Here is a 57,671-nt window from a genome sequence, read left to right as displayed (position 1 = left end):
CGCAGCGCGGGCCGACGACGAACCGATCGCCGTGGTCGGCATGAGCTGCCGGTTCTCCGGCGGCATCCGGACCCCCGAGGAGCTGTGGCGGCTGCTCACCGACGGGGCGGACGCCGTGGGCCCGTTCCCCGAGGACCGCGGCTGGGACACCGCCTCCCTGTACCACCCCGACCCCGCCCATGAGGGCACCTCGTACGCACGGGAGGGCGGCTTCCTCCAAGGCGTGGCGGACTTCGATGCCGACCTGTTCGGCATCAACCCGCGCGAGGCGCTGGCCATGGACCCGCAGCAGCGCGTTCTCCTCGAATGCTCCTGGGAGGCGTTCGAGCGGGCCGGTGTCGACCCGCGTTCCGTACGGGGCAGCCGCATCGGCGTGTTCGCCGGAACCAACGGCCAGGACTACCCCGTGGCCCTGCACAACTCCGAGGAGAACGTCGCCGGTTACATTGCCACCGGCAGCTCCGCCAGCGTGTTCTCCGGCCGGATTTCCTACACGTTCGGGCTCGAAGGCCCCGCCATGACCGTGGACACCGCCTGCTCCGCGTCCCTCGTCGCGCTGCATCTGGCCTGCCAGGCGCTGCGGGCCGGCGAATGCAGCGCCGCCCTGGTGGCCGGCGCATCCGTGATGAGCACCCCCGGCGCGTTCGTGGAGTTCAGCCGCCAGCGCGCACTGTCGCCGGACGGCCGCTGCAAGGCGTTCTCCGACGACGCCGACGGCACCGGCTGGGGCGAGGGCGCGGGCGTCGTCATGGTGGAACGCCTGTCCGACGCGCGCCGCAACGGGCACCCCGTACTGGCCGTGATCCGCGGCACCGCCGTCAACCAGGACGGCGCGTCGAACGGCCTCAGCGCACCCAGCGGCCCCGCCCAGCAGCGCGTCGTCCGCCAGGCGCTCGCCGCGGCGGGCCTCACCCCGCAGGACGTCGACGCCGTGGAGGCGCACGGCACCGGCACCACACTCGGCGACCCCATCGAGGCGCAGGCGCTGCTCGCCACGTACGGCCGGGACCGGCCCGAGGACCAGCCGTTGTGGCTCGGCTCGCTCAAGTCGAACATCGGCCACACCCAAGCGGCGGCCGGTGTCGCCGGAGTCATCAAGACCGTCCTGGCACTGCGGCACGCCACCCTGCCGAAGACCCTGCACGTGTCCGCCCCCACCTCACACGTCGAATGGGACAGCGTGCAGGGCGGCGGCGTACAACTGCTCACCGAGCAGCGGGCCTGGCCCGACCTCGGCCGGCCGCGCCGCGCGGGAGTCTCGGCGTTCGGCGTCAGCGGCACCAACGCCCACGCCATCCTGGAACAGGCACCCGAACCGGCACTTCCGGCCCCGGACACCACCCCCCGCCCCGCCCCGTTCTCGGGCGCGGTGCTGTGGACACTGTCCGGCAAGACACCGCAGGCACTCGCCGATCAGGCCACCCGGCTGCTGTCCAGGGTCACCGCCCCGGACACGCCGGCCCCCGCGGACGTGGCCCGGGCACTGGTCACCTCGCGCGCGGCACTTGAGCGGCGCGCCGCTGTCATCGGCACCGGCCACGACGAGCTCGTGACCGGCCTGACCGCACTCGCCGACGGCCGGGAGGCCGCCCACGTCGTCACCGCGACGGCCGGCTCACCCGGCAGGACCGTGTTCGTCTTCCCCGGCCAGGGCGCCCAATGGGCCGCCATGGCCACCGAACTGGCCGCGTCCTCACCGGTGTTCTCCGCGAAACTCGCCGCATGCGAGGAGGCACTCTCCGAGTACGTGGACTGGAAGCTGACCGACGTACTGCGCGGCGCGCCCGGAGCCCCCGGATACGACCGTGTGGACGTGGTACAGCCCGTGCTGTTCGCGGTGATGGTCTCGCTCGCCGAACTCTGGCAGTCCTGCGGCGTACGCCCGCACGCCGTGATCGGGCACTCCCAGGGCGAGATCGCCGCCGCCTGCGTGGCGGGTGCCCTCTCCCTGCGCGACGCAGCACGGGTCGTCGCCCTGCGCAGCCGCGCACTGACCGCACTCGCCGGAAGCGGCGGCATGGTGTCCGTGATGCTCGCGCCCGAGCCCGCCGCCGACCTGGTCGCCGGCTACGACGGACGCCTTTCGGTCGCCGCGGTCAACGGGCCCGCCTCCGTGGTGATCTCCGGCGACGTGGACGCACTCGACGAACTGCTGGTCCACTGTGAGAGGAAGGGCGTACGGGCCCGGCGTATCCCCGTCGACTACGCCTCGCACAGCGCCCACGTGGACCGCATCGAGGAGGAGGTCCGCGCGGCACTGCGCCCGATCCGGCCGCAGCGCCCAACGATTCCCATGCTGTCCACCGTCACCGGCGAGTGGATCGACGACGACGGACTGGACGCCGAGTACTGGTTCCACAACCTGCGCCGGCCCGTGATGCTCGACCCCGTCGTACGCACCCTCGCCGGGCAGGGCCACCGCGGCTTCCTGGAGATGAGCCCCCACCCGGTCCTGACCGTCCCCGTCCGGGAGACCGTCGACGACATGGCCGACCGCGCGCCGGCCGCCGGGCAGATCTTCGTCGGAGGCTCGCTGCGTCGCGACGACGGCGGCCCGCGCCGGTTCGCGACCTCGCTCGCCGAGGCGTACTGCTCCGGCATGGAGATCGACTGGGACGCGGTGACCGCGGGCTCCGCGGCCACCCGCGTGGACCTGCCGACGTACGCCTTCCAGCACCGCCGTTACTGGCCGCGCCCCACGACCGCCGCCACGGACCGGGCCGCCGCCGACCCGGTCGACGACGCCTTCTGGACGGCCGTCGAGCGGCAGGACACCGCCGCCCTCGCAGACACCCTCGGCATCGGCGCCGCCACCCTCGACGAGGTGCTGCCCCGGCTGTCCGCCTGGCGACGCACCCGGCGGGACGCCGCCGCACTGGACGCCTGGCGCTACCGCGCCGTATGGCGCCCGCTCCCCGAGCAGCGGCCCGCACGGCTGTCCGGCACCTGGCTGCTGCTCACCCCCGCCCTCCCCGACACCGCCGCGAGCGCGGTCGCGACCTGGTGCGAAACGGTCGGCCGGGCACTGGCGGCCGCCCCCGGAGCCGAGCTGCGGACCGTGACCGTCGACGCGGCCGCGTCGACCCGCGACTCGCTCGCCGAACTGCTGCGCGCACACCAGGCGGACTCCGGCACGTTGCGCGGCGTCGTCTCCCTGCTCGGCACCGATGTACGACCCCACCCGGCGCACTCCTCGGTGCACGTCGGGGTCGCGGCCACCGTGCAGCTCGCCCAGGCACTGACCGACTCCGACGGTGACGCGCCCCTGTGGCTGCTGACCCGCGCCGCCGAACTGGCCCTCCCCGAAGACCGGCTCGCCGACAGTGCCCAACGACAGATCTGGGGCCTGGGCCGGGTCATCGGACTCGAGCACGCCGACCGCTGGGGCGGCCTGCTCGACCTGCCCGCCGAACTCGCCGATCCCGACGCGGAGCGGCTCCGCCAGGTACTGGCCGACAGCGGCGACGAGGACCAGATCGCACTGCGCCGCCAAGGCGCCCTCGTACGGCGGCTGGTGCCGGCGCCGCTCGGCGACACCCCGCCGAAACGGGCCTGGCAACCCCGGGACACCGCGCTCATCACCGGTGGAACCGGCGGACTCGGCGCCCACGTCGCCCGCTGGCTGGCCGAATCAGGCGCCGAACACCTCGTGCTCACCAGCCGCCGGGGCCCCGACGCACCCGGTGCCCAGGCACTGCGCAAGGAACTGACCGCGCTCGGCGCCCGCGTGACCATCGTCGGCTGCGACGTGGCGGACCGTGCCGCGCTGGCCGCTCTCCTGGCCGAACTGCGCGACGACGGTCAACGCATCCGCACCGTCGTACACGCCGCCGGAGTCGTCCAGGCCACCCCGCTGCCCGAGATGAGCATCGCCGAATGCGCGGACGTGCTCGCCGCGAAGACCCTGGGCGCGACCCATCTCGACGAGCTGTTCGACGAGTTCTTCGACGAAGCCGACCTGGACGCGTTCGTGCTGTTCTCGTCCAACGCCGGCGTCTGGGGCAGCGGAGGCCAGGCCGCCTACGCCGCGGCGAACGCCGCTCTCGACGCCCTGGCCCAGTCCCGCAGGGCGCGTGGACGCACCGCGACCTCGGTCGCCTGGGGCGCCTGGTCCGGCAGCGGCATGGCCGCCGACCCGGCGGCCGAGGAGCAACTGCGCCGCCGAGGCGTCATCGCCATGGCCCCGGACCGGGCCGTCGCCGCACTGCGCCAGGCCCTGGAGCACGACGAGACGCTGCTCACCGTCGCCGACATCGACTGGCCGCGCTTTGCGACGGGCTTCACCGCGGCCCGGCCCCGGCCTCTGCTCACCGAGCTGCCGACGGGCCGGCCCGCAGCGGCCGGCCCCGGCCCCGACGCGTCCCCGCAGCCGGACTCGGAGCCCGGCGAGCGGCTGCGCGGCATGGTGGCGGCGGAACGGGACGCCGCCCTGCTCGGGCTCGTGCGGTCCGCCGTCGCCGCCGTCCTGGGCCACGACGAGGCCCATGCCATTGATGTCAACCGGCCCTTCAAGAGCCTCGGGTTCGACTCGCTGACCTCGGTGGAGCTGCGCAACCGGCTGACGTCCGCGACGGGAGTGAGCCTGCCCGCGACGCTGGTCTTCGACCATCCGACGGCGCTGGACCTCGTCGGGCGGCTGCGCTCCGGGCTCCTCGGGGAGCAGCCCGAGCAGATCTCCCCGGACCAGGCAGTACTTCAGGAAATGGACAAGATTGAAGCTGGAATTTCAGCTCTTTCCCCAGACCACGACCTGGACGCCGTTCAAGCGAGGTTGCGCAGCCTACTGTCGGCGCTGGGGGACAGGCAGACCGTGGATGACGAGGTGCCCGTAACCCGCAAGTTGGAGACAGCGACAGACGACGAGCTGTTCGAATTCATCCACAGGGAGTTCGGTAAGTCTTCCTGAGCGAAAGCCGAAGCTACCGTCTCCCGTGGCGACGCCAACAGGAGACGGTCCGTACGGTGAACGAGGACAAACTTCGCGACTATCTCAAGTGGACTACAGCCGACCTTCACGAGACCCGCAAGCGGCTCCGTGAAGTGGAGGACGCGGCCCGGGAACCCATCGCGATCATCGCGATGAACTGCCGGTTCCCGGGCGGCGTCCGCTCGTCCGACGACCTGTGGCAGCTCGTCGTGGACGAGGTGGACGCCATGTCCCCCGTGCCACGCGACCGCGGCTGGGACCTCACCCTTCCCGGCGTCGGCCCCGACACCCAGGGCGGATTCCTGGGCGACGTTGCCGACTTCGACGCCGCCCTCTTCGGGATCTCGCCGCGCGAGGCCCTCGCCATGGACCCGCAGCAGCGGCTGCTCCTCGAAGTCGTGTGGGAGTCGCTGGAGCGGGCGGGCATCGCGCCGATGTCCACGAAGGGCGAGAAGGTCGGCGTCTTCATGGGCGGCTCCCCGTCCCGCTACGACGTCCTGCTGGGCGCCGACGACGGGCTCGACGGCTACATCATGACCGGCAGCGCCGGCAGCGTCCTGTCCGGCCGGATTTCGTATGCGCTGGGGCTCGAGGGCCCGGCGGTGACCGTGGACACGGCGTGTTCGTCGTCGTTGGTGGCTCTGCATCTGGCGGCGCAGTCGTTGCGGGCGGGGGAGTGCGAGCTCGCACTGACCGGCGGTGCCGCGATCATGTCGACGCCGGGTGCGTTCGTGGAGTTCGAGCGGCAGGGTGGTCTGGCCGGGGACGGCCGGTGCAAGGCGTTCTCGGACGACGCGGATGGCACGGGCTGGGGCGAGGGCGTGGGTGTCCTGGTCCTGGAGCGACTGTCCGACGCACGCCGCAACGGCCATCAGGTCCTGGCGGTGGTGCGGGGCAGCGCGGTGAACCAGGACGGTGCCTCGAATGGCCTGACCGCCCCGAACGGCCCGTCCCAGCAGCGCGTCATCCGGGCTGCGCTGGCGAATGCCCGCCTGTCGTCGGCGGATGTGGATGCGGTGGAGGCGCACGGTACGGGTACCAAGCTGGGTGATCCGATCGAGGCGCAGGCGCTCCTGGCCACCTATGGCCAGGACCGTACGCCGGAGCAGCCGTTGTGGCTGGGTTCGGTGAAGTCGAACATCGGGCACACGCAGGCGGCGGCCGGTGTCGCGGGCGTCATGAAGATGGTGCTCGCGATGCGGAACGGGCTGCTGCCCAGGACCCTGCACGCGCAGACCCCGTCGACCCATGTGGACTGGTCGGCTGGTGCGGTGGAGCTGCTGGACCGGGCGCGGGACTGGACGCCCGGTGACCGGCCGCGGCGGGCAGGTGTGTCCGCGTTCGGGGTCAGCGGTACGAACGCGCACGTGATCATCGAGGAGGCGCCGTCCGCCGAGGCGACGCCGGCCGCCGATGAAGCGCCCGACACGGACTCGGACGTCGTGGCGCAGGAGCTGGCTGCGGCTTCGGATGTGGTGCTGCCGGTGGTGCCGTGGCTGGTGTCGTCGAAGACGGCGGCCGGTGTGGCGGGGCAGGTGCGGCGGCTGGCGGCCGGGGTGGACGGTTCGGGCGCGGTCGACGTCGGCTTGTCGCTGGCGACGACCCGGGCGGCCCTGGAGCACCGGGCCGTCGTTCTCGGTGCGGACGCCGACGAGCTGCGCGCGCGGCTGGGCGAGCCGGTGGTACCGGTGGTGGCCCGGGGCGGGCTGACCGGGTTCGTGTTCTCGGGTCAGGGTGGTCAGCGGGTCGGTATGGGCCGGGAGCTGGCGTCGGCCTTCCCGGTGTTCGCGGCCGCCCTGGATGAGATATGCGGTCACTTCGAGGGTCTGCGTGAGGTGATGTCGGGTGACGCGGAGGCGTTGAAGAACACGGGTTGGGCGCAGCCCGCATTGTTCGCGGTAGAGGTGGCGTTGTTCCGGCTGGTGGAGTCGTGGGGGGTGCGCCCGGACTACCTGGTCGGTCACTCGGTCGGTGAGCTGGCCGCCGCGCACGTGGCCGGGGTCTTCTCGCTCGCCGACGCGTGCCGGCTGGTGGCTTCCCGCGCCGGTTTGATGCAGGCGCTTCCTGCTGGTGGTGCGATGTGGGCGGTACGGGCGACGGTGGAGGAGGTCACGCCGCTGCTGGCCGAGGGTGTCTCTGTGGCGGCGGTGAACGCTCCGGGCCAGGTCGTTCTGTCCGGGACGCGCGAGGCGGTCGAAGCGGTGGCCTCTGCCTCCGTTCTTGAGGGCCGTCAGGGGCGTTGGCTGGAGGTCAGCCACGCCTTCCACTCGCACCTGATGGACCCGATGCTGTCCGACTTCGCAGCTGCGGCAGGCGAGGTGACGTACGAAAGCCCGCGCATCCCGATCGTGTCGACGCTGACGGGTGAGCTGAGCGAAGACTTCACGGCGTCGTACTGGGTGGACCAGGTCCGCGGCACGGTCCGCTTCGCCGACGCCGTTTCCCGGCTGAAGGCGCTGGGCGTCACGCGGCTGGTCGAGATCGGACCGGATGCCTCCCTGGTCGGTGCTGTCGGTGAGGTGAGCGACGACGCGGTGTTCGCCGTCTCGATGCTGCGCCGGGACAAGCCCGAAGGACCCACGGCGGTGACGGCGCTGGCCCGGTTCTGGGCGGAGGGCGGCCGCGTGGACTGGGCGGCGTTCTTCGCGCCGACCGGTGCCCAGGTCGTTGATCTGCCGACCTACGCCTTCCAGCGTCAGCGTTTCTGGCCGGGTGTGCGGCGGGAGCCGGTGGTGGCTTCGGTTGCTGATGCCGTGTTCTGGGATGCGGTGGAGCGTGGTGACGGTGAGTTGTTCGCGGCGGAGTTCGGTGTGGATGTCGGGGCGCCGTTGCGGGAGACGTTGCCGGCGTTCTCGGCGTGGCAGCGGCGTCGTCGTGAGCGTGAGGCGGCCGACAAGCTGCGTTATGAGGTGTCCTGGGCGCCTTTGCAGTCCGCCGGTGTTGAGGTGTCGGGTGGCTGGCTGATTGTTGAGTCGGCGGATGCCGAGGACGTGTGGGCGGATGCGCTCGCGGATGAACTGACGGTGCGGGGCGGGGCGGTTACCCGGCTGCGACTGGAGTCTGCGGGCCCGGACCGGGCGGTGTTGGCTGCTCGGTTGGGGGAGTTCGCCGGTTGCGGGCGGGTGGTGTCGTTCCTGGGCCAGGACGAGGAGGGGTCGAGCGGTGTCGCGGCGTCGGCTGTTTTGGTGCAGGCGCTTGGTGATGCCGAGGTCGGTGGCCTGTTGTGGTCGGTGACGTCGGGTGCGGTGTCGACCGTCGCGGGGGATGCGGTGTCGCATCCGGTGCGGGCTGGTGTGTGGGGTCTGGGCCGGGTGGTGGCTTTGGAGGAGCCGGGGCGTTGGGGCGGCTTGGTTGATGTCCCGGAATTGACGTCCCGGGAGGCCGTCGGCCGGCTGGTGGAGGTGCTGGCCGGTGGTTTCGGGGATGAGGACGAGGTTGCCGTGCGCGGCGGGACGGTCCTCGGTCGTCGCCTTGCTCCTGCCCGGTCTGTCCGTGCGGAGTGGTCGCCGTCGGGGACGGTGTTGGTTTCGGGTGGTACGGGTGTGTTGGGTGCGCGGGTGGCGCGTTGGGTGGTGGAGCGGGGTGCTGGGCGTGTCGTGCTGGTGAGCCGGCGTGGCCTGGAGGCGGAGGGTGCGCAGGAGCTGCGGGATGGGCTGTGTGCGCTGGGTGCCGAGGTTGATGTGGTGGCCTGCGATGTTGCGGTGCGCGGGGAGGTGGATGCGCTCTTCGCCCGGTTCGATGTCTCGGCGGTGGTGCATACGGCTGGGGTGCTGGACGACGGTGTCGTTGACGGCCTGACCCCTGACCGGGTGGCCGGAGTGTGGGACGCCAAGGCAGGGGGTGCGTGGAATCTTCACCACGCGTCGCTGGGCCGTGACCTCGACGCGTTCGTGCTGTTCTCATCTGCGGCGGGTGTGTGGGGTGGTGCGGGGCAGGGTGCGTATGCGGCGGCGAACGCGGCGTTGGACGGGTTGGTGGAGTTCCGCCGGTCCCAGGGTCTGGCCGGCTCCTCGATCGGGTGGGGTCCGTGGGCCGAGGGCGGGATGGCGGATGACGCCACCGTCCTGGCCCGGATGGGCCGAGGCGGCGTACGACCCCTCGATCCCGACACCGCCCTCGACGTATTGGGTTCGGCGTCGGGGTGTGTGACGGTCGCGGATGTGGACTGGGAGCGTTTCGTTCCCGGGATGACGGCGTTGCGAGCGAACCGTCTGTGGGACGAGGTTGGCCCGCACGGCACCACCACGACCGAACCGCGCACTGGCGCCGAGGCGTTGAAGGATCAGTTCGCCGGTCTTGCACCCGCTGCCCGCCGGACGACCTTCATGGAGACCGTACGGCGCCTGGCCGCGACAGTGCTGGGGTTCCAGGACACGGCGGCCGTCGGGGTGTCCACGGCCTTCCGCGACCTGGGTCTCGATTCACTGATGGCGGTGGAACTCCGTAACGCCCTGACCACGGCATCCGGGCTCAAACTGCCTTCGACCGTGGTGTTCGACTTCCCGTCGGTCGAGGCGCTGACCGACGAGCTCCTGTCCCGGTTGTTCGGTGCGGAGACGGAGGCCGCTGCTCCGGGTGCGAGGCCGGTGCTCCAGGCCGTGGGTGATGACCCGGTGGTCGTGGTGGGTATGGGCTGCCGCTTCCCCGGGGGTGCGGACTCGCCGGAGGAACTGTGGCGGCTGCTTGCCGAGGGCACCGACGCCCTGGGCGGCTTCCCCGCCGACCGAGGCTGGGAGCAGATCGGCCTCGCCGGCGGCGACTACGCCCAGGTCGGTGGGTTCGTCGAGGGCGTGGCGGATTTCGATGCCGGCCTGTTCGGGATCTCGCCGCGCGAGGCCCTCGCCATGGACCCGCAGCAGCGGCTGCTGCTTGAAGTGGTGTGGGAGTCGCTGGAGCAGTCGGGCGTGGCCCCGTCGTCGTTGCGGGGACTTCCGGTGGGCGTCTTTGCCGGGACGAACGGTCAGGACTACCCGGCGGCGTTGGCGTTGGCGGGGGAGTCCGCCGAGGGCTATGGCGGGACGGGGAGCTCGGGCAGTGTGCTGTCGGGGCGGGTCTCGTACGCGTTGGGGCTTGAAGGCCCGGCCGTCACCATCGACACGGCCTGCTCGTCCTCGCTCGTCGCCCTTCACCTGGCGGCGCAGTCGTTGCGGTCGGGTGAGTGTGATCTTGCGTTGGCCGGTGGTGTGACGGTGATGTCGACGCCGGGTGCGTTCATCGAGTTCGAGCGGCAGGGTGGTCTGGCCGGGGACGGCCGGTGCAAGGCGTTCTCGGACGACGCGGACGGCACGGGCTGGGGCGAGGGTGTGGGTGTCCTGGTGCTGGAGCGGCAGTCGGACGCCCGCCGCAACGGGCACCAGATCCTGGCGGTGGTGCGCGGCAGTGCGGTGAACCAGGACGGTGCGTCGAACGGTCTGACGGCGCCGAACGGTCCGTCGCAGCAGCGGGTGATCCGGCAGGCGCTGGCCAGCTCCGGTCTGACGGCTGCTGAGGTCGACGCGGTCGAGGCGCACGGTACGGGCACCAAGCTGGGTGACCCGATCGAGGCGCAGGCGCTCCTCGCCACGTACGGCCAGGACCGGCCTGCGGAGCAGCCGTTGTGGCTGGGTTCGATCAAGTCGAACATCGGGCACACGCAGGCTGCCGCGGGTGTCGCCGGTGTCATGAAGATGATCCTGGCGATGCAGCACGAGACGCTGCCCCGGTCCTTGCACGTCGGCACTCCGTCCTCGCACGTGGACTGGTCGGACGGAGCCGTGGAACTGCTGGACCGGGCGCGGGACTGGGCACCGGGTGACCGGCCGCGGCGGGCGGGAGTGTCCGCGTTCGGGGTCAGCGGTACGAACGCACACGTGATCATCGAGGAGGCACCGGCCGCCCAGGAGGCGCCGGTGGCGGATGCGGATGTTGTGCTGCCGGTGGTGCCGTGGGTGGTGTCGTCGAAGACGGCGGCCGGTGTGGCGGGGCAGGTGCGGCGGCTGGCTTCCGGGGTGGATGGTCTGGGCGCGGTCGATGTCGGGTTGTCGCTGGCGACGACCCGGGCGGCACTGGAGCACCGGGCAGTTGTTCTCGGCGCCGACACCGATGAGCTGCGTACGCGGCTGGGTGAGCCGGTGGTGCCCGTGGTGACCCGGGACGGCCTGACCGGGTTCGTGTTCTCGGGGCAGGGTGGTCAGCGTCTGGGCATGGGCCGGGAGCTGGCGGATGCCTTCCCCGCGTTCGCCACTGCCCTGGATGAGGTGTGCGCGCACTTCGACGGGCTGTTGGACCGGTCGCTGCGTGAGGTGATGTTCACCGATGCGGAGGCGTTGAAGTCCACGGGGTGGGCGCAGCCCGCGTTGTTCGCGGTCGAGGTGGCGTTGTTCCGGCTGGTGGAGTCCTGGGGTGTCCGCCCCGACTACCTCGTCGGTCACTCGATCGGTGAGCTGGCTGCCGCGCACGTCGCCGGGGTGCTGTCCCTGCCGGATGCGTGCCGGCTGGTGTCGGCGCGTGCCGGGTTGATGCAGGCGTTGCCCGCCGGTGGTGCGATGTGGGCGGTACGCGCGACGCTCGAGGAAGTCACTCCACTGCTGGTCGAGGGTGTGTCGGTGGCGGCGGTGAACGCTCCCGGTCAGGTGGTCCTGTCAGGCACCCGCGAAGCGGTCGAGGCCGTAGAGAGCCGTCTGCCCGAACGTCAGGGACGCTGGCTGGAGGTCAGCCACGCCTTCCACTCGGCGCTGATGGACCCGATGCTGTCCCAATTCGCTGCCATAACCAGCGAGTTGACGTATGACAGCCCCCGCATTCCGATCATTTCCACGCTCACAGGTGAGCCGGTCACCGAGTTCACCGCGTCGTACTGGACCGACCAGGTACGCGGTACGGTCCGCTTCGCCGACGCCATCACCCACCTCAAGTCCCTTAGCGTCACCCGCTTCCTGGAGCTGGGCCCGGACGCCGGTCTCGTAGCGGCGATCGGTGAGACCGATGAGGACGCGCTCGCCGTAGCGGCTCTGAACCGTAAGCAGTCCGAGCCCGCAACCGCCGTCACGGCGCTGGCCCGCCTGTGGGCGGACGGCGCCGACGTCGACTGGACGGCGTTCTACGCACCGACCGGCGCCCGCACCGTCGACCTGCCCACCTACGCCTTCCAGCACCAGCGCTACTGGCCGCGGCATCAGCCCCGGCCGGCCGAGCCCGCCGCCGGTGGTGCGGACGCCGCGTTCTGGGAGATCGTCGAGGGCGGTGACCTGGACGCGTTCACGCAGTCGCTCGGAGTCGCACCCGATGCCGACCCCGGCCATGTCCTGAGGGCACTCAGTACGTGGCAGCGTCGCCGGAGCGAGCGCGCCGGCGTGGACCGGCTCGGCCACCGGATCGGCTGGACGCCGACCGGGCCGGTCAACAGTGTTGATTTGTCCGGGAGTTGGCTGATCGTGGAACCGGAGCCGACGGACGTCGACGACCCCTGGGCGGGAGCCCTCGCCGAGGAGCTGGCGGCGCGCGGCGCTCGGGTCACCCGGCTGCGGCTGGAGCCCATGGATCTGGACCGGGCGGCCCTGGTCGCTCGCCTCGCGGAGTTCACCGGGTCTGCCGAGTCCTCCGACCGAATGCGTGTGGTGTCGTTCCTCGGCCAGGACGAGCGGGAACACACGGGCCGCCCCGGTCTCACACTCGGTCTGACGGCCACGACCACGCTGGTGCAGGCCCTGGCTGACGCCGAGGCGAACGTCCAGGTGTGGTCCGTGACGTCGGGGGCGGTGTCCACAGGAGCAGGCGATGAACTCTCGCATCCGGTGCGGGCCGCCATCTGGGGCCTGGGTCGGGTCGTCGCCTTGGAGGAGCCGGAGCGCTGGGGCGGTCTCGTCGATGTTCCGCAGCGGCCGGTGGGCGGTGCCGTCGCCCGGCTGGTGGAGGTGCTGGCGGGCGGCGCCGAGGGCGAGGACCAGTTGGCCGTGCGCGGCGGGGCCGTGCTCGGACGGCGGCTCGTTTCCGCGTCGCTGGAGAATACGGCCGCCGGATGGACGCCCTCGGGCACGGTCCTGATCACCGGTGGCACCGGCGCGCTGGGCGCCCGGCTGGCCCGCTGGGCGGTGGACCGGGGCGCACGGCACATCGCGCTCGTCAGCCGCCGGGGTGAGGATGCCCCGGGCGCCCCCGAACTGCGTACGGAACTGGAAGCGCGCGGCGTGACCGTCACCTTCGCCGGCTGCGACCTCGCCGACCGTACGTCCCTCGCGGCGGCCGTCGCCCTGATCGAGGCCGCAGGACCCGCGATCCGGTCCGTCTTCCATACCGCGGGCCTGACCCAGGCCGTGGTCCTGGGTGACACCGACGCCGACGGCCTCGCCGCGATGCTGGGCGCGAAGGCGGCCGGGGCGGCGAACCTCGACGCACTGCTCGGCGACCGTGACCTCGACGCGTTCGTGCTCTACTCCTCCATCGCGGCCACCTGGGGCAGCGGCGGCCAGAGCGGATACGCGGCCGCCAACGCCTACCTCGACGCCCTCGCGACCCGGCGCCGCGGTCAGGGCATGGCTGCCACCTCCCTCGCCTGGGGCCCGTGGGACGGCGGCGGCATGGCCGACGCCGAGGGCGCCCGGGACGATCTGCGCAGACGCGGACTGCCGGCCCTGTCGCCCGATGACGCGATGGCCGCGCTGGAGTCGGCGCTGTCCGCTGACGAGCCCTGCGTATCGGTCGTGGACGTCGACTGGGACCGCTTCCTGCCGACCTTCACCCTGCGCCGGTCCAGCGCGCTGTTCGCCGCGTTCGACACGGCCCGCACCGATGACCACGGCCAGGCCGCCGCCGACGGGGACGACGCCGCTGCCCGCCTGCGTGATCAACTGCGCGACCTCGACGACCGGGAGCGGCGCCGCCACGTCCTCGCACTCGTCCGCGGCGAGGCCGCGGCGGTCCTCGGCCACGCGGGTGCCGCGGCGATCGAACCGGAGCACGCCTTCCGCGACCTCGGATTCGACTCGCTCACCGCGGTCGAGTTCCGTGACCGGCTGCGCGTGGCGACCGGCCTGTCGTTGCCCGCCACACTGGTCTTCGACCACCCCACCTCGGCGACACTCACCGATTTCCTCGTCGACCGGCTGCTGGGCACCGAACAGCGGCCCGAACGTGTCGAAGCCGTCCACGCGGTCCTCGACGAGCCGGTCGCGATCGTCTCGATGGGCTGCCGCTTCCCCGGCGGCGCCACGGACCCGCAGGGCCTGTGGCAGGTGATCTCCGGAGCGGCCGACGCCATCACTCCGTTCCCCGCCGACCGTGGCTGGGATCTGGACGCCCTCGACGCCGCCGGCTCCTCCTTCACCCGTGAAGGAGGATTCCTCTCCGGTGCCGCGGACTTCGACGCCGCGTTCTTCGGGATCTCGCCGCGTGAGGCCCTCGCCATGGACCCGCAGCAGCGGCTGCTCCTCGAAGTCGCCTGGGAGTCCCTGGAACGCGCGGGCATCGCCCCGCTGTCCCTGAAAGGCGACAAGGTCGGCGTCTTCGTCGGCGCCGGCAGCTCCGGCTATCTCAACCAGGTGAACGACGTGCCCGACGGGGTCGGCGGCCACCTGATCACCGGCAACTCGGGCAGCGTCCTGTCCGGCCGGATCTCGTACGCGCTGGGCTTCGAGGGCCCGGCGGTCACCGTCGACACGGCCTGCTCGTCCTCGCTCGTCGCCCTCCACCTCGCCGTGCAGGCGCTTCGGTCGGGGGAGTGCTCGCTCGCTCTCGCCGGCGGTGTCACGGTCATCGCAGGCCCGGATGCCTTCATCGACTTCGCTCACCAGGGGGGACTTGCCACCGACGGCCGTTGCAAGGCGTTCTCCGACGACGCGGACGGCACCGGCTGGAGCGAGGGCGTCGGCCTGCTCCTGGTGGAACGCCTCTCGGACGCACAGCGCAACGGTCACCAGGTGCTGGCGGTCGTGCGGGGCAGTGCCGTGAACCAGGACGGTGCGTCCAACGGTCTGACGGCGCCGAACGGTCCCTCGCAGCAGCGGGTCATCCGGCAGGCCCTCGCCAACGCGCGGTTGGATCCGGCGGACGTCGACGTGGTGGAGGCGCACGGCACGGGCACCTCGCTCGGCGACCCGATCGAGGCACAGGCGCTGCTGGCCACGTACGGGCAGGACCGGCCCGCCGACCAGCCGCTGTGGCTGGGTTCGGTCAAGTCCAACATCGGGCACACGCAGGCCGCGGCCGGTGTCGCGGGCATCATGAAGATGGTGCTCGCGCTGCGCCACGCCGAGCTGCCCAAAACGCTGTACGCCGACACTCCGTCCTCGCACGTGGACTGGTCGGCAGGTGCGGTGGAACTGCTGTCGGAGGCCCGGCAGTGGCCGCGTGGCGAGCGCACGCGCCGCGCGGGTGTGTCCGCGTTCGGGGTCAGTGGCACCAACGCGCATGTGATCGTCGAAGAGGCGCCTGCCCTCGAACAGGCACCGGAGACGGCTCCGGACGCCACCCTGCCGGTGGTGCCCTGGGCCGTGTCGGCACGCTCCACGGAGGGACTGACCGCACAGGCCGGCCGGCTGGCCTGTGCGGTGGCGGGTCTGGACGCGACCGACGTGGGTCTGTCACTCGTCACCACCCGGTCGTTCCTGGAACACCGGGCAGTCGTCCTCGGAGGCGACGCCGACGAACTGCGTACGCGACTGGAGGCGCTGGCGGCCGGTGAGCCGACATCGGGAATGGTGTCGGGTATCTCCCGTGCCGGCCTGACCGGGTTCGTGTTCTCGGGGCAGGGTGGTCAGCGTCTGGGTATGGGCCGGGAGCTGACGGAGGCGTTCCCGGTGTTCGCGGCGGCCTTGGACGAGGTGTGCGGTCACTTCGACGGGTTGCGCGAGGTGATGTTCACCGATGCGGAGGCCCTGGGCCGGACGGGGTGGGCGCAGCCTGCGTTGTTCGCGGTCGAGGTGGCGTTGTTCCGGCTGCTTGAGTCGTGGGGTGTGCGCCCCGATTACCTCGTGGGTCATTCGGTGGGTGAGCTGGCTGCCGCGTATGTGGCCGGGGTGTTCTCGCTTGCCGATGCGTGCAGGCTGGTGTCGGCGCGTGCCGGGTTGATGCAGGCGTTGCCTGCCGGCGGTGCGATGTGGGCGGTACGGGCAACCCCCGACGAGGTCACCCCGCTGCTGGTCGACGGCGTGTCGGTGGCGGTGGTGAACGCTCCCGGTCAGGTCGTCCTGTCGGGCACCCGCGAAGCGGTCGAGACCGTAGCGAGCCGTCTGCCCGATCGTCAGGGACGCTGGCTGGAGGTCAGCCACGCCTTCCACTCGGCGCTGATGGACCCGATGCTGGGCGAATTCGCGGCTGCCGCGGGTGAGGTGACGTATGACAGTCCGCGTATCCCGATCGTCTCCACTTTGACGGGTGAGCCGGTCACCGGGTTCACCGCGTCGTACTGGGTGGATCAGGTGCGCGGCACGGTTCGATTCGCCGACGCGATCGGTCACCTGAAGGCGCTGGGCGTGACACGTCTCCTGGAGCTGGGCCCGGATGCCACGCTGACCGGTGCTGTCGACGAGACGTACGACGGCGATGCCCTCGCCGTCGCGGCGCTGAACCGTAAGCAGCCCGAACCCGTCACCGCCGTCACGGCGCTGGCCCGCCTGTGGGCGGACGGGGCCGACGTCGACTGGACGGCGTTCTACGCCCCCGCCGGCGCCCGGGCCGTCGACCTGCCCACCTACGCCTTCCGGCACCAGCGTTACTGGCTGGATGGCGGGTCGGGTGTCTCGGACGTCGGTGCCCTTGGGGCCGAACCGCTCAAGCACCCGCTGCTGAGTGCGGCGGTGGAACTCTCCGACGGCGATGGGCACGTGTTCACCGGCCGGATATCCGCCCGTACCCATCCGTGGATCGCCGAGCACCAGGTCGCGGGCGAGGCGGTGTTCCCCGGCACCGGATACGTGGAGCTCGCCGTCCGTGCCGGTGACCACCTGGCCTGCGACCGGATCGAGGAACTCGTCCTGGAGGCCCCGCTGGTCCTGCCGGAACGGCAGACGGTCCAGCTGCAGGTCATCGTCGACACCGCGGACGCGGCCGGCAGCCGTCCCTTCCGCATCAGCTCCCGCAGCGGCGGACAGCCGTGGACCCGCCACGCGAGCGGCGTCCTCGGTGCCGCGTCCGGACGACAGCACACCGGGCTCACCGCCTGGCCCCCCGCCGGAGCCACCGCCGTCGACATCGACGACCACTATCCGGCCCGCGCCGAACGTGGCTTCGGCTACGGAGAGATCTACCAGGGGCTGACTGCCGTCTGGCGGCGGGACGGGGAACTGTTCGCCGAGGTCGTGCTCGGCGACGAATTCCGCGGCGAGGCAGACCGGTTCGGCCTCCACCCGGCCGTGCTCGACGCCGCGCTCCAGGCCCTGTCGTACGACGAGAGCGCGGCAGGAGCGGGTCGGCTCCCGTTCGTCTGGAGCGGAGTCACCCTGCACGCCACCGGCGCGTCCTTGCTGCGCATCGCGATCGCGCCCGGCACAGCGGAGGGCGCGTACACCATCACCGTCGCGGACACCTCCGGCGAACTGGTCCTGACCGCAGACGCGTTGACCCTGCGGCCCTATGACGGCACCCCGTTCTCCACCCCCACGGACCGGACGACCAGGGCCCCCGAGGCTGAGGCGGACGCTTCGTCGCCCCGCCCTCCCGCACGCCGCAAGGCCGCCGCAGCCGTGTCCGGCGGCGGCCAGGCACTCCGCGACCGCCTCGCCGCGTTGCCCCGGCCGGAACAGCGTGACGCCTTGCTGGAGATCGTGCGCCGCCGCGCCTCGATCGTGCTCGAGCAGCCCCGCACGCAGACGATCAACGCGGAGCTGCCCTTCCGCGACCTCGGCTTCACCTCCCTCACCGCCGTCCAACTGCGCGAAGCACTCGCGGAGGAGACCGGCCTGCGGCTGCCCGCAACACTCGTCTTCGACTACCCGACGCCGCGCGCCCTGGTCGACCACCTCCGCGACGAACTCCTCGGCGGACCCGAGCCCGCCACCGCCCCGGCGGCCCGGGCCCGTGCGGCCGCGGGCCTCGACGATCCCATCGCCATCATCGGCATGAGCTGCCGTTATCCCGGCGGCATACACACCGCCCAGGACCTGTGGCGACTCGTCGCCGAGGGCACCGACGCGATCTCCGCCTTCCCGACCGACCGCGGCTGGGACCTGGACGCGCTGTACGACCCGGACCCGGACAACCCCGGTACCTGCTACGTCCACGAGGGCGGGTTTCTGCACGACGCGAGCCAGTTCGACGCGGGCTTCTTCGGCATCAGCCCGCGCGAGGCCGTCTCCATGGATCCGCAGCAGCGACTGCTCCTGGAGATCTCCTGGGAGGCGATGGAACACGCCGGCCTCGACGTCCACACGATGCGCGGCAGCAGCACGGGTGTCTTCGCCGGTGTGACCTACCAGGACTACGGCGGCATGCTCGCGGCGGCGAAGGAGAGTTCCGAGGGCTTCCTCGGCACCGGCAACTCGCCCAGCGTCCTGTCCGGCCGGGTCGCGTACTCCTTCGGTCTCGAAGGCCCGGCGGTCACGATCGACACGGCCTGCTCCTCCTCCCTTGTCGCGCTGCACTCGGCATGTCAGGCACTGCGGGAGGGCGACTGCACGATGGCGCTCGCCGGCGGTGTGACCGTCATGTCCACCCCGATCTCGCTGATCGAGTTCAGCCGCCAGCGCGCACTGGCCGAGGACGGCCGCTCCAAGCCGTTCTCCGACGACGCCGACGGAGCAAGCTGGGGCGAGGGCGTGGGCATGCTGCTCCTGGAGCGGCTGTCGGACGCCCGGGCCAACGGCCACCAGGTGCTGGCGGTGGTACGCGGCTCGGCCGTGAACCAGGACGGTGCGTCGAACGGTCTCACCGCGCCCAACGGTCCGTCGCAGCAGCGGGTGATCCGGCAGGCGCTGGCCAATGCGCGGCTGGCTTCCGCGGATGTGGATGTGGTGGAGGCGCACGGTACGGGTACCTCGCTCGGCGACCCGATCGAGGCACAGGCCGTGCTCGCGACGTATGGGCAGGACCGCCCGGACCACGATCCGCTGTGGCTGGGCTCGATCAAGTCGAATATCGGCCATGCGCAGGCTGCGGCCGGTGTGGCGGGTGTGATCAAGATGGTGCAGGCGATGCGGCACGGCGTGATGCCGAAGTCGCTGCATCTGGGTACGCCGTCGTCGCATGTGGACTGGTCGGCGGGTGCGGTGGAGCTGCTGGCGGAGGCGCGGGAGTGGCCTCGGGGGGAGGATCGTCCGCGGCGGGCGGGTGTGTCGGCGTTCGGGATGAGCGGGACGAACGCGCACGTGATCCTGGAGGAGGCGCCGGAGCCACCGCCTGTCGAGGAGCAGACCGCGATCGAATCGTCGTCGGTGGTTCCGTGGTTGTTGTCGGGACGGAGTGCCGGGGCGTTGCGGGGGCAGGCGGTGGCGTTGGGCGCGTTGGCCGGCTCTGATCCGGTGTCGGTGGGTTGGTCGCTGGCGACGACGCGGGCGCGGTTCGAGCACCGGGCTGTGGTGCTGGGTGGTGAGTTCGCTCCGGGTCTGGGTGCGTTGGCAAGTGGTGAGCCGTCGGCCCGTGTGGTGTCGGGGATTTCTGGTCCGGTGGGGCGGTCGGTGTTCGTCTTCCCGGGTCAGGGGGCGCAGTGGGCGGCGATGGGTGCCCGGCTCCTGGAGGAGACCCCGGTGTTCGCGGGGGTGGTCGCCGAGTGTGAGGCCGCGATGGTGGGCCTGGTGGACTGGTCGGTCACCGATGTGCTGCGCGGGGCGCCGGATGCGCCTTCCCTGGAACGTGTCGATGTCGTCCAGCCCGCTTCCTTTGTCGTGATGGTGGGTTTGGCTGCGGTGTGGCGTTCGTTCGGTGTGGTGCCGGCGGCGGTGGTGGGGCATTCGCAGGGTGAGATCGCGGCCGCGTACGTGGCGGGGGTGTTGTCTCTGGAGGATGCGCTGCGGGTGGTGTGTCTGCGGAGTAAGGCGATTGCCGGGCTGGCGGGTGGTGCGGGCACGATGGCCTCGGTAGGCGCCGGTGTCGCCCAGGTCGAGGAGATCCTTGCCGCCTGGGGAGAGCGGGTGTCGGTCGCGGCGGTGAACGGACCGTCGCAGGTGGTGATCTCCGGTGAGGTCGCTTCGGTTGACGAGGCGGTCGCTCGTTGCCTTGAGTTGGGGTTGCGTGCGCGGCGGATCGCGGTGGACTACGCGTCCCACTCGCCCGCGATGGATGTGCTCGAGGCCGGCCTGACCACGAGCCTCGCGGGTATTGCTCCGCGTGCCGGCAGGGTTCCGTTGCTGTCGACCGTGACGGGCGAATTCGTCGACGGTTCGGTGATGGACGCCGGTTACTGGGTGACGAATCTGCGTTCGCGGGTGCGGTTCGCGGAGGCGGTCGAGAAGCTGGCGGCCGATGGGTACGGCGTGTTCGTGGAGGTCTCCTCCCATCCGGTGCTGAGCGCTGCGATCGAGGAGATGGCCGACGAGAGTGTGGTCACCGGGTCGCTGCGTCGTGATGACGGGGGTCTGGACCGGTTCCTGACCGGTGCGGCCGAGCTGTGGGTCCGTGGTGTGGACGTCGACTGGACGACCGCCTTCCCCGACACCCGTCCCGCCCTCGTCGACCTGCCCACCTACGCCTTCCAACGCGAGCACTACTGGCCGGAGTTCGACACCGAGACAGTTGTATCCGCGGATGAGGGTACGGCGGCGGATCGGGAGTTCTGGGCGGCGGTGGAGCGGGCCGATGCGGAGGCGTTGGCCGGGACGTTGGGAACGGAGGCTGCGGTACTGGATCCGCTGCTGCCCGCCCTGGCCGACTGGCGGCGCAAGCAGCGCGAGCAGGACACCACAGACTCCTGGCGCTACCGGGTCAACTGGACGCCGCTGACCCCGGCGGACGGGGAGCCGCTCATCGGCGACTGGCTGGTGGTGACGTCCGATGACACCGATGGCACCGGCGACGCCGCACGGACCTGGGCGGACACGATCGCCGAGGAGCTGACCGCCCGGGGCGCGACCGTCCGGCCACTGCGGCTGGACGAGACCGCGCAGGACAGGACGGCACTCGCCGCTCTGCTCACCGGCCTCACCGGCCACGACGAGCTCGCCGGAGTCGTGTCACTACTGGCCTGGGACGAGCGCGACACCGACGGACTTCCCGGACTGTCACTGGGCCTGGGGCTGACCGCCGTACTGCTGCAGGCACTGGGGGACGCCGGAATCGCCGCACCGCTCTGGTCGTTGACCTCCGGGGCGGTCTCGGCCGCCCGCTGGGACACGGTGACCAGGCCCGGCCAGGCGGCGGTGTGGGGACTCGGACGGGTCGCCGCGCTCGAGCACCCGGACCGCTGGGGCGGACTGGTCGACGTACCGGAGGAAGCCGACGCACGGTCCGCGCGGCGGCTGCTGAACGCGATCGCCGCGGGCGACGAGGACCAGGTCGCCCTGCGCGCCTCGGGCCTGTTCGGACGGCGGCTCGTGCGCGCCCCGCACGCGACGGACGCGGACGGGACGTGGGCGCCCTCGGGCACGGTCCTGATCACCGGTGGCACCGGCGCGCTGGGCGCCCGGATGGCCCGCTGGGCGGCCGGGAACGGCGCCGAGCACCTGGTGCTGACCAGCCGCCGCGGCGTGGACGCGCCCGGCGCGCCGGACCTCGCCCAAGAACTGGAGGCACTCGGCGCCAGGGTCACCCTCGCGGCCTGCGACATGGCCGACCGCGAACAGGTTGCCGTGCTCCTCGGCGGACTCACCGACGAGGCGGCCCCGCTGACGGCCGTCGTGCACGCGGCCGGTGTCCTGGAGGACGGCATCCTCGACGCGCTCAGCCCCGAACGCATCGCCGCGGTCATGGCGCCCAAGGCGCATGCCGCGCTGCTTCTGGACGAACTCACTCGTGAACTCGGCCTGGAACTGGACGCGTTCGTCCTGTTCGCCTCCACCGCCGGCATCTGGGGCGGCCCCGGGCAGGCGAACTACGCGGCCGCCAACGCGGTCCTCGACGCCCTCGCCGAGCACCGGCGGGCCGACGGCCTCGCCGCCACCTCGATCGCGTGGGGCCCCTGGTCCGACGCCGGCATGGCGGACAGCGCGGCCGTCGAGGCCCGGCAGCGCAAGGGCGGTGTCCACTCCCTGGCCCCCGACTCCGCCGTCGCCGTACTGCGGCAGGCGGTCGGTGACGGGGACGCCACGCTCACCGTGGCCTCCATCGACTGGGCCGTCTACGCGCCCGCCCTCACGGCGAGCCGCCGCAGCACACTCCTCGACGGAATTCCGGAAGCCCGCAGGGCCCTGGAGACCGCGAGCGCCGACGCCACCGCGGGCAGCCCCGACTCCCTCGCCGCCCGACTGGCCGGGCTCACCGAGGCCGAGCGGGAACGCGAACTGCTCGACCTGGTGCGCGGCCACGTCGCCGCGGTGCTCGGCTTCGCCGCGCCGACCGACGTGGAACCCACGCGCGTGTTCTCCGACATCGGCTTCGACTCGCTCACGGCGATCGAACTACGCAACCGGCTCAACTCGGCCACCGGGTTGCGGCTGCCTGCCACGCTGATCTTCGACCATCCGACCCCGACCGCGCTCACGCGCCTGCTGCGCCAGGAACTCGTCGGCGTCGCCGCCCCGGCGCCCGCCACCCCGCTCCCGACCGGTGGCGGCAAGGACCACGATCCGATCGCCATCGTCGGCATGAGCTGCCGGCTGCCCGGCGGCGTCTCCTCGCCGGAGGAGCTCTGGCGGCTGCTGTCCGAGGGGGTCGACGCGATCTCCGACTTCCCGGACGACCGCGGCTGGGACATCGAAGCGGTCTACGACCCCGACCCCGACAAGGCCGGTACGACATACACCCGGCACGGCGGATTCGTCCGCGGCATCAGCGAGTTCGACGCCGCGCTCTTCGGCATCAACCCGCGTGAGGCCCTGTCCATGGACCCGCAGCAGCGGCTGCTTCTGGAGACCGCGTGGGAGGCCACGGAGCGGGCGGGCATCGACCCCCTGTCCCTGGCCGGCAGCCGGACCGGCATGTTCGCCGGCAGCAACGGCTCCGACTACGGCGGCCTGCTGATCGCGTCCCCGCAGGGCGCGGACGGCTACTTCATGACCGGCAACGCCTCGAGCGTCCTGTCCGGCCGGGTCGCCTACACCCTCGGCCTGGAAGGCCCGGCGGTCACCGTGGACACGGCCTGCTCCTCCTCGCTCGTCGCCCTGCATCTGGCGTCGCAGGCGCTGCGCGGCGACGAGTGCGACCTCGCCCTGGCCGGCGGTGTCACGCTCATCTCCACGCCCACGCCGTTCGTGAGCTTCAGCCGTCAGCACGGTCTCGCCGTCGACGGCCGGTGCAAGGCGTTCTCCGACGACGCCGACGGCACCGGCTGGGCCGAAGGTGTCGGCGTCCTCGTCCTCGAACGGCTCTCGGACGCCCGCCGCAACGGCCACCAGGTGCTCGCCCTCGTCACCGGCAGCGCCACCAACCAGGACGGTGCCTCGAACGGCCTCACCGCCCCCAACGGTCCCTCCCAGCAGCGCGTCATCCGGCAGGCACTGGCCACAGCCGGACTGTCGGCCGCCGAGGTGGACGCGGTCGAGGCACACGGCACCGGCACGACGCTCGGCGACCCGATCGAGGCGCAGGCGCTGCTGGCCACGTACGGCCAGGACCGGCCCGCGGACCGTCCGTTGTGGCTGGGTTCGGTGAAGTCGAACATCGGCCACACCCAGGCCGCCGCCGGTGTGGCCGGTCTGATCAAGATGGTGCTGGCGATGCGGCACGAGGTACTGCCAGGCACCCTGCACGTCAGCGAGCCGTCGACGCACGTCGACTGGTCGTCCGGCGCCGTGGAACTGCTGTCCGAGGCCCGTCCGTGGCCGCGCGGCGACCGGCCGAGGCGCGCCGGCGTGTCGTCGTTCGGCATCAGCGGCACCAACGCGCACGTGATCATCGAAGAGGCGCCCGCCCTCGCCCAGGCACCGGTGGCGACCCCGGACGTCGCCCTGCCGATGGTGCCCTGGCCGGTGTCCATGAAGACGGGCACCGCGCTGTCCGCACAGGCCGAGCGGCTGGCGGCCGGGGTGGACGACCGGGACGCGGTCGATGTCGGCTTGTCGCTGGCGACGACCCGGGCGGCGCTGGAGCACCGGGCTGTCGTCCTCGGCGCCGACACCGGTGAACTGCGGACGGCACTGACGGCTCTGGCGGCCGGTGAACCCACACCGCACACCGTCACCGGCCGGGCCCGCACAAGCTCCACCGGGTTCGTGTTCTCGGGGCAGGGTGGTCAGCGTCTGGGTATGGGCCGGGAGCTGGCGGATGCCTTCCCGGTGTTTGCAACTGCCCTGGATGAGGTGTGCGCGCACTTCGACGGGTTGCTGGACCGGCCGTTGCGTGAGGTGATGTTCGCCGATGCGGAGGCGTTGAAGTCCACGGGGTGGGCGCAGCCTGCGTTGTTCGCGGTCGAGGTGGCGTTGTTCCGGCTGCTTGAGTCGTGGGGGGTGCGCCCGGATTACCTGGTGGGTCATTCGGTGGGTGAGCTGGCTGCCGCGCACGTCGCCGGGGTCTTCCCGCTCGCCGATGCGTGCCGGCTGGTCGCTGCTCGTGCCGGGCTGATGCAGGCGCTGCCTGCCGGCGGTGCGATGTGGGCGGTACGAGCCACCGTGGAGGAGGTCACTCCGCTGCTGGTCGAGGCCGAGGGTGTGTCCGTGGCGGCGGTGAACGCTCCCGGTCAGGTCGTCCTGTCGGGCACCCGTGAGGCGGTCGAGACGGTGGCCGCCCAGCTCACCGGCCGCCAGGGACGCCGGCTGGAGGTCAGCCACGCCTTCCACTCGGCGCTGATGGACCCGATGCTGCCCCAATTCACCAATGCTGCAAGCGAGTTGACGTACGACAGTCCTCGCATTCCGATCATTTCCACGCTCACGGGTGAGCCTGTCACCGAGTTCACCGCGTCGTACTGGACCGACCAGGTGCGCGGTACGGTCCGCTTCGCCGACGCCATCACCCACCTCAAGTCCCTGGGTGTCACCCGGTTCCTGGAGCTGGGCCCGGACGCCACGCTGATCGGTGCCGTCGACGAGACGTACGACGGCGAAGCCCTCGCCGTAGCAGCGCTGAACCGTAAGCAGTCCGAGCCCGCAACCGCCGTCACGGCGCTGGCCCGCCTGTGGGCGGACGGCGCCGACGTCGACTGGACGGCGTTCTACGCACCGACCGGCGCCCGCACCGTCGACCTGCCCACCTACGCCTTCCAGCACCAGCGCTACTGGCCGCAGGCGCCGGTGTCGAGGCCTGGTGATGTGTCCGCGGCCGGGCTCGCCGATGCCGGGCACCCGCTGCTCGGCGCTGCCGTGGCGCTGGCCGGGGACGACGGGCGGTTGTTCACCGCACGGATCGGCGTACGGGATCTGCCGTGGCTCGCCGACCACGAGGTGATGGGCACGACCCTCTTCCCCGGCACCGGTTTCCTGGAACTGGCGATGCGGGCAGCCGACGAGGTCGGCTGCGACCGGGTGGAGGAACTGACGCTGGCGGCCCCGCTGGTGCTGCCTGCCGACGGCACGGTACAGCTGCAGCTCCAGGTCGGTGCCCCCGACGCGACCGGCCTGCGTCCGCTGAAGCTGCACGCGCGGCCCGACGACGCGGCGGCCGACGCCCCGTGGACGCTGCACGCCACGGGACTCCTCGGCGGCGGCCGGCCGGAAGCGACGTACGATCTCTCCTCCTGGCCGCCGCCCGGCGCCGAGACCATCGACGTGTCCGACTTCTACGAGATGTACCGGCAGGGCGGATTCGCCTACGGCCCCTCGTTCCGGGGGCTCCGCCGGGCCTGGCGCGCCGGGGGCGAGGTGTTCGCCGAAGTGGCTCTGGACGAGCCGCACGCCGCCGAGGCCGCCGCCTACGGACTGCACCCGCCGCTGCTCGACGCGGCGCTGCAGGCGCTGACCTTCGTCGCACTCGACGGCAGCGGCCGGAGCAGACTGCCGTTCTCCTGGTCCGGGGTCTCCCTGTACGCCTACGGCGCGTCGAGCCTGCGCGTACGGCTGAGGCAGGCCGGGCCCGACGCGCTGACCCTGGCCATCGCGGACGGCACGGGACAGCCGGTCGCCCACGTGGAATCCCTGGCGATGCGGCAGGTATCGGCGGCGCAACTGCACGCCTCCTCGCGCACGACGGCCTATCCGCAGGACATCTTCCGGCTCGACTGGATGCCGGTGGCCATGCCGGTGTCCGGCGACAGCCCGGCCGCCGGCCGGCCGTGGGCGGTCCTCGGTGACGAGGAGACAGGGCTCGACGAAACGGGGCTCGCGGAGGCACTGGCGGCGCGCCTCGTCCCCGGCCTGGACGCGCTGGACGCCGACGGGCCGCTTCCCGACGTGGTGTTCGTGCCGTGCCCGGGCGCGACAGCGCACCCGTCCGGCGAGGACACCACCGACACGATCGCGGCCGGCACCCGGGCCCTGACCGTCCGCGTCCTCGCCCTGCTCCAGCGCTGGCTCGCGGACAGCCGGTTCGCGTCCGCACGGCTCGTCCTCGTCACCCGCGGCGCCATCGCGGCGGGCGACCCCGAAGGACCGGGCGATCCGGCGGCCGCCGCTGTGTGGGGCCTCGTCCGCTCGGCACAGTCGGAGGACCCCGGCCGGTTCGTGCTCGTGGACCTCGACGAGAACAAGCCGTCCGCCGGGACGTCGGCCGGCCTGTTCGCCGCGCTCCTCGAATCCGACGAGTCCCAGGTCGTCGTCCGCGACGGCGAGATACGCGCCGCACGGCTCGTGCGCCCCGCCCCGGACGACACCCTGCTGCCCCCGGCAGACACCGAGGCATGGCGGCTGGACAGCACCGGCCGCGGCAGCCTGGCGAACCTCACCCTCACCGCCGACCCCGAGCTGCTGGAACCGCTCGGCCCGGATCAGGTCCGGGTGGCCGTACGGGCCGCCGGACTCAACTTCAGGGACGTACTGAACGCACTCGACATGTATCCCGGAGAACCCGGCCCGATGGGCGTCGAGGGCGCCGGCGTGATCACCGAAGTGGGGCCGGACGTCACCGGGTTCGCACCGGGCGACCGCGTCCTCGGCATGTTCGGCAAGGCGTTCGGGCCGGTCGCGGTCGCCGACCGGAGGATGATCGCCCCGATGCCCGAGGGCTGGTCCTTCGAACAGGCCGCGTCCGTGCCGGTGGTCTTCCTGACCGCCTACTACGCACTGGTCGACCTGGCAGGGCTCAAGCCCGGTGAGTCGGTCCTCGTGCACGCCGCCGCCGGCGGCGTCGGCATGGCCGCCGCCCAGCTCGCCCGGCACCTCGGGGCCGAGGTGTACGGCACCGCCGGCCAGGGCAAACACGACACCCTGCGCTCCCTCGGCATCGACGACGCCCACCTCGCCTCCTCCCGAGACCTGCACTTCGAGGAGCACTTCCGCACGACGGCGAGGGCGGCCGGCATCGACGTCGTACTGAACTCGCTGGCCCGCGAATACGTGGACGCCTCACTGCGGCTGCTCACCGGAGGCGGCAGGTTCCTCGAGATGGGCAAGACCGACATCCGCACCCCCGAAAGCATCACCGAGGCACACCCCGGTGTGACCTACGCGGCCTTCGACCTCATCGAGGCCGGACCCGAACGCATCGGCGAGATGCTCACCGAGGTGCTGCGCCTCATCGAAGCGGGAGCTCTGCGCCCGCTGCCGCTGACCGCCTGGGACGTGCGCCGGGCACCGGAGGCGTACCGGCACGTCAGCCAGGCCCGGCACATCGGCAAGGTGGTACTCACCCTGCCCAGGCGCCCCGACCCGGACGGCACCGTGCTGGTCACCGGCGGCACCGGAGGCCTCGGCCACTACGTGGCCCGCCACCTCGTCGAACGGTACGGCGCCCGCCACCTGCTGCTCACCAGCCGCAGCGGACCGCAGGCCGAGGGCGCTGCCGAGCTCATCGCCGAACTCGAGGAGCTCGGCGCCCGCGTACGGATCGAGGCGTGCGACGCGGCCGACCGGGCCGCGCTGGCCCGCACCCTCGCCACTGTCGAGGCGGCACACCCGCTCACCGCGGTCGTGCACGTCGCCGGGGTGGTCGACGACGGGGTCATCCCCTTCCTCACCCCCGAGCGCCTGGACACCACTCTGCGGCCGAAGGCGGACGCGGCCCTGAACCTGTACGCACTGACGAAGGACGCCGACCTCGCGGCATTCGTCCTCTTCTCGGGTGCTGCCGGCACCCTGGGCGGTGCCGGCCAGGCCAATTACGCGGCCGCGAACGCCTTCCTCGACGAATTCGCCCGCTGGGCACGCCACCGAGGTGTCCCCGCAGTGTCGCTGGCCTGGGGCCCGTGGATAGCCGACCGTGGCATGACCGGACACCTCACCGACACCGACATCGCCCGGATGGAAAAGGCCGGGCTCCGGCCGCTCGACGCACAAGCGGGACTCGGCCTGCTCGACTTCGCCCTGTCCGCCGACGAGGCCGCCCTGCTTCCGATGCGACTGGACACCTCGCCGCAGGCGCTCACCGCCGGACCCGTACCACCGATGCTGCGTCACCTTGCGGGCAGCGCCGCACCACGGCGTACGCAAGCCGCCACCGCGGCCGTCGCGGAACCGGCCGCCGCACTCGCGGGCCGGCTGCGCGCCCTGCCCGCCGCCGACCGGGCCGACCATCTGCTCGACCTGGTCTGCGGACAGGCGGCCGCGGTCCTCGGACACGGCTCGGCCCAGGACATCGAACCGGAAGAGGCCTTCCTGGGCTTCGACTCCCTCACGGCCATCGAACTGCGCAACCGGATGGGCATCATGACCGGCACCCGGCTCCCCGCGACGCTGGTCTTCGACTACCCGACACCGGCCGCGCTTGTGGACTACCTACTGGCCGAACTCGTCCCCGACGGCGCACCGGATGACGACACCGCCGGGGCACCGCACCCGGCACCGGGCGGTCACACGGCCCTCGACGAGATCGAACGGCTGGAACAGACCCTGGACAGGCTGGCCGGTTCAGGCCCGGCCGAGGACGACACGGTGCAGCGGCGCCTGCGGGCACTGGCAGAGAAATGGGCTGCCGCGACCGCGACCGGCGAACCTTCGGGCAACGACGAGGCCGACGCACTCGAGTCGGCAACGGCTGACGAACTCTTCAAACTGATCGACGGCGAATTTGGTGGGACGTCTTGAGCGAGAACCGGGTTGTCAGCGCCGACGGCGAGCAGCAGAAACTGCTCGACTATCTCAAGAAGGTCACCGGTGACCTCCGCCAGGCACACCGCAGACTGCGGGAGATCGAGGCCGCGAACACCGAGCCGATCGCCATCGTCGGCATGGGCTGCCGGCTGCCCGGCGGCGTCCGCTCACCACAGGAGCTGTGGCAGCTCCTCGACCGGGCCGGCGACGGCATGTCCACCTTCCCCGTCGACCGCGACTGGGACCTGGAGCGCCTCTTCGGGCCCGACTCGAGCCTGTCCGGCACCAGCCACGCCCGCGAAGGCGGCTTCACCTACGACGCCACCGAGTTCGACCCCGCCTTCTTCGGCCTGAGCCCACGCGAAGCCCTCGCCATGGACCCGCAGCAGCGCATGCTGCTCCAGACCTCCTGGGAGGCCTTCGAACACGCAGGCATCGACCCCACCACCCTGAAGAACACCGACACCGGCGTCTTCGTCGGCGCAGCCTCCACCGGCTACGGATCCCATCTGACCGAACTCCCACAAGGCGTCGAGGGCTATCTCCTCACCGGCAACTCCATGGCCGTCGCCTCCGGCCGCATCGCCTACACCCTCGGCCTCAAGGGCCCTGCCGTCACCGTCGACACGGCCTGCTCCTCCTCCCTGGTGGCGCTCCACATGGCCGTCCAGTCGCTGCGCTCCGGCGAATGCTCCCTCGCCCTCGTCGGAGGCGTCACCGTGATGTCGACGCCCGGCATGTTCCTCGAGTTCAGCCGCCAGCAGGGCCTGGCGACCGACGGCCGCTGCAAGGCGTTCTCCGACGACGCCGACGGCACCGGCTGGTCCGAGGGCGCCGGCCTGCTGGTCCTCGGCCGCCTCTCCGACGCGATCCGCGACGGGCACCGCGTCCTGGCGGTGGTGCGCGGCACGGCCGTCAACCAGGACGGCGCGTCCAACGGCCTGACCGTGCCGAACGGCCCGTCCCAACAGCAGGTCATCCGGGCTGCGCTGGCGAATGCCCGCCTGTCGTCGGCGGATGTGGACGCGGTGGAGGCGCACGGTACGGGTACCAAGCTGGGTGATCCGATCGAGGCGCAGGCGCTCCTGGCCACCTATGGCCAGGACCGTACGCCGGAGCAGCCGTTGTGGCTGGGTTCGGTGAAGTCGAACATCGGGCACACGCAGGCGGCGGCCGGTGTCGCGGGCGTCATGAAGATGGTGCTCGCGATGCGTAACGAGGCGCTGCCGAAGACGCTGTACGCGGACAAGCCCTCGACCCACGTGGACTGGTCGACGGGCGCGGTGGAACTGCTGTCGGAGGCCAGGGACTGGCCGCGCGGCGAACGTCCGCGCCGGGCGGGGATCTCGTCCTTCGGTATCAGCGGTACGAACGCCCACGTCATCGTGGAAGAGGCGCCCCTCCCGGCGGATCGACAGCCCGCGGACACGGTGCGGCCGCCGGTGATGCCCTGGCCGCTGTCCACCCGCCGGCCGGAGGCGCTTCCCGAACTCGCGGCCCGGCTCCACGCGTCCCTGACCACACACCCGCACACCCGCCCTCAGGACATCGGCCACACCCTGGCCACGGGCCGCGCCGCGTTCGAACACCGGGCCGTGGTCCTGGCCCCCGACGCGGAATCGGCCCTGACAGACCTGGCCGCACTCGCCACCGGCGGCGGAACTGCCGGCCGCGTGGTCCAGGGCACGGCTGCGGGCCGGAGCGGCGGCGGAAGAGGCCGGAGGCGGCTGGCGTTCGTGTTCTCGGGGCAGGGTGGTCAGCGTCTGGGTATGGGCCGGGAGCTGGCGGATGCCTTCCCGGTGTTTGCAACTGCCCTGGATGAGGTGTGCGCGCACTTCGACGGGTTGCTGGACCGGTCGCTGCGTGAGGTGATGTTCGCCGATGCGGAGGCGTTGAAGTCCACGGGGTGGGCGCAGCCTGCGTTGTTCGCGGTCGAGGTGGCGTTGTTCCGGCTGCTTGAGTCGTGGGGGGTGCGCCCGGATTACCTGGTGGGTCATTCGGTGGGTGAGCTGGCTGCCGCGCACGTCGCCGGGGTCTTCCCGCTCGCCGATGCGTGCCGGCTGGTCGCTGCTCGTGCCGGGTTGATGCAGGCGCTGCCTGCCGGCGGTGCGATGTGGGCGGTGCGGGCCACCGTGGAGGAGGTCACTCCGCTCCTTTCCGCTGACGTCTCCGTGGCGGCGGTGAACGCTCCCGGTCAGGTCGTGCTGTCGGGTACCCGCGAAGCGGTCGAGGCGGTGGCCTCGGGGTCTGTTTTCGAGGGCCGTCAGGGGCGTTGGCTGGAGGTCAGTCACGCTTTCCACTCGGTCCTGATGGACCCGATGCTGGATGCATTCGTGGCTGCTGCGGGTGAGGTGAGGTACGACAGTCCTCGCATTCCGATCGTCTCCACGCTGACGGGTGAGCCGGTCACCGAGTTCACTTCGTCGTACTGGGTGGATCAGGTCCGGGGTGCGGTCCGTTTCGCCGACGCCATCACCCACCTGAAGTCCCTCGGCGTCACCCGGTTCCTGGAGCTGGGCCCGGACGCCACGCTGATCGGTGCCATCGACGAGACGTGCGACGGCGACGTCCTCCCCGTGGCGACACTGCGTAGGGACCTGCCCGAACCGGGCACATCGGTGCGCGCCCTGGCACAGCTGTGGACCGACGGCCACCCGGTCGACTGGCAGAACTTCTACGACGCCACGGACGCACAGCCCACCGACCTGCCGACCTATCCCTTCGCCCGGGACCGCTACTGGATGCAGAACCCCGAAGGCGCCAAGGCCCAACGGCAGGAACGGGAGCCCGGAGACGGCCTGAGCTACGAGGTGTCGTGGGCGCCGTTGGGGTCTGTTGGTTCTGCTGGTGTTGATGTGTCGGGTGGCTGGCTGATTGTTGAGTCGGCGGGTGTTGAGGATGTGTGGGCGGGAGCGCTCGCGGAGGAGTTGGTAGGGCGGGGTGGGGAGGTTACCCGGCTGAGGTTGGGTGCGGCGGATCTGGACCGGGCGGCTCTGGCGGCTCGCCTTGGAGAGTTCGCCGGTCATGGGCGGGTGGTGTCGTTCCTGGGTCAGGACGAGTCGGAGTCTCGGGGTGTTGCGGCGTCGGCTGTTTTGGTGCAGGCGCTCGGTGATGCCGAGGTCGGTTCCCTGCTGTGGTCGGTGACGTCGGGTGCGGTGTCCGCAGGAGCGGGGGATGAAGTTTCGCATCCGGTGCGGGCTGGTGTGTGGGGCTTGGGTCGGGTGGTTGCTCTGGAGGAGCCGGGGCGTTGGGGCGGTCTGGTTGATGTCCCGGAGCGGCCTGTGGGTGGTGCCGTTGCCCGGTTGATGGAGGTGCTGGCCGGTGGTTTTGGGGATGAGGACGAGGTTGCGGTGCGTGGTGGGGCGGTGCTGGGCCGTCGCCTTGGCCCTGCTCGGTCGGGGGGTGGGGAGTGGTTGCCGTCGGGGACGGTGTTGGTCACGGGTGGTACGGGTGTGTTGGGTGCGCGGGTGGCGCGTTGGGTGGTGGAGCGGGGTGCTGAGCGTGTCGTGCTGGTGAGCCGGCGTGGCATGGAGGCGGAGGGTGCGGAGCAGTTGGTGGCCGGTTTGCGGTCGTTGGGTGCTGTGGTGGATGTGGTGGCGTGTGATGTGGCGGTGCGGGAGGAGGTGGAGGCGCTCTTCGCTCGGTTTGAGGTGTCGGCTGTGGTGCATACGGCCGGGGTTTTGGATGACGGTGTGGTTGATGGGTTGACGGCTGGTCGGTTGGCTGGGGTGTGGGGGGCGAAGGCGGGGGGTGCGTGGAATCTTCACCATGCTTCGCTGGGGCGTGAGTTGGATGCGTTTGTGTTGTTCTCGTCGGCTGCGGGTGTGTGGGGTGGTGCGGGGCAGGGTGCGTATGCGGCGGCGAACGCGGCACTGGACGGGCTGGTGGAGTTCCGGCGATCCCAGGGGTTGGTGGGTGCGTCGATCGGGTGGGGTCCGTGGGCCGAGGGCGGGATGGCGGATGACGCCACCGTCCTGGCCCGGATGGGCCGCGGCGGTGTACGGCCACTCGACCCCGACACCGCCCTCGACGTATTGGGTTCGGCGTCGGGTTGTGTGACGGTTGCTGATGTGGACTGGGAGCGCTTCGTTCCCGGGATGACCGCGTTGCGGGCGAACCGTCTGTGGGACGAGGTCGCGCCGCGGGTGGCGGATCGTCCGGCCGCTGGTGCCGGGGGGTTGAGAGAGCGTCTGGCCGGGGTGTCGGGGGTGGCTCGGCGATCGATGGTGATGGATGTCGTGCGCGGGCAGGTCGCGGCAGTGCTGGGGTTCGCGGACTCGGCGGCCGTGGACGTGTCGAAGGCGTTCCGCGACCTGGGCTTCGACTCCCTGACCGCCGTCGAACTGCGCAACGCCCTCACCGCCGAGACCGGCCTCAAACTCCCCTCGACGGTTGTCTTCGACTACCCGTCGGTCGAGGCGCTGGCCAACTTCGTGGTGACAGAGCTGTTCGGTGCGGAGGAGGAGGCCGCGGCACCGGGCGTGCTGCCGGCGCACCAGTCCACAGGTGACGATCCGGTGGTCGTGGTGGGTATGGGCTGCCGCTTCCCTGGTGGGGCGGACTCGCCGGAGGAACTCTGGCGGCTGCTCGCCGAGGGCACCGACGCCCTGGGCGGCTTCCCCGCCGACCGAGGCTGGGAGCTGAACGGTGGCGCGGGACAAGGCTTTGCGCCCGTCGGTGGGTTCGTCGAGGGCGTGGCGGATTTCGATGCTGGTCTGTTCGGGATCGCGCCGCGTGAGGCGTTGGCGATGGATCCGCAGCAGCGGTTGCTGCTTGAGGTCGTGTGGGAGTCGCTGGAGCGGTCGGGTGTGGCTCCGCTGTCGTTGCGTGGACTTCCGGTGGGGGTCTTTGCCGGGACGAACGGGCAGGACTATCCGGCACTGCTCGCCCTGGCCGGTGAGTCGGGAGACGGATACGGCGGGACGGGCAGTTCGGGCAGTGTGTTGTCGGGGCGGGTCTCGTATGCGCTGGGGCTCGAGGGCCCGGCGGTGACGGTGGACACGGCGTGTTCGTCGTCGTTGGTGGCTCTGCATCTGGCGGCGCAGTCGTTGCGGTCGGGTGAGTGTGATCTTGCGTTGGCCGGTGGTGTGACGGTGATGTCGACGCCGGGTGCGTTCATCGAGTTCGAGCGGCAGGGTGGTCTGGCCGGGGACGGCCGGTGCAAGGCGTTCTCGGACGACGCGGATGGCACGGGCTGGGGCGAGGGTGTGGGTGTCCTGGTGCTGGAGCGGTTGTCGGACGCGCGTCGCAACGGGCATCAGGTCCTGGCGGTGGTGCGCGGCAGTGCGGTGAACCAGGACGGTGCGTCGAACGGTCTGACGGCGCCGAACGGTCCGTCGCAGCAGCGGGTGATCCGGCAGGCGCTGGCCAGCTCCGGTCTGACGGCTGCTGAGGTCGACGCGGTCGAGGCGCACGGTACGGGCACCAAGCTGGGTGACCCGATCGAGGCGCAGGCGCTGATCGCCACCTATGGCCAGGACCGGCCTGCGGAGCAGCCGTTGTGGCTGGGTTCGATCAAGTCGAACATCGGGCACACGCAGGCGGCGGCGGGTGTCGCCGGTGTCATGAAGATGATCCTGGCGATGCGGCACGAGACGCTGCCCCGGTCCTTGCACGTCGGCACTCCGTCCTCGCACGTGGACTGGTCGGACGGAGCCGTGGAACTGCTGGACCGGGCGCGGGACTGGGCACCGGGTGACCGGCCGCGGCGGGCGGGAGTGTCCGCGTTCGGGGTCAGCGGTACGAACGCACACGTGATCATCGAGGAGGCGCCGCCCGCTCAGGAGGTGCCGGTGGTAGCTTCGGATGTTGTGCTGCCGGTGGTGCCGTGGGTGGTGTCGTCGAAGACGGCGGCCGGTGTCGCGGGGCAGGTGCGGCGGCTGGCTTCCGGGGTGGATGGTCTGGGCGCGGTCGATGTCGGGTTGTCGCTGGCGACGACCCGGGCGGCACTGGAGCACCGGGCTGTCGTCCTGGGTGCAGGCACCGATGAGCTGCGTGCGCGGCTGGGTGAGGCGGTGGTGCCCGTGGTGGCCCGGGACGGCCTGACCGGGTTCGTGTTCTCGGGGCAGGGTGGTCAGCGTCTGGGCATGGGCCGGGAGCTGGCGGATGCGTTCCCGGTCTTCGCCACTGCCCTGGATGAGATATGCGGTCACTTCGACGGATTGCGCGAGGTGATGTTCACCGATGCAGAGGCGTTGGGCCGGACGGGGTGGGCGCAGCCTGCGTTGTTCGCTGTTGAGGTGGCGTTGTTCCGGCTGGTGGAGTCGTGGGGTGTGCGCCCCGATTACCTCGTCGGCCACTCGGTGGGTGAGCTGGCCGCCGCGCACGTTGCCGGGGTCTTCTCGCTCGCCGACGCGTGCCGGCTGGTGTCGGCGCGTGCCGGGTTGATGCAGGCGCTGCCCGCCGGCGGTGCGATGTGGGCGGTACGGGCCACGCTTGACGAGGTCACGCCGTTGTTGGTCGAGGGTGTGTCGGTGGCGGCGGTGAACGCTCCCGGCCAGGTCGTGCTGTCGGGTACCCGCGAAGCGGTCGAGGCTGTAGCGAGCCGTCTGCCCGATCGTCAGGGACGCTGGCTGGAGGTCAGCCACGCCTTCCACTCGGCGCTGATGGACCCGATGCTGGACGCATTCGCGGCTGCTGCAAGCGAGTTGACGTTCGACAGTCCCCGCATCCCGATCGTCTCCACGCTCACAGGTGAGCCGGTCACCGAGTTCACCGCGTCGTACTGGACCGACCAGGTACGCGGTACGGTCCGCTTCGCCGACGCCATCACCCACCTCAAGTCCCTTAGCGTCACCCGCTTCCTGGAGCTGGGCCCGGACGCCGGTCTCGTAGCGGCGATCGGTGAGACCGATGAGGACGCGCTCGCCGTAGCGGCGCTGAACCGCAAGCAGCCCGAGCCCGCAACCGCCGTCACGGCGCTGGCCCGCCTGTGGGCGGACGGAGCCGACGTCGACTGGACGGCGTTCTACGCACCGGTCGGTGCCCGCACTGTCGACCTGCCTACTTATGCCTTCCAGCGTCAGCGTTTTTGGCCGGGTGTGCGGCGGGAGCCGGTGGTGGCTTCGGTCGGTGATGCCGTGTTCTGGGATGCGGTGGAGCGTGGTGATGGTGAGTTGTTCGCGGCGGAGTTCGGTGTGGATGTTGAGGCGCCGTTGCGGGAGACGTTGCCGGCGTTCTCGGCGTGGCAGCGTCGGCGTCGTGAGCGTGAGGTGGCCGACAAGCTGCGTTATGAGGTGTCGTGGGCGCCGCTGGGGTCTGTCGGTGGTGGTGTTGATGTGTCGGGTGGCTGGCTGATTGTTGAGTCGGCGGGTGTTGAGGATGTGTGGGCGGGTGCGCTCGCGGAGGAGTTGACGGCGCGGGGTGCGGAGGTAGCGCGGCTGCGGTTGGAGCCTGCGGATCTGGACCGGGTCGCTTTGGCGGCTCGGCTCGTGGAGTTCGCCGGTTGTGGGCGGGTGGTGTCGTTCCTGGGTCAGGACGAGTCGGAGTCTCGGGGTGTTGCGGCGTCGGCTGTTCTGGTGCAGGCGCTTGGTGATGCGGAGGTTGGTTGTCCGCTGTGGTCGGTGACGTCGGGTGCGGTCTCGGCGGGGGTGGGGGATGAAGTTTCGCATCCGGTGCGGGCTGGTGTGTGGGGTCTGGGTCGGGTGGTTGCTCTGGAGGAGCCGGGGCGGTGGGGCGGTCTGGTTGATGTCCCGGAGCGGCCTGTGGGTGGTGCCGTTGCCCGGTTGATGGAGGTGCTGGCCGGTGGTTTTGGGGATGAGGACGAGGTTGCGGTGCGTGGTGGGGCGGTGCTGGGCCGTCGCCTTGGCCCTGCTCGGTCGGGGGGTGGGGAGTGGTTGCCGTCGGGGACGGTGTTGGTCACGGGTGGTACGGGTGTGTTGGGTGCGCGGGTGGCGCGTTGGGTGGTGGAGCGGGGTGCTGAGCGTGTCGTGCTGGTGAGCCGGCGTGGCATGGAGGCGGAGGGTGCGGAGCAGTTGGTGGCCGGTTTGCGGTCGTTGGGTGCTGTGGTGGATGTGGTGGCGTGTGATGTGGCGGTGCGGGAGGAGGTGGAGGCGCTCTTCGCTCGGTTTGAGGTGTCGGCTGTGGTGCATACGGCCGGGGTTTTGGATGACGGTGTGGTTGATGGGCTGACCGCTGACCGGCTCGCTGGAGTCTGGGGGGCGAAGGCGGGGGGTGCGTGGAATCTTCACCATGCTTCGCTGGGGCGTGAGTTGGATGCGTTTGTGTTGTTCTCGTCGGCTGCGGGTGTGTGGGGTGGTGCGGGGCAGGGTGCGTATGCGGCGGCGAACGCGGCACTGGACGGGCTGGTGGAGTTCCGGCGATCCCAGGGGTTGGTGGGTGCGTCGATCGGGTGGGGTCCGTGGGCCGAGGGCGGGATGGCGGATGACGCCACCGTCCTGGCCCGGATGGGCCGCGGCGGCATACGGCCACTCGACCCCGACACCGCCCTCGACACACTGGGCTCCGCAGAAGGCTGCTTCGCTGTGGCCGACATGGACTGGGAGCGCTTCGTAACGTCCGTGACGGCGTTGCGGGCGAACCGTCTGTGGGACGAGGTCGCGCCGCGGGTGGCGGATCGTCCGGCCGCTGGTGCCGGGGGGTTGAGAGAGCGTCTGGCCGGGGTGTCGGGGGTGGCTCGGCGATCGATGGTGATGGATGTGGTGCGCGGGCAGGTCGCGGCAGTGCTGGGGTTCGCGGACTCGGCGTCCGTGGAGGTGTCGAAGGCGTTCCGCGACCTGGGCTTCGACTCCCTGACCGCCGTCGAACTGCGCAACGCCCTCACCGCCGAGACCGGCCTCAAACTCCCCTCGACGCTCGCCTTCGACCACCCGACCACACTCGCCCTCGCCGACTTCCTGCTCGGCGAGCTGGCCGAAGAGTCGGCCGACGAGGTCCGGGACGTAGCGGCCGAACTGGACAGGATCGAGACCGCCTTGCTGGCCCTGCCCGCCCCTGAGTATGCGCGGCTGAGAATCGCCTCGCGCCTGCAACAACTGATGAAACGACTGGACGGTGCGCCATCTGACGCGAGCGCCGTGGACATCTCGGCAAAGATCGAGGCCGCTACATCCGACGACATCTTTGCACTTATCGACCACGAGATCGGGACGCGGTGAGCTTGATGAGTAACGAGGACAAGCTTCTCGGATACTTGAAGAAGGTCACGCTTGAGCTTCACGAGACCAAGCAGCGCCTTCACAGCGTGGAGTCCGCCGGAACCGAACCCGTGGTCGTGGTGGGCATGGGCTGCCGCTTCCCTGGCGGGGTGAACTCGCCGGAGGGACTCTGGCGGGTGGTGGCGGAAGGGATCGACGCGCTGGGCGAGTTCCCCCCGGACCGAGGCTGGGATGCTGGCCACGGTGTCGGCGGGTTCGTCGAGGGTGTGGCGGATTTCGATGCCGGCCTGTTCGGGATCTCGCCGCGTGAGGCGTTGGCGATGGATCCGCAGCAGCGGTTGCTGCTTGAGGTCGTGTGGGAGTCGCTGGAGCGGTCGGGTATTGCACCGTTCTCCTTGCGTGGACTTCCGGTGGGGGTTTTTGCGGGGACGAACGGGCAGGACTATCCGGCGGCGTTGGCGTTGGCGGGGGAGTCCGCCGAGGGCTATGGCGGGACGGGCAGTTCGGGCAGTGTGTTGTCGGGGCGGGTCTCGTATGCGCTGGGTCTCGAGGGCCCGGCCGTCACGATCGACACGGCCTGCTCGTCCTCGCTCGTGGCTCTGCATCTGGCGGCGCAGTCGTTGCGGTCGGGTGAGTGTGATCTTGCGTTGGCCGGTGGTGTGACGCTGATGTCGACGCCGGGTGCGTTCATCGAGTTCGAGCGGCAGGGTGGTCTGGCCGGGGACGGCCGGTGCAAGGCGTTCTCGGACGACGCGGACGGTACGGGCTGGGGCGAGGGCGTGGGTGTCCTGGTTCTGGAGCGGTTGTCGGACGCGCGGCGCAACGGTCACCAGGTGCTGGCGGTGGTGCGGGGTTCGGCGGTCAATCAGGACGGTGCGTCCAACGGTCTCACCGCCCCGAACGGTCCGTCGCAGCAGCGAGTCATTCGCCAGGCGTTGGCCAACTCCGGCCTGACCTCCGCTGACGTGGATGCGGTGGAGGCGCATGGCACGGGCACCAAGCTGGGTGACCCGATCGAGGCGCAGGCACTCCTTGCCACCTATGGCCAGGACCGGCCGGCGGAGCAGCCGTTGTGGCTGGGTTCGATCAAGTCGAACATCGGGCACACGCAGGCGGCGGCCGGTGTCGCGGGCGTGATGAAGATGATCCTGGCGATGCGGCACGAGACGCTGCCCCGGTCTCTCCACGTCGGTACGCCGTCCTCGCACGTGGACTGGTCGGCCGGCGCGGTGGAGCTGCTGTCCGAGCCCCGCGAGTGGCCGCACTCCGAACGGCTCCGCCGGGCTGGAGTGTCGTCCTTCGGAATCAGCGGGACGAACGCGCACGTGATCATCGAGGAGGCGCCGCCCGCTCAGGAGGTGCCGGTGGTGGCTTCGGATGTTGTGCTGCCGGTGGTGCCGTGGGTGGTGTCGTCGAAGACGGCGGCCGGTGTCGCAGGGCAGGTGCGGCGGCTGGCTTCCGGGGTGGACGGTCTGGGCGCAGTCGATGTCGGCTTGTCGCTGGCGACGACCCGGGCGGCACTGGAGCACCGGGCTGTCGTCCTGGGTGCAGGCACCGATGAGCTCCGTACGCGGCTGGGTGAGCCGGTGGTGCCCGTAGTGGCCCGGGACGGCCTGACCGGGTTCGTGTTCTCAGGTCAGGGCGGTCAGCGCGTCGGTATGGGCCGGGAGCTGGCAGAGGCCTTCCCGGTCTTCGCCACTGCCCTCGATGAGATATGCGGTCACTTCGACGGATTGCGCGAGGTGATGTTCACCGATGCGGAGGCCCTGGGCCGGACGGGGTGGGCACAGCCCGCGCTGTTCGCTGTCGAGGTGGCGCTGTTCCGGCTGGTGGAGTCCTGGGGTGTCCACCCGGACTACCTCATCGGCCACTCGGTCGGTGAGCTGGCCGCCGCCCACGTCGCCGGGGTCTTCTCACTCGCCGACGCGTGCCGGCTGGTTTCCGCCCGTGCCGGGTTGATGCAGGCGCTGCCGACCGGTGGTGCGATGTGGGCGGTACGGGCCACGCTCCAGGAAGTCACTCCACTGCTGGCCGAGGCCGGTGACGTCTCCGTGGCGGCGGTGAACGCTCCCGGCCAGGTCGTCCTGTCAGGCACCCGTGAAGCAGTTGAGGCGGTGGCCGCCCAGCTCACCGATCGTCAGGGACGCTGGCTCGAGGTCAGCCACGCCTTCCATTCGCCGCTGATGGACCCGATGCTGGACGCATTCGCGGCTGCTGCAAGCGAGTTGACGTACGACAGCCCCCGCATCCCGATCATCTCCACGCTCACGGCCGAGCCGGTCACCGAGTTCACCGCGTCGTACTGGACCGACCAGGTACGCGGCACGGTCCGCTTCGCCGACGCGATCACCCACCTCAAGTCCCTGGGTGTCACCCGTTTCCTGGAGCTGGGCCCGGACGCCACGCTGGTCGGTGCCATCGAGGAGACGTACGACGGCGAAACCCTTGCCGTAGCAGCGCTGAACCGTAAGCAGTCCGAGCCCGCAACCGCCGTCACGGCGCTGGCCCGCCTGTGGGCGGACGGAGCCGACGTCGACTGGACGGCGTTCTACGCACCGACCGGCGCCCGCACCGTCGGCCTGCCCACCTACGCCTTCCAGCACCAGCGCTACTGGCCGACCGCCCGTCTCACCGCGGGCCCGATCCCGCTCGGCTCCGTGGGGGCCGGTCACCCTCTGCTCCAGGCCGTGATCAGCCTGGCGGACTCGGGGGACGTACTGTTCCTGGGCGGGCTTTCGGCGCAGTCACATCCCTGGCTCGCGGACCATCGGGTGGCAGGCCGGATCGTGTTCCCCGGCACCGGACTGCTCGACCTCGCCCTGTGCGCCGGGGAGCGTGTGGGCTGCGAGAGGGTCGAGGAGCTGACCCTGACGGCTCCTCTGGTGATCCCGGAGAGCGGTGTCGTACATGTGCAGCTGCTGGTCGGCGCGCGGGACGCCACCGGCTGCCGCTCCGTACAGGTGTCCTCCCGGCAGGAAAGTGAGCCGGCCGACCGGTGGACACGGCACGCCACCGGCCTGCTCGCCCCGGCCCAGGACGAGGAACCGTCGTACGACCTCACCCAGTGGCCTCCGGACGGCGCGCGGGAACTGGACACGGCCGGGCTCTACGAGGCTCTGTCGGGACTCGGCCTTCAGTACGGTCCCGTCTTCCGCGGGCTGCGCCGGGCGTGGCAGCGGGCGGACGGGCTCTTCGTCGAGGCACTGCTCGCCGACCCCGCTCAGCCGTCGGGCGCCGACACCTACCCGCTGCACCCCGCCGTCCTGGACTCGGTACTGCACGCGATGGCGCTCGGCGCCACCGCACCCGGCGACCCCGGGACCGAGGGCGAGAGCGGCCCCGGGCGGCTGCCGTTCTCCTGGAACGGAGTGACCCTGCACGCCGTGGGAGCCGGTGCCCTGCGCGCACGCCTGACGCACAGCGGGCCGGACAGCGTCTCCGTCCAGGTCGCCGACGTCACTGGGCGGCCTGTCGTCGAGGTGGCCTCGCTGACGCTCCGGCCGATGGCTCTGGACGCTCGGGACTCCGGGGGTTCCGGCGCTGCCGAGTCGGTGGACGCCGCCCCGCAGGACGCCCTGTTCCGGCTGGACTGGACTCGGATCGCGGCACCGGACGCGCCGGCAGCGCCCGACCGGGTGTTCCTCGGCGAGGACGGCGGCCCGGCCGCGTACCCCGACTTGGCGGCACTGCGTACGGCACTCGACGCCGGACAGTCCGTACCCGATGTCGTGGTGACCAGAACGACCGGAGGGACTGGAGTCGCGGACGCGGGCGGAGCCGAACTGGCCGACCGTACGCACGAGGCCGTCCTGCGCACCCTCGCTCTCCTCCAGGACTGGCTCTCGGACGAGCGATTCGAGACGAGCCGACTGGTCCTCGTCTGCGACGGGGCGGTGGCGGCCCGACCCGAGGAGAATGTGCGGGACCTGGCGGGCGCGGCCGTCTGGGGCCTTGTACGGTCGGCTCAGTCCGAACATCCGGAACGGTTCCAACTCATCGACATACAAGGTGAGTTGACCGAAATCGCCGACCTCGCTCACGGCTCGTCCGAGCCGCAGCTCGCCGTGCGCGACGGCGAGCTGCTCGCCTGCCGTCTGGCCGTCGCACCGCCGACAGCCGAGGCCCCCATCTGGAACCCCGACGGCACCGTGCTCGTCACCGGCGCCACCGGCGAACTCGGCGGCGTGATCTCCCGCCATCTGGTCACCACCCACAGCATCCGCCGCCTGCTGCTCCTCAGCCGTCGCGGCCCGGCCGCACCGGGCGCCGCCGAGCTGATCGCCGAACTGACCGGGCACGGCGCCGAAGTCAGCCTCCTCGCCTGCGATGTGACGGACCTGGACGACCTCGCCGCCGCCCTCGCCACCGTTCCCGTCGAACACCCGCTGACCGGCGTCGTGCACACCGCCGGTGTGCTCGCCGACGCGACGGTGACGTCCCTGGCCCCGGAGCAGGTGGCGCGGGTGCTGCGCCCCAAGGTTGACGCCGCGCTCCACCTGCACGAACTGACGTGCGGCGCGCCCCTGTCGGCGTTCGTCCTGTTCTCCTCGGTCTCGGCCGCGCTCGGCGCGCCCGGGCAGGGCAATTACGCGGCAGCCAACGCCTTCCTCGACGCGCTCGCCCAGCGCCGCCGCGCCGAAGGGCTTCCCGGGCTCTCCCTGGGCTGGGGCCTGTGGGACGGCTCGGGCGAGATGACCGGCGAGCTCGGCGACACCGACCGGCGGCGCATGGCCCGCGGCGGTGTGGTGCCGCTGTCCGTCGCCGACGGCACCGCCCTGTTCGATCTCGCAGCCGCCACCGGGCACGCGGCGGTGCTGCCCGTCCGCCTCGACCTCGCCGTACTGCGCGAGTCCGCGGAGCACCTGCCGCCGGTCTTCCGCGGCCTGGTCCGCGCCCCGCGGCGACGCGCGGCCGCCGCCGATACGGTCACGGCGGACTCGCTGACCGACCGGCTCACCCCGCTCCCCGCCGAGGAGCGGCTCGCCGCCCTGCGCGAACTGGTCCGGGAGCGGGCGGCCACCGTGCTCGGCCACGGCTCGGCGCACGACGTGGCGCCCGACCTGCCCTTCCGCGAGCTGGGCTTCGATTCGCTCACCGCGGTCGAACTGCGCAACCACCTCAACGCCGCGACCGGTCTGCGGCTCTCCGCGACCCTCGTCTTCGACCACCCGACCGCCGACGCCGTCGCCGCCCATGTGCTGGAGCGGCTGTTCGGAGCGCAGCGCCCCGACCGCGCCCAGGCCGCGCCCGTACGGCACCCCGGCCCGGACACCGACGACCCGATCGTCATCGTCGGTATGGCCTGCCGCTATCCCGGCGGCGTCCGCAGCCCCGACGACCTGTGGGACCTGGTGAGTTCCGGCGCCGACGGCGTCACCCCGTTCCCCGACGACCGCGGCTGGGACCTGGAACGGCTCTACGACGCCGACCCGGACGCCGGCGGCGCCAGCTATGTGCGGGAGGGCGGATTCCTGCACGACGCCGCCGAGTTCGACGCGGCCTTCTTCGGAATCTCGCCGCGCGAGGCACTGGTCATGGACCCGCAGCAGCGCCTCCTCCTCGAGACGTCCTGGGAAGCCGTCGAGTCCGCGGGCATCGACCCCACCACCCTGCGCGGCCGGCGCACCGGAGTCTTCGCGGGCGTCATGTACCACGACTACCTGGCCCGGCTGCGCACCATCCCCAAGGGCGCCGAAGGGTTCCTCGGCACCGGCTCGGCGGGCAGCGTCGTCACCGGCCGCGTCGCCTACCTGATGGGCCTCGAAGGACCTGCCGTGACGGTCGACACCGCCTGCTCCTCCTCGCTGGTGTCGCTGCACCTGGCGGCGCAGGCGCTGCGCGCCGGCGAGTGCGACACGGCGCTGGCCGGCGGTGTCACCGTGATGGCGACCCCGGGGACCTTCATCGACTTCAGCCGGCAGCGCGGCCTCGCCCCCGACGGCCGGTGCAAGTCCTTCTCGTCCACCGCCGACGGCACCGGATGGGCCGAGGGCGTCGGCATGCTGCTGCTCGAGCGGCTCTCCGACGCGCGTCGCCACGGACACCGGGTGCTGGCGGTCGTACGGGGTTCGGCCGTCAACCAGGACGGCGCGTCCAACGGCCTGACCGCGCCCAACGGTCCGGCCCAGCAGCGCGTCATCCGACAGGCCCTGGACCGTGCCGGGCTGCGGCCCGCCGAGGTGGACGCCGTCGAGGGCCACGGCACCGGAACCGTCCTCGGCGACCCCATCGAGGCCCAGGCGCTGCTGGCCACGTACGGCCAGGACCGGCCCGGGGACCGGCCGCTGTGGCTCGGCTCGCTCAAGTCGAACATCGGGCATGCCCAGGCCGCCGCGGGCGTCGGCGGGATCATCAAGATGGTGCAGGCCATGCGGCACGGCGTGCTTCCGCCGACGCTGCACGTGGACCGGCCGAGCGAGGAGGTCGACTGGTCGGCCGGGCAGGTCGAACTGCTCACCGAGACCGTCCCGTGGCCCACGACCGACCGCCCCCGGCGCGCCGGCGTCTCCTCCTTCGGCATCAGCGGCACCAACGCGCACGTCATCCTGGAAGCCCCGGCCGCGCAGCCGGCACCCGCCCCGGCGCTCGAGACCCGGCCGGCGCCGCCCGTGCTGCCGCTCCTGGTGTCGGCCCGCACCGAGGCGGCCGTACGCGGCCAGGCCGCGGCCCTGCGCGAACACCTGGCACGGCACCCCGGACTCGCCCCGCTCGACGTCGGCTTCTCGCTCGCCACCACACGCCCCCTCTTCGACCACCGGGCGCTCACGGTCGCCACCGACCGGGAGGGGCTGCTGGCCGGTCTGGACGCGATCGCGGCCAGTACCACCGCACCGGGCGTCGCGTACGGCCGGGCCGCGCAGCGCCGCGTGGCGATGCTGTTCACCGGACAGGGCAGCCAACGGCTCGGCATGGGAAGCGAGCTGTACGCGGCCGCGCCCGCGTTCACCGCGGCCCTGGACGCGTTGTGCGAGCACCTCGACGCGGAACTCGGCACGTCCCTGCGCGAGGTGATGTTCACCGACGAGCAGGCCCTGGCAGGCACGGGGTACGCACAGCCCGCGCTGTTCGCCCTCGAAGTGGCGCTGTACCGGCTGATCGAATCCTTCGGGATCGAACCCGACCACCTGGTGGGTCACTCGGTCGGTGAACTGGCCGCCGCCCACGTGGCGGGCGTACTGACCCTGGAGGACGCCTGCCGGCTGGTCGCGGCCCGCGGACGGCTGATGCAGGCACTCCCGGCGGGCGGCGCGATGCTGGCGCTGCGGGCGACCGAGGCGGAGGTCACCCCCCTCCTGGGCGAAGGGGTGGATCTCGCCGCGGTCAACGGGCCCACGGCCGTGGTGCTGTCGGGCGAGGAGGAAGCCGTCCTCGCGGTGGCCGGAAGGTTTGCGGACCGCCAGAGCAAGCAACTGCGGGTGAGCCACGCCTTCCACTCGGCCCGGATGGAACCGATGCTGGAGGAGTTCCGCCAGGTCGCCGAGGCCGTCACCTACCACCCGGCGACGATCCCGGTCGTGCCGACCGGCGGTGCCCACGCCGCCGAGTCGGGCGGCTTCGAGGCGCCGGAGTACTGGGTGCGGCAAGTACGCGAGACCGTGCGGTTCCACGACGCGGTCACGCGGCTGCGCGCGGCCGATGTGAGCACCTTCCTCGAACTCGGCCCGGACCCCGTCCTCACGGCGGCCGTCGAGGAGTGCCTCGCGGACGACGGCACCGGGGCGACACCGGCACCGATCGTCCGCGCGGCCCTGCGCCGCGGCCGGCCCGAGACCGGGACGCTCGCCGCGGGGCTCGCCCCGCTGCTCGCGCACGGAACCGGTATACAACGGCCGGCGCTCTACGCCGGCACCGGTGCGCGCCGGGTGGACCTGCCGACCTACGCGTTCCAGCGGCAGCGGTACTGGGCCGAGAACGCCGCGGTCCCGGCCGACCTGGCGGGGGCCGGACTGACCGGCGCCGACCACCCACTGCTCGGCGCCTGCGTTCCGCTGTCCGGCGGGGGGTCCGTCTGCACCGGACGGCTCTCCACCGCCGCCCACCCGTGGCTCGCCGACCACCTCGTCGCCGGGGTGCCGCTGCTGCCCGGCACCGCACTCCTCGATCTGGCCGTGCACGCCGGCGATCACGCCGGCTGCGGTCTCGTGGACGAACTGGTGCTGTCCGCTCCCATGCCCCTCGACGCGGGCGACCAGCAGATCCAGGTCCTGACCGAGCCCGCCGACGCAGCCGGAAACCGCACCGTACGGATCTCCTCCCGGCCGGCCGACGCGCCCGCCGAGACACCCTGGACCCTGCACGCGACCGGAACCCTCGCCGCGGCCATGGCCGACGGTGAGCCGTTCGACACCTCCGAATGGCCGCCGCGCGGCGCGCTGGAGGTGCCGCTCGACGGACTCTACGACGGCGACCAGGACCCGGACGGGAACGGTGTCGCGTACGGCCCGGCCTTCCAGGGCCTCAGCGCGGCCTGGCGGCGCGACGGAGAGCTCTACGCCGAAGTGGTGCTGCCCGAACCGGTCCGCGCGGACGCCGGGCGGTACGGGCTGCATCCCGCCCTCCTCGACGCGGCCCTGCACTCTCTCGCCCACCTGCTGCCCGGCGCCGCCGGCCGTCTCGTCCCGTTCTCCTTCGGCGGCGCCGCCCTGCACGCCCAGGGCGCCACCGCACTGCGCATCCGGCTGACGGCGACCGGACCCGAGCAGGTGGCGCTCAGCGCCGTGGACCCTGCCGGGCGAGCCGTCGCCTCGATCGCCTCGCTCACGCTGCGCCCCCACGCCGCGGGCCGCCCCCGCGAAGCACGCCACACGGACGCGCTGTTCCGCGTCGACTGGCAACCGGTGCCGGTGGCGGCGCGGGAGACGGAGTCGGGGTTCCGCCGCTGCGCGCTGGTCGGCGCGGACGCCCTGGAGATCATGGGCACCCTGACCGGGGCGGGTGTGTGGACCGAGTCCTTCGCCGACCTGGAGGCCCTGTCGGCCGCGGCGTCGGCGGGCATGACCCTGCCCGAAATCGTCCTGGTCTCCTTCGCCTCCGATCCCGGAGCCGAACCGGTCCGCAGCGTACGGGACATCACCGGTGAGGCACTGCGGAGCGTGCAGTCCTGGCTCGCGGACGAGCGGTTCGCCGGAGCGAGCCTGGCCTTCGTCACCCGCACCGCGCTCGGCGACGGCAGCGGACGCCCGGACGACCTGGCCTGTGCCCCAATCTGGGGTCTGGTGCGGACCGCCCAGTCGGAGAACCCCGGCCGCTTCCACCTCGTGGACCTCGACGGGAAGGAGGCCTCGGTCCTCGCCCTGCCCGCCGCCCTCGGCACCGGCGAACCCCAACTGGTGATCAGAGACGGGCAGTTGCGTGCGGCCAGGCTCGCCCGAGTCGCCGTACCCGAGGAGCCCGGTGCCGTCTGGGACCCGGACGGCACCGTGCTGGTCACCGGCGCCACCGGCGCCCTCGGCGGCCTGGTCGCCCGCCACCTCGTCGCCGAGCACGGCGTCCGGCAGCTGCTCCTGGTGAGCCGCAGCGGATCCGCCGCCCCCGGCGCCGAGGCACTGCGGGCCGAACTCGCGGGGCTGGGCGCCGAAGTCACCCTGACCGCCTGCGACGCGGCCGACCGCGCCGCCCTGGCCGGGGTCCTGGCCGCAGTCGACCCGGCGCATCCGCTGACCGCCGTGGTCCACCTCGCCGGCGTCCTCGACGACGGAGTGATCACCTCGCTCACTCCGGACCGGTTCGATGCGGTGCTGCGCGCCAAGGCGGACGCCGCGCTCCACCTGCACGAACTGACCCGTGACGACAAGCTCGCCGAGTTCGTGCTGTTCTCCTCCTCGGCGGCCACCTTCGGCACCCCGGGGCAGGCCAACTACGCGGCCGCCAACGCCTTCCTCGACGCGCTGGCGGAGCAGCGGCGCGCCGACGGCCTGCCCGCCAGGTCGCTCGCATGGGGTGCCTGGGAGCACGGCATGGCCGGCCGGCTCGACGGAGTGGACCGCGGCCGCATGGCCCGCGGCGGCGTGCTCGCCCTGGGCGACCGGGACGGGCTCGCACTCCTCGACGCCACGCTGCGCGTCGACGCCGCCCAGTTCGTGCCCGTCCGCCTCGACACCGCGGCGCTCGGCCCCGAACCGGCCCCGCTCCTGCGTGGCCTCGCCCGCCCGGCGGCCCGGCGCACTGCCGCAGGCCACGATGCCGGCCGCAGCACCGGGCTCCGGCTGCGCGGACTGACCGGGACGGCCCGCCGGGATGCGGTACTCGACCTGGTGCGCGGTGCCACCGCCGCCGTCCTCGGACACCCCTCGGCCGATGCGATCCAGCCCGACCAGCCGTTCCTCGAACTCGGCCTGGACTCCCTGACCTCGGTGGAGTTGCGCAACGCGGTGGCTGCCGGGACCGAGCTGCGGCTGCCGGCCACCGTCGCCTTCGACCATGCATCGCCACTCGAGCTGGCCGGCCACCTGAACGCCCTGCTCGGCACGGCACAGGACGGTACGGAGGCTCCCGCGGACACCGCGGCCGCCGGCGCTCCCGACACCGACGAGACCATCGGCCGGCTGTTCCGCCGGGCCTGCGAGGAGCGCAGGCTGCGGGAGGGCTTCGAACTGCTGCAGAGCGTCGCCCAGCTGCGGCCGACCTTCGGCGACGCCGACGAGGTGCGCGAGTCTCCCACCTCGGTCCGGCTGGCCAAAGGCACCGAGCCGGTCCGGCTGGTCTGCTTCAGCTCGCAGGTGGCGCTCGCCGGTGTGCACCAGTACGCACGGTTCGCCTCGGCGTTCCGTGACGTACGGGAGGTGATCGCGCTCGCGGTGCCCGGATTCGCGACCGGTGAGCCGCTGCCGGCCACCGAGGACGCCCTGCTCGGACTGCTGGCGCGGATGGTGCGCGAGCAGGTCGGGGACGCGCCCTTCGCGCTGCTGGGCTCGTCCTCCGGTGGCGTCCTCGCCTACGCGACGGCCGCCCGGCTGGAACAGGAGGGCCGGTCTCCGGCGGGAGTCGTGCTCCTCGACACCTATGTGCCGGGCGACGACTCGCTCGGCCAGTTCGAGGACCAGCTGCTCGGCGGAATGTTCGAACGGGAGGCCGGCTTCGCGCGCATGGACGCCGCCAGGCTGTCCGCGATGAGCTGGTACTTCAACCTGCTGGGCGGCTGGCGGCCCGGGAGACTCACCTCCCCCGTGCTGCTCGTACGGGCCGGTGAACCGATGCCAGGCGGCGAGGAACTGGCTCCCGAGCAGTGGCAGACGGGCTGGAGCGAGGCGGACCGCGTCGTGGACGTGCCCGGCAACCACTTCACCATGATGGAGGACCAGGCCGGCACGACCGCCGAAGCCGTCGACCGCTGGATCCGGGAGCAGCCGGTGCAGGAGCAGCCGCTCCTCCAAGGGCAGCCGGTGTGCGAGTAGCGGAGGCTGTGGCCCTGCCCGGGGGACGTGGCAGGGGCCACGGCTCTCCGGCCGCACCGTGGCCCGAATCCGGTACGGCCGACCTTGGCGGTGGCACAGGCCGTGAACGTCACCACTCACATCGCCCCGGCCCGCAGCGCCCCACTCGTACAAGGGAATTGCCCGGACCCAGGGCTTCTGCGACAGGGAGTCGTCCGGCCGCCGGTCGCACGGAGGGCCGGGGCCGCGCATCGGGGGAAACACCCAGAGTTTGGATGCATGGCCCCGTCGCGGGTGTGCGCATCCCCGGGGCGCGTGGATAGTGGCGGCAGAGGTGATCGCCCGGCCGGGCCGTCGCCCCAACGGACCAGATGATCCGGGAGACTCGTCGATGGACCCAGTGGGTTCCGCGGGCCGGCCGACCGCCGTGGTGCTCGGCGCCAGTGGCTTCGTCGGCCGCAATGTGTGCGCCGCGCTACGGGACGCCGGCCGGCCGGTGGCCGCCGTCGCCCGCCGCGCCGGCGGCCTGCCCGAGGGCTGCCGCCCCGTGGCCCTTGACATCGCCCGCGGTGATCCCGCCGCGCTCGCCGCCGAACTCGCGGCCCTGCGGCCCGACGTGGTGGTGAACGCGGCGGGCGCCCTGTGGAACGTCACCGACGACGAGCTGACCGCGGGCAACGTGACCCTCGTCGAGCGACTGGTGCGCGCCGTCGAGGTACTGCCGGGCCCGGTACGGCTCGTGCACATCGGATCGGCGTACGAGTACGGCGTGCACCCCGACGAGAAGCTGGTGGAGACGCTGCCGGCCCGCCCCGTGGGCCGGTACGCGCAGACCAAGCTCGCCGGCACCCAGGTCGTCACCCGCGCCGCCGCAGAGGGACGGGTGACCGCGACCGTGCTGAGGATCCCGATCGCGCTCGGCCCGTTCACCCCCGGGGACAGCCTGCTCGGCGGGCTTGCCCGGCAGCTCGCCGCGCACCCGGCCGAGGTGCGGCTGCCGCCACTCGACGGCGTACGACGGGAGCTTGTCGACGTCCGGGACGTGGCCGACGCCGTGCTGTGCGCGGCGCACGCGGCCCGGCTGCCCCCCGTGGTCAACATCGGCTCGGGCGGCCTCGTCCGGCTGACCGACACGGTGGACGCGCTGCTCCGGATCGCCGGACCGAACGCGGCCGGCCCGACGATCGTGCGTGGCCCGGCAGCCGCCGTGCGCCGCGACGCCGGCGCCGGTGACCGGCCCCTGGACACCGGCCTGGCGCGGCGGGAGTTCGGCTGGGCCCCGACCCGCACCGTGACGGACGCGCTGCACGCCCTGTGGGACAGCCTCCGCGTCCCCGACCCCACGCCACGACACCACACCTGACCACCACAGCGGACGAGGAGGGCATCCATGACTGATGCCGACGTACAGTCCATCATCGAACTGACCCGCAAGTACCACCGGGACCAGGAGGCCTCCGGGCAGGAATTCGTCCCAGGCGTCACCCCGATCCTGCCGGCGGGCGCGGTCCTCGACGAGGACGACCGCGCCGCGCTGGTGGAGCACGCGCTGCAGCTGCGCATCGCCTCCGGCGCCACCGCGCTGCGCTTCGAGCGGAAGTTCGCCAAGACGGTCGGTGTCCGCAAGGCTCACCTGACCAATTCGGGCTCGTCCGCCAACCTGCTGGCGCTCGCCTCGCTCACCGTGCCGGAACTCGAGGACCGCCGGCTGCGCCCCGGCGACGAGGTGATCACCGTCGCCGCGGGCTGGCCCACCACCGTCAACCCCATCGTCCAGTGCGGGCTGGTGCCGGTCTTCGTCGACGTGGACCTCGCCACGTACAACACGACACTGGACCGGGTCGAGGCGGCGATCGGTCCGCGTACCAAGGCCATCATGATGGCCCACACCCTCGGCAACCCCTTCCAGGCCACCGAGATAGCCCAACTGGCCGAGGACCGCGGGCTGTTCCTCGTCGAGGACAACTGCGACGCCCTCATGTCGACGTACCAGGGCCGTACCACCGGCACGTTCGGTGACTACGCGACCGTGAGCTTCTACCCGGCCCACCACCTCGCCATGGGTGAGGGCGGATGCGTGCTCTCCAACAGTGTGGAGCTGGCCCGGATCACCGAGTCGATGCGGGACTGGGGACGCGACTGCTGGTGCGAGCCGGGCGAGGACAACAAGTGCCTCAAGCGTTTCACCTACCAGATGGGTGATCTGCCGCACGGCTACGACCACAAGTACATTTTCTCCCACATCGGCTACAACCTGAAGTCGACCGACCTCCAGGCCGCCCTGGGCCTGAGCCAGCTCGGCAAGCTCGACGACTTCACCGCCGCCCGCAAGCGCAACTGGCAGCGGCTGCGCGACGGACTCGAGGGGGTGCCCGGCCTGCTGCTGCCCGAGGCCACCCCCGGCAGCGACCCGAGCTGGTTCGCCTTCGTCCTCACCCTGACCGAGGACGCCCCGTTCCGCCGCGCCGAACTGGTCGACTTCCTCAACGCCCGCCGCATCGGCACCCGGCTGCTGTTCGCCGGCAACCTCGTACGGCACCCCGCGTACCTCGACGTGGAGCACCGGATCAGCGGCGGGCTGACCAACAGCGACATCATCATGGAGCGGACGTTCTGGATCGGCGTGTACCCGGGCATCACCGCCGAGATGACCGACTACATGACCGCTTCCATCCGGGAGTTCGTCGCCAAGCACCGCTGAGCAGCGGCTGGCCCGGGGCCGCCCCGGGCCAGCCGCACCAGGCGGTCCACCAGCCGCACCGGGGACGGCCGCCGCAGGTTGTCCTCGCTCAGCTGCCAGGCGGTCCGCCGGTAGTCGGGGCGGCTCAGTAGTGCCTCGGCCGCGGACCGGATCGCCTCCCGCGAGGCGAGGTGCCCCGGCAGGTGCCGCCCGGCACCGGCCTCTTGCACCCGCTCGGCGATCCGGGCCTGTTCGGCAGCGAACGTGACGGCCAGCTGGGGCACCCCCGCGGCAAGCGCGGTCATCGCGCTGCCCGCCCCGCCGTGATGCAGGACGAGGTCGCTGTGCGCGAGCAGCGGGCCCAGCGGGCAGCGCTCCAGCACCCGCACCGACGGAGGCACCGCCCCGAGCGCCGCCACATCGTCCCTGGTGGCGGTGAGCACCACCTCGGCGTCCAGGTCGGCGAGCGCCGTGACGATCCGCGGCAGGATGAAGGAGTCGGGGCCCGACATGGAGGTGAGCGCCGTCGACCAGGTCACCGCGACCCGCACACCGCGGGCCGGCTGGTCGAGCCAGTCCGGCGCGAGGCCGCCTCCGTTGTAGGGGATGAACCGCACAGGCAGCCTGCAGGCCTGAACCGGCGGCTCCAGCGCTTCGGGGCAGGGATCGATGACGTACTCGATGGAGTCGGCCCCGAACGGGCCGCAACCGTACCGTTCGAAGGAGCGGCTCAGGTCCTCGGGTATCAGTTCCGGGCCGTGCGCCTCGTGCGTGCCGACGGGTCCCCAGAGGGCCAGCACCGCAGGCACGCCCAGTACGTGGGCGACGAGCTGCCCCTCCGTGCTGACCGGGTCGTGCACGACGAGCTCAGGGCGCCAGCGTCGGGCGAACCGCACCGCCCGGTCGTGCCCCTGCGCGGCACGGCGCGCGTACTCCGGCTCGGCCGTCCGCCGGTACTGCGCCAGGTCGAAGTCGTCGAGCGAGTCCATCACGGCGCCGGTGACCGGGTGCAGCGGTGGCCACGGATACGGCCAGTCCCCGCGCAGCGCCTCCCGCACATACGACATCCGGTTGTGGACCGCCACGTCCATGCCGTCCAGGACCGGCACCGGCTGCAGACCCGCCCGGGTCACCGGACCCGTCTGCGAGGGCGCGCACAGCACCCTCACCTCGTGCCCACTCGCCTGAAGAGCCCAGCTCAGCGGCACCATAGAGGCGTAATGCGTCGGCCAGGGGGACACGGAGAACAGCACGCGCATGAGATACCCCTTGTCGAGGGCTTGTCGTCGACGGCGCCACAGCGGTGCGCGCACGCGCGGGTCACGCCGCGATCCTGCACCATCGCGGCCCGGGCCAGTGGGGTCGTCGCGCCCCCGAACACGCAGTCTGGGAAAAGTCGCAGACTCCGGGCGCCGCCCGGCCGCGGCCGGGCGCGATGTGAGAGACATGGGATCTGCTGAGGCCGGCTGCCGCGGCCGGCCCCTGGACTTCAGCGGCGAGGGACACCATGCAGCCAATGCCACGCACCTCTCCGATCGCCCTCGTACCGGGCGCAGAACGCGGGGGACGCCGTGTCTGATGCCGAACGGACGGGCATCGGAGTCCTGGGCGCCGCCGACATCGCCTGGCGCCGCACGGTCCCGGCCCTGCTTCGCTGCCCCCGGCTGCGGCTGGTGGCGGTGGCCAGCCGCACCCCCGACAAGGCACGCACGTTCGCCGAGCGCTTCGGTTGCGAGGCCGTGACCGGCTATGAGCGGCTCCTCGAGCGTGAGGACATCCAGGCCGTCTACATCCCGCTGCCGAACGCCCTGCACGAGCAGTGGGCGGACGCGGCCCTGCGGGCCGGCAAGCACGTCCTGGTGGAGAAGTCGCTGACCGCGAGCGCGGCGGCGGCCGCGGACCTGGCCCGGACCGCGCAGGAGCGGGGCCTGGCGTTCATGGAGAACTTCGCCTTCCTCCACCACACCCAGCACGAGCGGGTCCGCGAGCTGATCGCCGACGGCGCCATCGGCACGCCCCGGGTCCTCACCGCCTCCTTCGGTATCCCGCGAGCTGACGGAGCGCTCATCCGCTACAGCCGTGAACTGGCCGGCGGAGCGCTCCGGGAGACCGGCTGCTACCCGGTCCGCGCCGCCCAGCTCTTCCTCGGCGCCGACATCGAAGTCCTCGGTGCCCGGCTCCGGTACGAGGAGGCCGACGGGTGCGACATGGCCGGATCGGTGCTGCTCGCCGACGGCGCGGGCGTCACGGCCCAGTGCGACTTCGGTCTGGATCACGCCTACCGCAACACGTACGCGGTCTGGGGCAGCGAGGGTCGTATCGAGGTGGAATGGGCCTTCACCCCGCCCCCCGACAAACGGCCACAGGTGTGTCTGCGCCGGGGGGACCACACCGAGCAGTGGACGCTGCCGGCCGCCGACCAGTTCCTCCGCGCGGTCTCCGCCTTCGCCGAGGCCTGCGCCGACCCGGCGGCCCGCGCCTCGCACGCCGTCGATGCCGTCCGCCAGGCCTCGCTGCTCGAGTCGGTCCTGGAGCTGGCCGGCACCCCCGAGGCCCCCGCCCGCAACCGGCTCGGACGGGCCGGGACAAGGAGCACTCATGTCCCCGGCTAGGCCCCCCGGCCCCGTGGCCGCCACCCAGGAGCAGCCCGGAAAGCACGTGCTGTGGCTGGGGTTCCCCTCGTACGGGCACATCAAGGCGACCCTCGGCATGGTCGAGGAACTGGTGCGGCGCGGCCACCGCGTCACCTATGTGGTCGCCGACCGGCTGGCCGCCACCGTCGCGGCCACGGGAGCGCACGTCGTGCCCTACGCCTCCGTGTTCCCGGAGACGATCACATCCACCGAGACCGCGACGACGATGCTGCTGGCCTTCCTCAGGGAGAGCTTCGCACCCCTGGAAGCGGCCCTGGAGGCGGCGGCCGCGGACCCGCCCCAGCTGGTCGTGCACGATGCGCTCGCCTCCGACACGGCGGCCGCGGTGAGCCGGCGGTACAAGGTGCCCACGGTGCGGACCTACGCCGGCTTCGGAACCAACGCGCAGGTACCGCAGAACGGGACCGAGGCTGATCCCGCACACACACCGGTGGACCTGGACGATCCCCGGCTGCGCGAGCTGGCCGCGGAGCTGACCTCCCGCGTCGAAGCGGCCGGCGTCGCCGGCCTGTTCGCCGACGGGCCGGCCGGCGGTGACGAGGCTGCGGTCAATGTCTCGTTCGTCGTCCGGGAGTTCCAGATCAAGGGGGACACGTTCGGAGACGACTACCTGTTCGCGGGGCCCTGCCTGCGCGCGGCGGACTTCGCAGGAGCGTGGGCGCCCCCGCCCGGCGCGGCGCCTGTGCTGCTGGTCTCGCTCGGCACCTCCGTCAACCGCCGCCCGGACTTCTTCCGGCGCTGCGCCGAAACCTTCGCCGGCACCCCGTGGCATGTCGTGATGACCCTCGGCCGCGGGATCGATCCGGCGGACCTCGGGCCGCTGCCGCCCAATGTCGAGGCCCGGTCGTGGCTCCCGCACCTGGCGGTGCTCGGACATGCCACCGCGTTCGTCTGCCAGGGCGGGACCGGAAGCCTGATGGAAGCGTTCCACCAAGGCGTCCCGGTGGTGGTCGTACCGCAGCAGCAGGACCAGCGGGCGATCGCACAGCAGGTCGTCGACCTCGGCCTGGGCCGGTCCATCAGCCCCGATGATCTCGATGCCGGCACCCTGCGCTCCGCCGTCGAAGCCATCGCCGGCGACGCCGGAGTGCGGCGCAGGGTGGCCGAACTGAGCCGGCAGGTGCGCACGGCCCCGGGGGCCGCCGCGGTCGCCGACCGCCTGGAGGCCGTCATGGCCGGCCGTGCCACCGCGATGGGCTGACGCCGCGGCGGGAGCAGCCCCGGGGGGAGGGCCTCGGGCTGCTCCCGCCTCACTGCGCGGAGCCCACCGGGTCCAGTGCGCCGGGCGGGAACGAGGGGACGGCCCCCGCCTGCACGGCCCGGTCCAGCAGGACACGGACCGCCGCGAGACCGTCCGGGCCGAGATCCTCGGTGTACTCGTTGACGTACAGCTCGATGTGCTGCTTCTGCACTTCCGGTGCGATCTCCTGCGCGTGCGCCCGCACATGGTCCCGTGACGCCTCGGGGTCGGCCCACGCGTGCCGGACGGAGGCGCGGACGGCCCCGACGATTTCCGCGAGCCGCTCGGGGCCCAGATCGCGCCGGGCGACGATCGCGCCGAGCGGGATGGGGAGCCCGGTCCGTTCCTCCCAGGCCTCGCCGAGGTCGACGAGGCGGTGCAGACCGTACTCGTGGAAAGTGAACCGGGCCTCGTGGATCACCAGGCCCGCGTCCACCTCGCCGTCCCTGACGGCCGGCATGATCCGGTCGAACGGCATCACCACGGTGCGTATCTCCTGGCCCGGCAGGGCCTTTTGCGCCCACAGCCGGAACAGCAGGTATGCCGTGGAGCGCTCGGTGGGGATCGCCACGACGCGCCCGGCGAGGTCCGCGGGCTCGCCGGCGGTGCGGGTGAGCAGCAGCGGCCCGCAGCCGTGGCCGAGCGCGCCGCCGCAGGGCAGCAGCGCGTAGTGGTCCAGGACATACGGCAGCGCCCCGTACGAGATCTTCAGTACGTCCAGCTCGCCCCGCGCCGCCATCCCGTTGGTGACGTCGATGTCGGCGATGGTGACCTTGGGGGAGGGCACCCCGGGCAGTAGCCCGGCCGTCCATGCATGGAAGACGAACGTGTCGTTGGGGCATGGCGAATAGGCGAGGTCCAGAGGGCTTGCCATGACACTCCTGTCCGTCGGCCGAGCGGGCTCGGCGAAATTTCCTTGCGGTCCGGTCGTGCGACAAAGAGGCGCGGAGAACTGCGCGGTCAGCCACGGTGTGCCCGCGGCTGACGCGCTCGACTGCCGGCGGAGCGGCTATCGGGTCAGGTCCCAGAGCCCGAGGTACTTGTTGGGCGAGTTCTCGGGGATGAGGTCCAGCGGCTGCCCGAGGTCGAACGGCGGCAGGGACAGGTCGAGCTTCGCATGCCGCAGACTCGGCTGGGCGATCCGCGCGGAGTTGGAGAACGCACCCTGCTCCAGCGTGGGATCGCTGGCGTAACTCGTGGTGAGCAGGTACCGGCAGGAGCCGCGGAACCGCTCCAGTGCGGGCAGGACCATGTCGTTCGGCAGATGGATGAACACATCGCGGCAGACCAGCAGATCGGCAGGACGCAGCACGGCGGTCGTGATGTCGACGACCTCCAGCCGGTAGCCACGCCGCCTCAGCTCGGGCCAGGTGGCCCGCTCGTGGACGTCGTAGCCGATGTAGTCGACGCCGTCGAGGTCCATCGTGCTCATCCAGGCCAGATCGCCGCAGCCGGCATCGTTGAGCGTCTTCACGCCGTACGTTTCGATGATGGTCCGGAGTCCCTTGCGGACCAGCTGGGTATGCGGCTCGCTGGAGCCCCAGCCGCAGACCGTGTCAGAAGCCT

10 protein-coding genes and 1 pseudogene (2 of these 11 running past the window's edge) are annotated in these 57,671 nt (G+C 72.0%); 8 read left to right on the top strand and 3 right to left on the bottom strand.

Annotated features, from left to right (window positions below):
- The 6 genes and pseudogenes from OG878_RS41035 to rfbH form a co-directional block, all read left to right on the top strand.
- Positions 1-4,906: the final stretch of a type I polyketide synthase gene (locus OG878_RS41035; RefSeq protein WP_328891800.1), read on the top strand. The gene continues 8,960 nt to the left of window position 1, outside the view; the window shows 4,906 of its 13,866 coding nt (coding positions 8,961-13,866); its start codon lies beyond the left edge, outside the window; its stop codon occupies positions 4,904-4,906.
- 56 nt (positions 4,907-4,962) lie between these two features.
- Positions 4,963-29,037, top strand: a complete 24,075-nt coding sequence (locus OG878_RS41030) for a type I polyketide synthase (RefSeq protein ID WP_328891799.1) — start codon at positions 4,963-4,965, stop codon at positions 29,035-29,037.
- Positions 29,034-37,910: pseudogene (locus tag OG878_RS41025) on the top strand (type I polyketide synthase); the annotation flags it as partial. The gene OG878_RS41030 and the pseudogene OG878_RS41025, both read left to right, overlap by 4 nt.
- Positions 37,911-38,164: 254 nt before the next feature.
- Positions 38,165-49,552 carry a type I polyketide synthase gene (locus OG878_RS41020; RefSeq protein ID WP_328891797.1) on the top strand — a complete coding sequence of 3,796 codons (11,388 nt, stop codon included), beginning with the start codon at positions 38,165-38,167 and terminating at the stop codon, positions 49,550-49,552.
- 370 nt (positions 49,553-49,922) lie between these two features.
- Positions 49,923-50,894 carry an NAD-dependent epimerase/dehydratase family protein gene (locus OG878_RS41015; RefSeq protein ID WP_328891796.1) on the top strand — a complete coding sequence of 324 codons (972 nt, stop codon included), beginning with the start codon at positions 49,923-49,925 and terminating at the stop codon, positions 50,892-50,894.
- Between the two features lie 27 nt (positions 50,895-50,921).
- The gene (rfbH, locus tag OG878_RS41010) at positions 50,922-52,232 is read left to right on the top strand and encodes a lipopolysaccharide biosynthesis protein RfbH (RefSeq protein WP_328891795.1); all 1,311 of its coding nucleotides are present in this window, start codon (positions 50,922-50,924) and stop codon (positions 52,230-52,232) included.
- Here the strand turns inward: rfbH and OG878_RS41005 are convergent.
- Complete coding sequence (locus OG878_RS41005; RefSeq protein ID WP_328891794.1) at positions 52,187-53,470, bottom strand: nucleotide disphospho-sugar-binding domain-containing protein; 1,284 nt, start codon at positions 53,468-53,470, stop codon at positions 52,187-52,189. The two genes, rfbH and OG878_RS41005, sit on opposite strands and share 46 nt — an antisense overlap.
- 312 nt (positions 53,471-53,782) lie before the next feature.
- On the opposite strand from OG878_RS41005, the gene OG878_RS41000 reads away from it, so the two are divergent.
- Both OG878_RS41000 and OG878_RS40995 read left to right on the top strand, forming a co-directional pair.
- On the top strand, positions 53,783-54,823 hold the full coding sequence (locus tag OG878_RS41000) for a Gfo/Idh/MocA family protein (protein ID WP_328891793.1): 1,041 nt from the start codon (positions 53,783-53,785) through the stop codon (positions 54,821-54,823).
- Positions 54,810-56,066: a macrolide family glycosyltransferase gene (locus tag OG878_RS40995; RefSeq protein WP_328891792.1), complete on the top strand. Its 1,257-nt coding sequence runs from the start codon at positions 54,810-54,812 to the stop codon at positions 56,064-56,066. The genes OG878_RS41000 and OG878_RS40995 overlap by 14 nt, the downstream gene beginning before the upstream one ends.
- Positions 56,067-56,115: 49 nt before the next feature.
- Here OG878_RS40995 and OG878_RS40990 read toward each other — a convergent pair whose 3' ends face one another.
- Positions 56,116-56,979, bottom strand: coding sequence for a 1,4-dihydroxy-6-naphthoate synthase (locus OG878_RS40990; RefSeq protein WP_328891791.1), 864 nt, complete (start codon positions 56,977-56,979; stop codon positions 56,116-56,118).
- A 135-nt stretch (positions 56,980-57,114) separates the two neighbouring features.
- Positions 57,115-57,671, bottom strand: partial view of a class I SAM-dependent methyltransferase gene (locus OG878_RS40985; RefSeq protein ID WP_328891790.1) — the 3' portion only. The gene runs 94 nt beyond the window's last position; the window shows 557 of its 651 coding nt (coding positions 95-651); its start codon lies off the right edge, out of view; it ends in the stop codon at positions 57,115-57,117.

It is taken from the genome of Streptomyces sp. NBC_00316, assembly GCF_036158715.1.
GTDB lineage: Bacteria > Actinomycetota > Actinomycetes > Streptomycetales > Streptomycetaceae > Streptomyces.
This window is presented reverse-complemented; position numbering and strand designations above follow the sequence as displayed.

Bases quoted from the DNA above. Each gene is read 5' to 3' on its own strand.
- OG878_RS41020 (WP_328891797.1), top strand. From the start codon at position 38,165: ATGAGTAACGAGGACAAGCTTCTCGGATACTTGAAGAAGGTCACGCTT.
- OG878_RS41015 (WP_328891796.1), top strand. From the start codon at position 49,923: ATGGACCCAGTGGGTTCCGCGGGCCGGCCGACCGCCGTGGTGCTCGGC.
- rfbH (WP_328891795.1), top strand. From the start codon at position 50,922: ATGACTGATGCCGACGTACAGTCCATCATCGAACTGACCCGCAAGTAC.
- OG878_RS41005 (WP_328891794.1), bottom strand. From the start codon at position 53,470: ATGCGCGTGCTGTTCTCCGTGTCCCCCTGGCCGACGCATTACGCCTCT.
- OG878_RS40995 (WP_328891792.1), top strand. From the start codon at position 54,810: ATGTCCCCGGCTAGGCCCCCCGGCCCCGTGGCCGCCACCCAGGAGCAG.
- OG878_RS40990 (WP_328891791.1), bottom strand. From the start codon at position 56,979: ATGGCAAGCCCTCTGGACCTCGCCTATTCGCCATGCCCCAACGACACG.